The 57,671-nt window shown below is 43.2% G+C and carries 28 protein-coding genes (2 of these 28 cut by a window edge); 17 read left to right on the top strand and 11 right to left on the bottom strand.

What is annotated here, in order from left to right; genetic code table 11:
* Positions 1 to 290, top strand: the end of a protein-coding gene (locus tag AND4_RS07265; RefSeq protein WP_009842296.1) for a BatD family protein. It extends 1,033 nt beyond the left edge of the window; 290 of the gene's 1,323 nt are visible here — the last part of the coding sequence; its start codon lies beyond the left edge, outside the window; its stop codon occupies positions 288 to 290.
* 130 nt (positions 291 to 420) lie between these two features.
* Entirely contained in the window at positions 421 to 1,323 is a 903-nt protein-coding gene (locus tag AND4_RS07260) for a LysR family transcriptional regulator (protein ID WP_009842295.1), read from the top strand.
* A gap of 297 nt (positions 1,324 to 1,620) precedes the next feature.
* Here AND4_RS07260 and AND4_RS07255 read toward each other — a convergent pair whose 3' ends face one another.
* From AND4_RS07255 to AND4_RS07240, 4 genes are all read right to left on the bottom strand, one after another.
* The gene (locus tag AND4_RS07255) at positions 1,621 to 2,268 is read right to left on the bottom strand and encodes an AcfA family outer membrane beta-barrel protein (RefSeq protein ID WP_009842294.1); all 648 of its coding nucleotides are present in this window, start codon (positions 2,266 to 2,268) and stop codon (positions 1,621 to 1,623) included.
* 142 nt (positions 2,269 to 2,410) lie between these two features.
* A complete protein-coding gene (locus tag AND4_RS07250; protein ID WP_009842293.1) occupies positions 2,411 to 3,391 on the bottom strand; it encodes an HAD family hydrolase in 981 nt (326 codons plus the stop codon).
* Between the two features lie 517 nt (positions 3,392 to 3,908).
* Positions 3,909 to 5,525 carry a VRR-NUC domain-containing protein gene (locus AND4_RS07245; protein ID WP_009842292.1) on the bottom strand — a complete coding sequence of 539 codons (1,617 nt, stop codon included), beginning with the start codon at positions 5,523 to 5,525 and terminating at the stop codon, positions 3,909 to 3,911.
* 95 nt (positions 5,526 to 5,620) lie between these two features.
* Positions 5,621 to 6,853, bottom strand: coding sequence for an OFA family MFS transporter (locus AND4_RS07240; protein WP_009842291.1), 1,233 nt, complete (start codon positions 6,851 to 6,853; stop codon positions 5,621 to 5,623).
* A 572-nt stretch (positions 6,854 to 7,425) separates the two neighbouring features.
* Here AND4_RS07240 and AND4_RS07235 point away from each other — a divergent pair.
* Positions 7,426 to 7,782, top strand: a complete 357-nt coding sequence (locus tag AND4_RS07235) for a hypothetical protein (protein WP_009842290.1) — start codon at positions 7,426 to 7,428, stop codon at positions 7,780 to 7,782.
* 251 nt (positions 7,783 to 8,033) lie between these two features.
* On the opposite strand, the gene dcuC is transcribed toward AND4_RS07235, so the two are convergent.
* Complete coding sequence (gene dcuC / locus AND4_RS07230; protein WP_009842289.1) at positions 8,034 to 9,401, bottom strand: anaerobic C4-dicarboxylate transporter DcuC; 1,368 nt, start codon at positions 9,399 to 9,401, stop codon at positions 8,034 to 8,036.
* Positions 9,402 to 9,756: 355 nt separating this feature from the next.
* Positions 9,757 to 10,881 carry a fatty acid desaturase gene (locus tag AND4_RS07225; protein WP_009842288.1) on the bottom strand — a complete coding sequence of 375 codons (1,125 nt, stop codon included), beginning with the start codon at positions 10,879 to 10,881 and terminating at the stop codon, positions 9,757 to 9,759.
* Positions 10,882 to 11,174: 293 nt separating this feature from the next.
* Here AND4_RS07225 and AND4_RS07220 point away from each other — a divergent pair, with 293 nt between their 5' ends.
* A complete protein-coding gene (locus AND4_RS07220; protein WP_009842287.1) occupies positions 11,175 to 11,723 on the top strand; it encodes a GNAT family N-acetyltransferase in 549 nt (182 codons plus the stop codon).
* A 505-nt stretch (positions 11,724 to 12,228) separates the two neighbouring features.
* Positions 12,229 to 14,274 carry a hybrid sensor histidine kinase/response regulator gene (locus AND4_RS07215; RefSeq protein ID WP_009842286.1) on the top strand — a complete coding sequence of 682 codons (2,046 nt, stop codon included), beginning with the start codon at positions 12,229 to 12,231 and terminating at the stop codon, positions 14,272 to 14,274.
* 108 nt (positions 14,275 to 14,382) lie between these two features.
* Here the strand turns inward: AND4_RS07215 and cqsA are convergent, their stop codons facing one another.
* Both cqsA and ylqF read right to left on the bottom strand, forming a co-directional pair.
* Positions 14,383 to 15,564 carry an alpha-hydroxyketone-type quorum-sensing autoinducer synthase gene (gene cqsA, locus AND4_RS07210; RefSeq protein ID WP_009842285.1) on the bottom strand — a complete coding sequence of 394 codons (1,182 nt, stop codon included), beginning with the start codon at positions 15,562 to 15,564 and terminating at the stop codon, positions 14,383 to 14,385.
* A gap of 405 nt (positions 15,565 to 15,969) precedes the next feature.
* Positions 15,970 to 16,914: a ribosome biogenesis GTPase YlqF gene (gene ylqF, locus AND4_RS07205; protein WP_009842284.1), complete on the bottom strand. Its 945-nt coding sequence runs from the start codon at positions 16,912 to 16,914 to the stop codon at positions 15,970 to 15,972.
* Positions 16,915 to 17,234: 320 nt separating this feature from the next.
* Here ylqF and AND4_RS07200 point away from each other — a divergent pair, with 320 nt between their 5' ends.
* The 8 genes from AND4_RS07200 (at position 17,235) to AND4_RS07165 (ending at position 32,021) form a co-directional block, all read left to right on the top strand.
* Complete coding sequence (locus AND4_RS07200; RefSeq protein ID WP_043991550.1) at positions 17,235 to 20,594, top strand: ATP-binding protein; 3,360 nt, start codon at positions 17,235 to 17,237, stop codon at positions 20,592 to 20,594.
* Positions 20,595 to 20,827: 233 nt separating this feature from the next.
* Positions 20,828 to 21,004, top strand: a complete 177-nt coding sequence (locus tag AND4_RS07195; protein ID WP_009842282.1) for a helix-turn-helix domain-containing protein — start codon at positions 20,828 to 20,830, stop codon at positions 21,002 to 21,004.
* Positions 21,001 to 22,500 carry a class I SAM-dependent DNA methyltransferase gene (locus AND4_RS07190; RefSeq protein WP_009842281.1) on the top strand — a complete coding sequence of 500 codons (1,500 nt, stop codon included), beginning with the start codon at positions 21,001 to 21,003 and terminating at the stop codon, positions 22,498 to 22,500. Before AND4_RS07195 ends, AND4_RS07190 begins: the two co-directional genes overlap by 4 nt.
* On the top strand, positions 22,497 to 24,011 hold the full coding sequence (locus tag AND4_RS07185) for a class I SAM-dependent DNA methyltransferase (RefSeq protein ID WP_009842280.1): 1,515 nt from the start codon (positions 22,497 to 22,499) through the stop codon (positions 24,009 to 24,011). Before AND4_RS07190 ends, AND4_RS07185 begins: the two co-directional genes overlap by 4 nt.
* Positions 24,008 to 25,156, top strand: a complete 1,149-nt coding sequence (locus AND4_RS19465) for a restriction endonuclease subunit S (RefSeq protein ID WP_009842279.1) — start codon at positions 24,008 to 24,010, stop codon at positions 25,154 to 25,156. Before AND4_RS07185 ends, AND4_RS19465 begins: the two co-directional genes overlap by 4 nt.
* Positions 25,157 to 25,159: 3 nt before the next feature.
* Positions 25,160 to 28,222, top strand: a complete 3,063-nt coding sequence (locus AND4_RS07175) for an HsdR family type I site-specific deoxyribonuclease (protein ID WP_009842278.1) — start codon at positions 25,160 to 25,162, stop codon at positions 28,220 to 28,222.
* Positions 28,222 to 30,102 carry an AAA family ATPase gene (locus AND4_RS07170; RefSeq protein WP_009842277.1) on the top strand — a complete coding sequence of 627 codons (1,881 nt, stop codon included), beginning with the start codon at positions 28,222 to 28,224 and terminating at the stop codon, positions 30,100 to 30,102. The genes AND4_RS07175 and AND4_RS07170 overlap by 1 nt, the downstream gene beginning before the upstream one ends.
* A complete protein-coding gene (locus tag AND4_RS07165) occupies positions 30,102 to 32,021 on the top strand; it encodes an N-6 DNA methylase (RefSeq protein ID WP_009842276.1) in 1,920 nt (639 codons plus the stop codon). Before AND4_RS07170 ends, AND4_RS07165 begins: the two co-directional genes overlap by 1 nt.
* Before the next feature lie 576 nt (positions 32,022 to 32,597).
* Here the strand turns inward: AND4_RS07165 and AND4_RS07160 are convergent.
* On the bottom strand, positions 32,598 to 33,524 hold the full coding sequence (locus tag AND4_RS07160) for a tyrosine-type recombinase/integrase (RefSeq protein WP_275039046.1): 927 nt from the start codon (positions 33,522 to 33,524) through the stop codon (positions 32,598 to 32,600).
* 130 nt (positions 33,525 to 33,654) lie between these two features.
* Positions 33,655 to 34,662: a peptidoglycan DD-metalloendopeptidase family protein gene (locus tag AND4_RS07155; RefSeq protein ID WP_009842274.1), complete on the bottom strand. Its 1,008-nt coding sequence runs from the start codon at positions 34,660 to 34,662 to the stop codon at positions 33,655 to 33,657.
* A gap of 290 nt (positions 34,663 to 34,952) precedes the next feature.
* On the opposite strand from AND4_RS07155, the gene AND4_RS07150 reads away from it, so the two are divergent.
* From AND4_RS07150 to AND4_RS07135, 4 genes are all read left to right on the top strand, one after another.
* The gene (locus AND4_RS07150) at positions 34,953 to 47,972 is read left to right on the top strand and encodes a tandem large repeat (protein WP_009842273.1); all 13,020 of its coding nucleotides are present in this window, start codon (positions 34,953 to 34,955) and stop codon (positions 47,970 to 47,972) included.
* A 765-nt stretch (positions 47,973 to 48,737) separates the two neighbouring features.
* Positions 48,738 to 50,450 (top strand): hypothetical protein, encoded by a 1,713-nt coding sequence (locus tag AND4_RS07145; RefSeq protein ID WP_043991532.1) that lies wholly within the window; start codon positions 48,738 to 48,740, stop codon positions 50,448 to 50,450.
* Between the two features lie 3 nt (positions 50,451 to 50,453).
* On the top strand, positions 50,454 to 51,533 hold the full coding sequence (locus AND4_RS07140; RefSeq protein ID WP_009842271.1) for a hypothetical protein: 1,080 nt from the start codon (positions 50,454 to 50,456) through the stop codon (positions 51,531 to 51,533).
* Complete coding sequence (locus AND4_RS07135; RefSeq protein ID WP_009842270.1) at positions 51,533 to 56,281, top strand: OmpA family protein; 4,749 nt, start codon at positions 51,533 to 51,535, stop codon at positions 56,279 to 56,281. Before AND4_RS07140 ends, AND4_RS07135 begins: the two co-directional genes overlap by 1 nt.
* Positions 56,282 to 56,448: 167 nt before the next feature.
* Here AND4_RS07135 and AND4_RS07130 read toward each other — a convergent pair whose 3' ends face one another.
* Positions 56,449 to 57,671: the 3' portion of a sigma-54-dependent Fis family transcriptional regulator gene (locus AND4_RS07130; protein WP_009842269.1), read on the bottom strand. The gene runs 406 nt beyond the window's last position; the window shows 1,223 of its 1,629 coding nt (coding positions 407-1,629); its start codon lies beyond the right edge, outside the window — the gene reads right to left on this strand; its stop codon occupies positions 56,449 to 56,451.

Raw genomic sequence — 57,671 nt, 5'->3', positions numbered from 1 at the left:
CTCCACCATGGTTCAAGCTGAAAAAAATGGTGAAAGCCAAACGATGGGGGGCTGCGCGAGCGATCCTGTATAAGCAGTTGAGGCACAATGTGGGTGAACTTGAAATGAGTAAAGTCAGACATTCAGATGCATGGCAGAAATGTTCTCAGCGGCTACAAGAGGGGCAGGAGGACGCAAACTTGATCAACGACCTGTGGAGAAGAATACAAGCGATTAGGCCCAAACGTTTTAAGTGGTCGATACCCAAGGCTTTGCCGCAACTTGATGAGCGGTTCGGCAATAAAAAGTGAAACAATGCTGACTCTGATAGGGGGGCCTAAATCATAGGGCTTGTGTGGTGAAATCGTCAGTGAATTCCCCCCTTTCTTGGTAAGCCCTGAGCTCTAAAAATAAGACAATTTTCCCATTTAGGCTGGCGAAATGAAGACTACTGATTTAAACCTTATCCCGATTTTTGTGGCAATCTATGAAGAGCAGAACATATCTAAGGCCGCTGCTCGATTAGATGTCAGTCAGCCTGCTGTCAGTAAAGCGCTTGCCCGTTTGCGTGATGTCTATGATGAACCTTTATTTAACCGCAGTCCGTCTGGCGTCGAACCGACCAGCTTCGCAATGGATATATATCCTTCCATGGTGACAGCACTAAAGAATTTCACATCAACGCTTTCTGCATCTAGTCGTTTTGAGCCTAAAATCTCTAGCCGTATCTTTTCGATAGCTTGTGTTTCGATAGCGAGCTACGAGTTGATGCCGCAACTACTCCGTCAAATTCGCGAACAGGCACCAAATATTGCTTTAGAAGTGCACCCACTCTTTACAGAGGATTATGAAAGTGACTTACGTTTACAACGTTATGACTTGATCATCGATTTGCCCCCGCGCGGGCGAACAGTACTAAGGAGTGAGACTATCTTCTCTGAGCGCATTATGTTGGTGTGCAGTACCGAGCACCCGCGCATAAAAGATACCTGCACGGTTGAGCAATTCTTGGCAGAAGAACACGTTGTGATATCTCGGTGGCACGTGCGTAATAGTCTATTGACAGCAGAAGATATCCCAGATTTGGCTAGCCGCAATATTGTGTATCGCGCAGCGGGAGCGATGGAAATGCTGCCAGTCATCAACAGCAGTGAATATATTGGTATGTTGCCACTGTCGACTATCGAACACTTCTCAAAGACCTACGATATTAAAGCAGTACCATTACCGTTTAGTCACAGTATTCGTGAGCTTTGTTCGATTTGGCACTCAAGTCGAAGTAACGAAGGTGCTCACCAATGGTTAAGGGCGCAAATCAGGCAGGCGGGTAAGACGATTCGATAGCCATGAGTTTAGTGTGATGAGTGGCGTGAAAATTTACAGGTATGATCGCTGGGTAAATGGAGCACTAAATAAGCGTCAAACTAGCCTGTGTAAGGTTATGATATCGGACGCCTACTAGAAAAAGGAAAAGTCACTATTAGAAGTGACTTTTCGCTTAATTAGGATAAAGCAAATGCCTGGCGTTTTGACAATGCTCTCTCAGTGACTTTTCCTTGTCGATAATACATAACCACCATAAGCAGTTAATACTGAGAGTGATATTAAATTACGTGTCAACGCAAGGATCGGCTTGTCATGTTAGAAATAGTAAGTAGAGCCTACGTTAATTGACGCTGTATTTGCGTAGCTATCAAGCTGATATTTTGCGTTAGCGCCTACGGTTAGCTGAGGGAAGATTTCGTATTCTGCTCCTACAGCGACCATTGCACCAAACTCATTGCTTTTTTCTGAGCGGTGGAATAGGTTTTTGCTCATTTCGATATCGTCGTTGAATACGTGTTCGTACTCTCTTGACTTGCTTGCTTTCGATTCATACTGTGTGTAAGTCAAGCCAGCTTTTGCTTTTGCTGTCCATTTTTCGCTTAACGTGTAGTTAAACACAGGAGCAAGGCTGATTTGCTTTGCTTTAACTGAAGAATCCCATTCCAGTTTTTCGTGGTAGTTTTGTCCACCAATTTTCGCAATACCCTGAGGCTGTGATTGGCTATCTTCCAGCTCAAATTGATGATAGCCCAGTTCTAACGCCCAAGTGTCGTTGATAGAGTAGCCAACAAAGCCACCAAAAATACCATCTTTCATTTTAGGATTAAGATTCACGCCTTCATTTTTAAAAGATGTTTCGAAGTTGTGGTTGGTTGCGCCGAATCCGTACTCTAAACCTACATAAGGTGCTGCTGTTACCGAAAATGAGCTTGCCACTAGAATTGTCAGTGCTGTTTTTTTCATTATTTTTACCTCTTTGTTTTGATGGGGGGCATTTTGTATGAAGAGGCGTGAAGGGATCGTGAAGGAAAAACGAATATTTAAAATATTTGATAATAGAGAGAACTCCCCGAAAAGGGGAGTTTCTAATGGCGCTGTTATCGCATCAGTAGACAGTGCACCATTCTTTTTTCATGTTAATTAGATACCAATTTTCGCGTTGGTTGGCTTCATCCATCGCTTTATCCAAATGGCCGACACTGGACTTGCGGTCGTATTTCCATTCACGCGCTTCGTCGGTATGGTGTACGATCATCGCCATCGAGTTTGGTTGACTGGTCGCCCACTGCATCATTGCGAGATCACCGTCCGAGTTACCAATAGCGAGAACGGGTTTCTTACCGATAATGTGCTGAATGTTTTCGACTTTAGCGGCTTTATCATCAATCGTTAGGATTTCACCTAACTTCGTCACGGTTGGCTTACCGTCGTTGTAGTCATATTTGTATTTCAGAGCGCTACCAATGATTTGTTCTTCAGGAATGCCGTATATTTCTGGTGCCCAAACACGCATGAAGTCAACGCCGCCGCCTGATACTATGTAAGTCTTAAAACCATGCTGTTGTAGGTAAGTCACCATTTCGCGCATGGGTTTGTAGGTAAGCTGAGTATAAGCTTTGCCAAAACGCGGATCTTTCGCTGCCTTCAACCATTGTGCGACCTTCTCTTGGAATGCCTCCACTGTCATACCACTATGGGTGACTTTGACTATCTCAAGAAGAGCTTTTTCCCCACCTTTGAAGACGTTTTCAATATCATCATTCAATACTGATTTAAATGGCTCTTGAGTTTTCCATTCAGGGTGGTCTTTCGCCATCCGTTTCACGTCGTCTAGTGCAAAAGCCAGTTGGAAGTAGAATGGTTTTTCAGACCATAGCGTGCCGTCATTATCGAACACAGCGATGCGGTCTTGTTCTGCAATGAAGGTGTTTTTTGAAGCGTCAGTCGATTGGTCTACGTATTTCACAATCGCGGATTTACTCGCACCATCTTTCCATGATGGGAGTATGTTTGGATCGCAATTTAAAGCCATCGCAGAGAAGGATAAACCAGATAAGACAGTAAGGGCACAGATGTGTTTTTTCATATTATTATTGACCTAAGTTTGAATGTAGAAACATCAATTTCACGTGCTAAATCTTCGCCTTCTTAGTAAAGTTGCAGTCTGATACTTTGGCAAATAACAGCTAACACCAAGTCTCGAACCACATGAGCATAAGTAGGGTGCTGTGATTGAATCGAGATAGGTTGAATGACAAGGTGGTTAGTCGCGTTAAATGTTGATTTAAATTGACTATTACCAATAGTTGCTCACCAAGAAGGCAACATGAACACTAGCAACAAATGCCATGAAAAAAGGTTATAAAAGGTATAACAACCACCCTGAATGGATAGTGGCTGGATGGGTTACTTTGAAAGGAGTGTTAATGATAGGTTGAGGGTAGAGTCGTGAGACGCGATGTGTAACATCCATGCTCGTAACATCTATATTTGTAGTGTCTATGTTCGTGGAATCAATGAAAGTAACGCTTATGTCTGTAACGACATCCCGAAAAACAGAATGCTTGAACAACGAGAGAAAGTTATAACCAGTTACGATTCGATTAATCTTGCGCGGTTACATAACAGACAGAAAAGGGTACATTGAGGCGATTGAACTCTTTTATCCAGCGCCATTGGTTATCTTGGAGTTTATCACCCGGTCCTTTCACTTCTATCCATTCGAACTCTCCATCTTTGAATGCAATAAGATCTGGCATGCCGTTGCGGTAAAGTTTCAGGTCACGCAGTTGCACGTTAAACAGCTCGACCAAAAGTGCACTTGGAATGTGTTCCAGTGCAAGGGTTAATAGTTCTTCGTTTGTATAAGCCCAATTGATGAAAGGATTACTGATCCCTGATTTGCGTTTGTATCTATCAAGCAGCGCCTTTGTATTCCCTTGTTTCACCATTTCAAAAGCATCATCGATGAGTCGCTTTCGTTTATCAGCGAAATCTGCGTGATACAAATCTAGCGGTCGGTGCTGATAAGCGTTAATGAACGCACCTTCTATGGGAGCATATATCACATCCCACAGGGTTAATCCCAATAAGGCATTGAGGAGGGCATTTTCAGAATAGAAAACAGTCCAACCTAGACTCTCGAAATAGGCTTTGCTCGCCAGCTCGACGCGTTGTTGTGAGAGATCCAATTCGATGTGGTATTCGCTGAACTTTGGTTTGGTCGTTCTTGAGACTTTTAAACCATGTTTGCGTTTAACTCGCTGCTCCAGCTTTTGTGCGACTTCGAGCTCAGAAACATCGATAGGGTGGGTAAGCATATCAGTGACAATGTCACTAAATAAATCATTTTGTTCCTGTTTGTCGTAAATACGAGCGCGGCGTTCTCTGCTCGGAGGGAGCGTGGTAGTTTTAAACAATGAAATTGCAATTTCAAGTTCGCTTAAACGCTCATAATCACGGGCGATGTCGTTAATCATATGCTCACGTTTACGGTCGACGTAGCGATGTCCAACCTTAACGGGCATCGCTTCGATGAGTCTATCGAGGTTGGCTTTTTGTTTTCTATCACATTGCCAATAACAGTTGGAAAGTTGACCCAGTTCGATAAGACGATCGATTTGCTCTCGGCTCTCAAAGAATCGTCGAGCGGTACTTAATGGGTACTGCTCAAATCGTTGTAATCCTAAGTCGTCAAGCACGAATTGACTGAGATCTTGATGTGTATTAGCAAAAAACAGAGTGAGTAAGACATCAATCATGTGCGACGAATTAAGTTTGATGATCGTGAAATCCAAAGCGTCAAACTGATCAAAACTGTCTTCGCATAAGCGCGCAATTAACGCCTCTTTTTTAAGCGATTTAGGATGTTCAGGATAAAGCGTTAAGATCTCTGGTTTGGTTAGTAGGTTCGCTGCTAACTCTTGCATTGATAACTGAGGGGAGAGGCAGACAAATCCATGATCTGCCAATTCATCCAAGGCTACTTGGATAGACGCTATTTCTTGATAATGAAGTTTGTCACTGCGGAACCAGCACCCTTTACGACCGTATAGCCGCACGAGAAGGCATTGTGCAGGTTGGTTTAAGCTTTCAAATTTACTTAGCCACAGATGTTCATCTGAGCTCAGCAAGTCGCTGTACCATTCGGTAGCGTGTTGTGTGAGCTTAAAGAAGTTACCGAGATAGTAATCTGGTGCGAGTTCGGTGGTGTTTTCCATAACCAACTAACAATAAAAAAGGCTTAACCCATAGATTAAGCCTTTTTCGAATCAATTTCTGCGGTTCTGTAAGATAATGAGAACCAGACTGGCGATTAAGCGCTCTTCAGTTGCGCTATTTTTGCTTCAGTCAGTGGTTTGGTGACGAAGGCCAGTACGATACATACCGCCATCATTACTGCCGAAATAGTGTAAGCCAGCGTGTAGCCGTCGCCATTCGTCATTGAGAAACCGACAACGGCAGCACCGATTGCACCACCGATACCCCATGCCGTGTAGAGCACGCCGTAGTTAGTACCGTAGTTCTTCAGACCGTAGAATTCAGCTGTTATGGTCGGGAATACTGCCAGAAGTGTACCGTAACCCAGTGCTGCGATTGCTGTGCCGATAATCAGTGTCAACTCAGTCTCGAACGTTGCGAACAGTGCCATGTTAATACCCTGTAGAACAAACGCGAGAAGAAGAGTACGTACACCACCAATTTTGTCTGCCAGCATACCAGCGACAACTCGACCGCCTGAGTTAAATACTGCAAGGATAGAGGCTAAGTAAACCGCGTTTGGTAGGTTTGCTTGAACGCTTGCGATCGTGGTGATGTTACCGATAATCATGAGGCCAACAGAGGCTGCGAACGCGTACATTATCCATAAAGAATAGAACTGTGGCGTTTTCAGCATCGCTTTCCAAGTTAGGTCTTCAGATTTTTTCACAACCTTAGGCGCTTGACCTTGTTTTACTTTAGGTTCTGCAGGTACGTAATCCGCAGATGGGTTGTTGATTGTTGCCGCTAGAGGAACGGCGATAGCAAGAATACCAACACCGAGAACTAGGAAGCTCGTCTGGATGCCCACGCTGTCGATAAGTGCAGCAGTGACTGGCGCTAGGTAAATCGCCGCCAGACCGAAACCTGCTGCGATGATGCCGTTAACCATTCCTTTTTTCGACGCATGGAACCACTTCATTGCAGAAGGGGAAAGACATGCGTAACCAAAACCGATACCAGCACCCGTGATAACACCGAAAGTAATATTCAGCATGAGTGGTGAGTCAACAAAACTGGATGCGATCATGCCTAGGCCTGTTAGAGCGGTACCTAGGATTAGAATCAAACGTGGACCCATGCGGTCTTGAAGGATGCCTGCAACAAGAAGACAGATAGAGAAGGTAATAGTTGCAGTTGCGTAAGGTGCAGAGGCTTCTGCTGCGCTCCAGCCTGACTCTGTTACCAGTGCTTTGTTGAATACACTCCAAGCATACAGGATGCCAAGACAAAGGTTGATACAGAATCCTGCTAACAGGATACGCATAGCTTTATCAATCTTGCTCATTTTTGTTCTCAGTAATACCTCTTAGCGGGAAGCAAAGAGGGGTCGGTTGAAAGATAATGTTTGCTCAAAATAAGTTTGCATTTTTCGATGCAAAACAAAATGAGCGCGGATTATAACCAATAAATGTGTGATTGGAATCTGTTTTTAGCCATGTTTATAAAAATAATTTGAAACATTAAACATCATCTGTAACGAAAGGGTTTTGTAAAAGAGCAAAGTGTAAGCCCAAGGGAAGATCGTTTTTGCTCAGTGTTGAGGCAACAATGAAGTGAGAGAGGACGCGTACAGATGAACGTTTGGTTCAAAATTAAACAAAAAGTTACAAATTTTTCATGTTAACTTCCTGTAACAAAAAGTATGAAAATAGAGGCTGCTTTCTGTAAGTGCAAGATATAAGAGGTTTATAAAGTAGTGGATGTTAACTGATTGTAATAATTAAATTCGTGCCAGTTTCTTAGGTATAAAACAAGCAAAAATAGGCTTGTATTTGCTGAAAAGATAAGCAAAATAGGTCGAAAAATGAGTTTTCATTAATGAAAGGATGCTTTTCTCTACTTGTAGTGAGGTGATTTATGAAATTGTTCCTATTACTTATGGCTTCTGTTTCTGCAGGCGTCGCATCGGCAGATCACATCCATTCATTCATGTTAGGCCTTTCTATTGCATTGCTTGCCGTCGGTAGCTGCTACTTCTTCGCATTCCGTAGCTCGCGGTTTCCTCAGCTCGCCCTGTTCTTACTGATCTGTGGTATGTTGTCTAAATTGACGATTACGGTGGTTGGCGTGATGTGGGGGATGTCGGCAGAGCTAATGACTTCTCCTATCGTATTTGCGTTGTCTTACTTGTTCTTCTCGCTAGCAGCAACCTACTTGTGGTTTAGCTATCGTCAAAGCATCACTAAGATTCCAGAGCGCTTTAAAGCGGCGTAAATCGCGTTATTAAGCACTGAATATAAAAAACGCCAGCGATAGTCGCTGGCGTTTTTGTATTGCTGACGTTTTACTGTAAACCGCTAAACCGCTAAACCGCTAAACCACTAAGCTACACAGGTATACGATGGTCGTTGAATGCCACATTCGTTAAAACGAAACAGGATTGATATAAGCAAGCAAGGTTGTGAGGAACAGATAAGACTCGACGATAACGCCGAGCCGTAATAATCCAACGGTGTATTTAGCACTTACGCTGACATTGGGACAAGAACCATAGTACCAATGATCACGGTGATCAGACCTGCTAGCACAGGCACTGATGTGCGTTTCACCACTTCAAATGGACTGATTTTGGCCATACCCGAAGTTGCCACGATAACACCAGAGACTGGCGAGATCGTACGGCCTAGGTTAGAGGCTTGCAGCATTGGTATGATAAGAAACGCAGGGTTTAAACCCATCTTCGCAGCCAGTGAAGGAGCAAGCTCTACGAACGCATAGAAGGGTGCGTTACCAGAGCCCGTGGCAATTGCGGCAGCCACGGTAAGGCCAGTCAGAATAAACATCAGAGCAACACCACCAGCGCCTGCGTTATCAGCAAGGTGAAGCAGGTTATCGATAGCACCAATGGACATTAGACCTTGTGCGAACACACCTGCCGCTACCAACAGCATTACCACGCCTTTGAACGCATCCGCCATGCCTGCGTAACAAGAATCTAAATCCTCAAGTGACTTTTTGCCGTCGAATTTGTTCACTACATAGTGAATCACAGCGCCTAGGAAGATAGAACCAACGACGATGGTGTAAATGTCCAGAGTCAGGCCCGGAATTGTGCGGCCGTTAAATAGAAATACACCGATGATGGGTAGAAAAGGTAGAAGAGCGTAAAACCCTGGTGCGTCCGCTTTTATGTGAGAAACGTCAACCTTTTCCATTGGTGTGTTGTCTTTCTTATCTAAGTACTTGTTCCAAAAGAAAGCTGCCGCTGCCATCACAATGATTGCGCTAATCGAAACTGGCAGAACGGTCTGAACTGCGAATACATCCAATGCCAAACCTGATTTTTCTGCTGCGATAACCACGTCACCGGATGTCGGAGAAAGAATGATGGCCGCAGGTGATGCACAGACAGCGACGGCTGCAGGACGAGAGATACCCATTGCGGTCATCATTGGGAACAGGGTCGCCATTAATAGCACGCCTAGGCCAGTCGCTGAGCTTACTGCAAGAGACATTAAACAGGCAACGATGTAGGCCGCTACCAAAAGGACGTAAGGCGATTTGATAACAGAGAGCGGTTTAGAAAACTGTTTTACCACAACATTGTTTGCACCTATGTGTGTCATGTAAGAGGCGAAACCACAAAGAAGCATGATCTGCATACCAAGGCCACCGCCTCGGTATTGAAGCATGTATTTCACGTACTCTAATGCGTCCGTTACCATATTACCTGTTGAGGTTATTTTTGATGGTAGAACATCATGGCCGAGCAGACCTGTCATTAAGAGTAAACTAATACCTGCGGTTAATAACACGCCAGCGGCTTTGTAGCCTTTGACAATGAAATAACCCACAGCAATGGTCACGACTAGGCCAATTAAAAGCTCTAACATAGGGTTGTCTCCAGATACGATTAAAAAGAAAGAAACGGTTTCAGTTTATGACAGAGAATTTACAGAATTCTTTCCTGTGGCACGAGACGAAATTAGAGCTAGCATGATCTAAAACAAATAACATATTAATAAATAGTTGTCTTAAGTGACATTGTTTGAATTATGTATTTTTGGTGTTAACTGTTGGTTTTGTTGAGTTTAAAGAAACAAAAGTATGAACAATACGGCGAATAAATTTAATGTGGAATGATTGAAAGCGGGCAGATAGATAGCGTGAATTGGATCACATTTAAGCGCTTGTTTGAATGAAAAGCTCCGGATTGACGGAGCTTTTTCTGTTGTGTTTATGCATGAGCTACACGTAGCGACGCACCAAGCGGTTCCAACTGTGTTGTTGACGTTCAAATTCTTCCTTGATTTGCAGGTATTTTAAATGAGATACCGATCGTTCGTACTTTTTCACTACTGTTGCTGTTTTCTCACCGAGTACTTCTTTGCGGGCTTCATAGTATTCCTGCATATGATGCACTAAAGCGTCAAACTCTTGCTGTAACTGCTCTCTCATCGATTGGCTGTTTGGCTTACTCTCCAGCTTCTCTTTGGCTTTTTTCAATAACTGAGTTGCGCGCGCTTTCTCGATACGAAATGTTGAGGTTGTACGTAACTTTGTTGTTAAACCCAACCAAGAGCAAGACTTGATCAACCATTTGGTTGGATCGTAGTGCCACCAGTCCACGCCATTTCGATAGTCGTTCTCAAAAATGTGGTGGAAGTTATGATAACCCTCACCAAAAGTGAAAAATGACAAAATACCATTATCGCGAGCGGTATTTTTATCGGTGAAGGTTTGTTTACCCCAAACGTGCGCCAATGAGTTGATAAAAAAAGTAGTGTGGTGGCTCAAGAACAGCCGAGCAGCGCCAACAATCAGGAACATTCCCCAGACATCTCCGTAAATAAGACCCAATATAAGAGGAAAGGCGATGTTTGTCGCAACGGCTAAAGGAACGTAATACTTGTGTTGCCACGTTACGATTGCATCTCGCTTTAAATCACGGCAGTTACTGTAGTCGTTCTCTTTTGACCGATTGTAATCACGAAGCATCCAGCCAATATGTGAGAACCAAAAACCTCGGTTCGCTGAATAGGGATCTTTGTCATTGTCATCGACATGTTTGTGATGAACACGATGATCAGAAGACCAATGCATCACACTATTTTGAAGAGAGAAGGCACCACCGATAGCAAAAATAAACCTTAAAACTGGGTGAGCTTCATAAGTCTTATGACTCCAAAGACGGTGATAACCCGCAGTAATTGAGAGATTGGTGAAACTGAAGGCAATAATGCCCCAGACCATATGCTCCCAACCTAACCCGTAATGGTGTGCGTACCAAGGCAATACAATAAAAGTCAGAATAAAACTGGCGGAGAATATCAATATATTGAGCCAAATAAGAGGCGGTTTATCATGCACCATTATAGGTCCCTAACTTTGAGCTAACACGTGTACGCCAGAATATCAGCGTACACGTGTAAGTCAAACTAAAGTTAGACGACTTTGTTTCAAGTTGTGATAATTCTATAGTTAAGGGGGCGCTCGCAACAAACAAGTGTTGTCGATGGGATATTTTGCTTTTAAAAGAATAGTGAGTAGTATTAATCAATGGGTCGCGGCGCAAGATTTGTAATATCTGCCAATAACACCCTGTCAACGAGGTGGAAAATGCCAAAACTCGTTAGAGAAGCGACAAAAGAGTAAAGGAAGAAGTAATGGAATTACGAGTAGCCGAATATAAGGATTATGAACGCATCGCGCGGTTGCATGCTGACAGCTGGAAATGTGATTACCGTGGCGTGTTAAGTGATGCGTACTTGGATGACGAAGCGAGTGATGATAAACGCTTGATATGGCAAACACGCCTTACCAATCCGCCCTTCAACCAACACATCGTTTTAGCAGAAGAGGGAGGACTTCTTCTTGGCTTTATTTGTGTGTTCGGTAATCATGATTTTGAGCGTGGCAGCTTCATAGAGGCATTACATGTAGACAACAGCTATCGAAGAAGAGGTATTGGCAAGCAGTTACTTCTCGCTGCAGCAGAATGGCACCAGCAATACTTTCAGAGTAATGGGCTGTATCTTGAAGTTGTCTCTCAGAACACCCTTGCGATTGAGTTCTATCTGCATATTGGTGGACAAGAATGTGAAGAACGAAACTGGAAAGCGCCTGGTGGCAATGAGGTGCTAGAAAAAGTGTTTCGTTGGTCTAGCGCACAAACACTTATCAGTTGCATTAATGAGAGTGTGGCTTACTCATAGCATTAGTGAGATTTTTATATTGTAGTGACAAAGGGCGGTCAGGTACTGCTCTTTTTATCCTAGCGACTCATATTATCTTAGTGGCTCACAGCTAAGGAGTCCTTAACACCAACAATAAGATTGGGATGAGCCCACAAATGGTGTTGGCAGTTTCGATTGGTAACCAACACGAAAGTACAGTACTCTGTTGACCGCAATATTGTTCTCATTATCAATTAGCAGGCTTCTTTGCTCGACAAGTTGGCGAGTAAAGAGAGCAGTATATCGATTGGTATGCAATGTGGAGTTCGCCCCAGAGATTTGCACTACCTCTCCCTTTTTGACTAATAAATCATCAAAAATACTCAGTTATCACCTTGGTAAAGTAAAGCTTTGAATTTAAAGAGTAGTACCTGAACATATTTGATTAATGTGTCATTACTCACTGCCGATAACTAATATATAATTAAATAGCAAAACTAAAAGATAGAACAATACACGAAAACCAGTAAACGCTAGGCTAAATATGGACGCGATTCGCAAAGTATACCAGTACGCAGAACCCAACCTTACTCTTGTAGGATGGATGGGGTTTGTCGGCTTTCCTATTTACTACATCGTGTGGGCATTTATGTTTCCGCAGCCATATGAAAGTTTGCCGTTTCGTATCCTTTGTTCGATTTTATTCTTCGGTATCATTTGTCGTAACCATATGCCGTTTAAGTGGCGTAAGTTTTTGCCAGCTTATTACCAACTCGTCACGACCCTCTGTTTGCCCTGCTTCTTCTTTTATATGTTGTTGATGAATAACTGGTCGAATGTATGGGTGATGTCGTTTATGTCGGCGATTTTTCTTCACATTTTGCTGGTGCACATGACATTGGTAATGTTTGTGCAGACATTTTTCGGTGTCGGGTTGGCGACGTTGTTTGCTTGGATTGCACAGGGTTTTCATCTTGAATACACAATGGATTGGACGCACGTTCCAATTTTCTTGTTTATTTACCTATTTGGTAACTTATTCTATTTCAGAAACCAAGTAGAACATGAGGCAAAAGTATCAATCGCGAAATCTTTTGGTGCAGGTATTGCACATGAGATGCGAAACCCCCTGAGTGGCTTACTAACGTCAATCGATGTCATTCAATCCGTTTTGCCCAACCCAAAAGAAGGTAGGAAAGAGCACTACACATTGAGTGATGAAGATTTGACATTGTTACGTGAAGTGAGTAGCGATGCGGTGAAGATCATCCATTCTGGGAATGAAACCATTGATTTATTGCTGACTTCTATTGATGAAAACCGTGTTTCTCGTTCAACTTTTAAAAAGCACTCCGCACAAATCGTCGTCGAGAGTGCCATCGAAAGCTTCAGTTATAAGCGTGCTACTGACCGTTTTGCTATCTCTTTGGATATAAGAAACGAATTTGATTTCTTGGGCAGTGATACGTTGCTGAAGTATGTTATGTATAACTTGTTCAAGAACGCATTCCATCATCGCAGTTCTGAAGATTTTCATATCCACGTTACCATGCACAGTGATAAGTTGACTAACCAAATTGTGGTGACAGATAACGGCTCTGGCGTTGCACCAGAGGTACTCCAAAGCATTTTCCAAGATTTCTACACCACGGGTAAATCGGGCAACTATGGTCTCGGTTTGCCTTTTTGTAAAAAAGTGATGTGCTCATTTGGTGGCGATATTCGTTGTGATTCAGAAGTCGGTGAGTGGTCTCAATTCACCCTGACCTTTCCAAAAATTGGCTCAAATGCAGTAAAAGAGATTAAAAGCGAGCTGACCAAACTAAAATCGATACTGTTTGTTAGCGAGCAAAACATTTTAGTCTCAAAATTGACGGATGTTTCGCGCTTTATGGGGTTTGAACTCAAGGTTCTGGATGTGCTTTCAACACTTAGGAAGAAAGAATACGAGTTCGAGTTTGATTTGATCTTGATCGATATGGAGAGTCTAGATCCCCGTGGCAGTCATCTAGACAAGGTCGAGTCATTACTTTCATTTACTGAGGCACGTATTGTGTTTCTGTTTGAGCGCCACCCAGTTCAGAGAGCGATAAAAGCTTCTTTTGAACCGATTTGGGTAGAAACGCAAGCTTGCCTGTTGAACACGCTCGCGATCATCGACCGCTTGTTGTATGACGCCAATTATGTCGTTCCTGTAATGCCAGTAACGTCTATAGACTCTGCATATAAACGAACCATTATGGTGGTTGATGACAATGAATCTTTACGTAAGTTTACGGCCATGTTGCTTGAGAAGCAGGGCTTTGAGGTGATTCAAGCAGAAGATGGGCTACAGGCGATTAACTCGTTGAATGAGAATGACGTCGACCTGATATTGATGGATATCGAAATGCCAGTGATGGGAGGGGTCGAAGCCTCTCGCCAAATCAGAAGCTCAAATAAAGGCTACGCTTCGGTACCGATTATTGCACACACTGGCGACAGTTCAGCGGTTACGCTTGATAAGATTGACTCGTCAGGCATGTCTGATTTCATCGTTAAACCGGCGGATAAGAATAGATTGTTCGATAAGATTGCAAATTGGATTTAGTATTAACGTTCAAAATGCGAGAGAGAAACATAAAGAGCTCAGCATTAGGCTGAGCTCTTTATGTTTCGGCAGTCACAAGTTTTTATGACACCGTGCTGTTCCGACCTACTATACGAATTCTAACTCTGGGTGATTGTACGCCTCCTTACAAACGCTGAGTACATGGTTAAGGTCACTGAGTGTCATGTCAGCGTTGATCGATAATCGAATAATGTTTTTATTCTTACCCGTAGCAGGGCGACAGAATACGGCACCAAACACGTTTCTTTCCTCTAAGAAGTCACGCACTCGCTCTGTATTTCGCTCGCTACCACACTCTAGCGCAATGATTTGCGATTCGCTGCGGATTTGATAGCCGATCTGTTTAAGCCCCGTTCTGAGCGCTTTAGCGCGTTTGAATAGCCTTGTTCGCTTTTCATCTGCACTCTTAATAACGTCGAGCGTCTTTTCGAGTCGAACAATCTCTTGCGGCAGAACCGTCGAGCTAAAAATGGCAGGGAACGCAACAAAGGGTAACGTTTGAGTCAGCTTTTTAGGGCCAAGAATCGCGCCAGCCCGATAGGCAAAGGTTTTTGCCAGACTTACCGTAATAAAATCTACCTGATCTGTGAGCCCCAATGCTTTTACCAAACCTGAGCCATTGGGACCATGCGTACCCAGTGAGTGGGATTCATCGACCACCAATGCACAGTCGAACTCACGCGCCATTTCGTAGATGTCGTGAAGTGGAGCAATCGTACCAATTGTGCTGTAAACCGAATCCACCACAATAATACCAGAACCATAGCGCTGTATTTGCTTTCGTAAATGCCCCATATTATTGTGCATGAATGGGTGTGCTATCCCTCCTGCGGCGCGAATACCTTCCCATAACGACATATGTGCAAAGAAGTCGATATAGACAGGCGTTTCTGGTGAACAAATAGTCTGCAACAGACCAATGTTTGCGGCCCACCCAGATTGGGAAAGTAAGCACCCTTCCATACCAACATAGTCTGCTAGTTGATTTTCAAATGCGGGCTTAGACTCACCATCTTGTAAGAAGATTGCTGACATGACGACGTTGTCATCGTGTTCGTAAATAGCCTCGCGATGTGCCTGCTGAATTTGTTGGTTGTGGGACAACGACAGATAGTCATTACTTTGCATGACGACTGCACCTTGTGGTGGTCGCTTCCCTAATACCAAGTGTTTTTGGTTATCGTTCTGTTCGATCAGATCTCGAATATAAAAGTCTAGGCGTTCCTCGACAAATGAAGGAAGTGGTTTCGTTTTCAGTTTATCAATCATAATAAAATCTCTTCGTAACACAGAAAAACGCCAGCGCTGACAGTTATATAGTTTGACCGATATGAGTTTGGTGTCACTGCTCGGGTTGCATAAGTTTGCGCACACCTGCAAACTCCGCATTTAAGGGTTGGGTGAGCTTTGTAACTCCTTACTCTTTGGGGGTCTAACTAGAATTAAGCTAAAGAAATAACTGTCAAATAGCACAGTAAATATTGATGAATTTATTCGAGTTTCGATAAAAATTAAGGAAAAATACAAATTGAGAACTTTTGAGAGGAAGTTGTGTTTCGTGGCCTTGGTTCCATAGCTGATGAGAAAATCGCTGCGCTATTACACTGGAATAAAAAATTTAAACACAAAAAAAGCACGTTTAAAACGTGCCTTTTAAAAAGAGTGGGGAAACGATTATCGTTTATTACGAAGGTAGCGCTTTCGTCGTTCTTCTTTACGTTTTGCTTTCTCTTCCTCTTTGCGAGCGGTTTCGATTTCGACTTCGATTAGCTCTTGAGTAATCATCTCAGGAAGCTCTAAAGTAATTTGACCCAAAGTACCCTGACGAAGCTCGTGCAGTAAGATCTCAGATACCTTGTGCAAATCAACGCGACCACCAGCACGCAGCGCGCCACGACGACGACCAATCTCTTCGATGATTTCAATATCAGACTCAGGCAGTTCGTCAATCTGATAGCGCTCTTTTAGCTTCTCTGGATAGTGAGCAGCTAGGTATTCTACTGTGTAAAACGCCACTTCATCGTATTCCATTGCGGTATCTTTTACCGCCCCGGTTGCCGCTAGACGGAAGCCGCTGTGTGGGTTTTCAACCTTTGGCCACAAAATCCCCGGAGTATCTGAAAGGACAATACCGTTTTGCAGATTAATGCGTTGCTGACGGCGAGTGACCGCTGGTTGGTTGCCAGTGACGGCAATGGTACGACCCGCTAAGGCATTAATAATGGTTGATTTGCCAACGTTTGGAATGCCCATGATCATGGTGCGAATGTTTTTGCCGATTTCTTCGCGATGTGGCGCAAGCTTACGTACCAACTCCATAATTTTTTGGACTTCTTGCGATTGTGAAGTAGTAATGGCAATCGCTTTCACGTTGTGCTCTTTCTCGAAGTGGTCAATCCAAACCTGAGTCAACTGCGGATCCGCGAGGTCACGTTTGTTAAGCACTTTTACTACAGGCTTATCTCCCTTGAGCTCCGCGATCATAGGGTTTTCACTACTAAAAGGAATACGAGCATCCAGTACTTCAATAATCACATCTATTTGAGGGATCGCTTCTGCAATCTCCTTCTGGGCTTTGTGCATGTGGCCCGGAAACCACTGGATAGAGTTATTAACCATTCGAAAAATCGCCTTATTGTTTCATGGTTATGCTGGTGGGGTACCAAAAGAAAAATCAGATAGAGAGGTACTGGAAGTATTTAATGACCACCTGAAGCCACGTCAGCATTGATATGATTATTCTAACACTTTAATTGTATGGACGAAAATCTTAGTCGTTTTAAAAATCTAATCTCGTTCTAAGGTAATTCAATGCTGCTTTGTTTTTTAGGTATTCGTCACACTATATCATTCTTTTGACAATTATCACCGTCTTATGCAACAAGGTTGTATATCATTGTAAGTTAAAGATCTTTGATGGTATTGATAGGCTTAAGTTAGTGGACAATAGAATAGAAAACTCAATAAATATATTGAGAGCTTGGCATTTAGTGGAGTTTTTTCAAGCCTACTCGGTGCCAGATAAAGACGACAGTAAAATTGCACCAGTAAACGTGTCCGCTCACGAGTTGCAGTCACATGGTAATTGCCTACTGCCGTGGTTAAATCCCGCGGTTCGTGATTCGCTCGGTCTTACACCGGGCAAAAAATGTACTTATACTCTATATCTAGGGTTGTTCGATAAATCGTCGATAGATAAAAAAGTTGCAGAGTATTTTTCTACTAACCGTCAGGAGGCTTGCTTCTCTGAAGAGATAGAGCAAAGAAGGGATAATGAGGGAGCGTCTTGCTTTGCAAAATTGATGTTGGATGAGTTCGGTACTCCTCGACTCGATACTTTTTCGATAAGTACGTTGCCTTGGGCTCTAGCAGAGTTACTAGAGGGAAGGGCTGGTAGTATATCTCAGGAACGATTTGATAGTCGGTATGGCGACCTTAACGTGCTTTTGGATCGCTGTAAAAACAATTTGCTCAATCATCCTAGCTCAGAGGGTAGGCATACTCTTTGTGTGAAAAGCCTCATGAGCTTAGTTGAGGGGCTTTACCAATGGGCTGGCATTTCCAATCAAGATTTGTTGCTTTCAAAGAACTCGAAGGTTTACCCGTTTCAGATGGCTTTTTATGAGTATGAGGCGAAGTCAGACAATCTATTGGAGAACAAAAAGGCTCCAGGAAAAGTTGAAGACGATAATGAAGATGCATCTAATGAAGATGAATCTCAGTTACCTATTCTAAACAGCTTCTATATTCGAGATATAGAGCGGGCCATTAATGCGATTTCCGCAGGCAGGGCCAGCCAGCCCCTTCAAACCTACTTGGGGCGATCCAGTTATAAGCATGTCGACCTTTATACCAATGACTCGATACTGTTGATTCACAATCACTTGAACCCCAAAGAAACACCAGAAGGAAGGTGGCTGACAGAGCCTGCGCATAATATGTCTTTAATGCAGCAGTTCGCCATCAATACGGTATTCAAGGAGCTGAAAGCAGGTGGAGTAATCTCGGTTAATGGCCCTCCAGGCACAGGTAAAACGACGTTATTGCGGGATATAATTGCGCAAAATATTGTTGAGAGGGCGAAAGTACTAGCTTCCTTTTCGAAAGCTAGCGATGGGTTAAGTTCAGAAGGGTTCCTTGTTAAAGAACTTGCTGATTTTGAAATGGTTGTAGCGTCATCGAACAATGCAGCGGTTGAAAATATCTCAAAAGAGCTTCCACAAGCAAAATCGGTAGCTGGCAGGTATGCTGATACCGGTTTTTTTCGCCCTGTAGCCAATCAAGTAAGTGCTGATGAGAAGAAAGGCCGTTTACAGCCCTTGAAGGATAGTAAGCAGAGCTGGGGGAATATCTCTGCTGCTATGGGGGCTTATAAAAAGAGGCAAAAGTTTCTCGACCGTTTTTTCTTTAAATACCACTATGAAAAAGGCAAAGAGCCAGCGGTTAGAGAACCTTCTTTAGACTTCTTGAATTTTTGGCAATATCGCTCAACCTATACAGGCCCTTCTTTTAACACGGCCAAAAAAATTTTTAACGAGAAATTATCTCGTTTCCATGAGTTGAATGACAAGCTAGCCTATTTTGATAGCCTACAAAATACTTTCGATGCACATCAATTTGATATTGATTTACATCGAATGAACAGTGGTCTAAATGAGCTAGAAAACTATGTTCATTCGCTCTCTGTGGAGCTTGATGCCCTTAATTCAACAAGAAACGCTGAAGTGAAAAGGGAAGAAGAAATCGCAGTTTCCTTAGAGTTACTAAAGGTTAACTCTCCAGGTTGGTTCAGTCGGTTCTTTAATACTAAGAAAAATAAACAATATAAAGTTTCACTATCTCAAAAACTCGGTGAGTACGAAAATGTCAAAAAATCTATTCGCTTGATTATTGGTGACGTTGATTCCAAAGAAATCGAGAGAAAAGGGTGTACAAAGAAAATTTTACAGCAGCAGGTTGATATCCAATCCAAAGAGCTTGAAAAGCAGAAGCTTTTAGATGAGTTAGATGCCTATAGAACGGAATTTAAAGGGTATCACTTACCTGAAGTGACTGATGATATCGAGGGACATGATAGGCAGAGGCACGCATGCTGGCAGCACGAGACCATCAATGCACTTCGATCTGATATATACTCGGCTGCGTTACAGCTTCATGAGGCTTGGCTGATAGAAGCTAGTAAGCAAAGTACCTTCCGAACCCAGATAGTTAAAATCAATGATGTTGTATTAGGTAAGAATAGCGAAAATGCACTCGCGATTTGGCAGATGCTATTTATGTTTGTCCCCGTGGTTTCGACGACTTTTGCTTCATTGGGAAATATGTTTTCTAAGTTGCCGCCAGACTCTCTAGGTTGGCTCATGATTGATGAGGCAGGGCAAGCAGTACCACAATCTGCTGTAGGTGGTTTGCTTCGTGCTAAGCGAGCGGTGGTTGTTGGAGACCCTCTGCAGATCGAACCTGTGTTTACATCGCCACCAGAGCTGATTGACTACTTAATGAAATCTAAGTTGGAAGAAGAATCAGAGAAGTGGGACCCTTGTATGTGGTCAGTTCAGACTTTAGCCGATCGCGTTAATCCATATGGCTGTATGATAGATATGGATGGTGAAGAACAATGGATAGGCATACCGTTATGGGTACATCGTAGATGTATCGAGCCAATGTTTAGCATTTCGAATGAAATAGCTTACAACAACCGAATGATACATGGCTCTGACAACGATAAAGACGTTGAGCCAAGAACTCATAAGGCCTTAGGACACAATCGATGGAATGATTCACAAGGAGACTGTGTACTCAAACAATACAAGCGAGAGTTGGGTGAAGAGGTTAAAGCCCTTTTACTTGAATTAGCAGCGCACAATGGCGACTTAAGCAGCATCTATTTAATAACACCATTTAAAGCAGTCAAAAAAGAGTTGAGAGAAGATCTGAGGCGTAGCAAGTCAGAGCTGCTTAACAATTCAAGTTGGAATAACAAGGAGTTTAACAACTTTTTGAAACACAACGTGGGGACTGTTCATACCTTCCAAGGCAAGGAGAACGATACCGTCATTTTAGTACTTGGTTGTGACACAAGAAACAGTGGCGGGGCGTCTTGGGCTTCTTCAAAACCAAATTTGTTGAACGTAGCGGTTACCCGAGCCAAAAAACACTTGTATGTCATCGGCGATATTCAGGTTTGGTCCGACAAGCGCTATTTTGATAAAACATACAGTAAGTTGAATCATTTTAGTATGAAAGACTATTCGCAGAGCGATAGTACAACGAAACACAAAGACCCATTGCCTGTTTAGGTTAGTAATAGTTCTACACTTACGAGTTGCTGAATTATCAATATAGTTTGGAAGCTATCACTGCATTGATAACTATGAAACAAATATCCACCAGCTTTCACTGGTGGGCATTTGTATTTTTTCTATGCACTCAGTCTTGTAATGAACCATCCTACATTGCCGATTCCCCAATTTTCCCATATTCTCTCACCATTAATTCTGATGAATAAAACCAACATGAGATAACACTCTGAATGGTAGACCAAATTTTAACCTTGAAAGAGGTGGCTGCTTACCTAAAGTTGGCCGAAAAAACAGCATATAGATTAGCAAGCGAAGGAAAGCTTCCTGGTTTCAAAGTCGGCGGTTCTTGGCGCTTCAAGCGTGAAGACCTTGAAGCGTGGATAGAAGAGAATAAGAGTAAGCAATGACATTAATAAATCTCAAAGACTTAGAAGCGCACCTTTGGCATGCGGCCCACATCATTACGGGACCAATTGACGCTTCAGACTACAAAACCTACATCTTCCCAATCCTATTCTTTAAGCGTATCTGTGATGTTTACGATGAAGAGTTCGAAGAGGCGATGGAGCAAGTGGGTGACGAAGAGCTTGCGAAAGGCGATATGTTTCACCGCATTCAAATTCCAGCTAACTGTCATTGGAAAGATGTGTTTGCAGAAACTAAGGACATCGGCCAAGCCTTAAAAGATTCATTCCGTGGCATTGAGCTAGAAAACCCACAGCTACATGGCATTTTTGGTGACGCGAGCTGGACTAACAAAGAGCGCCTCTCAGACGAACTGCTATCGACACTGCTCAACCATTTCAACAAGGTTAACCTTGGTGTATCGAGTGTGCGTAATGATGATATGGGCCGTGCTTACGAATACCTCATCAAGCGCTTTGCTGATAAAGCAAACAAGAAAGCAGGTGAGTTCTATACGCCACGTACCATTGTTCGTCTTATGGTTAATATTCTAGACCCACAAGCTAATGAAAGTGTTTATGACCCGGCTTGTGGTACAGGCGGTATGCTGCTTGAAACCATCCACCATGTTAAAGAGAATGGCGGTGACCCACGTCTTCTTAAAATCAAAGGTCAAGAGAAGAACCTTACTACCGAAGCGATTGCTCGAATGAACTTGTTCCTACACGGGCAAGAAGACTTTGAAATTGTGCGTGGTGATACACTTCGTGATCCTAAGTTTTTGCAAAATGACCAACTAGAAAACTTTGACTGCGTAATCGCAAACCCACCATTTAGCTTGAAAGAGTGGGGGCATGATTATTGGACAAGTGATCCATATGGCCGAGCAAGCTTTGGCCTAGCACCAAAAACCAACGGGGATTTTGCTTGGGTGCAGCATATGTTTGCCTCATTGAATGATGAAGGGCGCATGGCGGTAGTACTGCCACATGGCGTGCTTTTCCGTGGTGGTGCAGAAGGTAAAATCAGAACCAAGCTATTAAAAGAAAACCGCATCGTGGCGGTAATCGGCGTGGCTTCAAATCTGTTCTACGGTACGGGCATCCCTGCTTGTATTCTCGTGTTGCGTAAAGCGAGACCAGAAGAGCATAAAGACCATGTGCTGATTGTGAATGCGGAAGAAATCTTTACCAAAGGTCGAGCGCAAAACACCTTGTCAGAGCCTCAAGCTGATGAGATCTATGACATCTATCAGAAGATGCGTACCAAAGGCCCGAAAGCAGACGACATTGAAGGTGTCGCACGTTGGGTGCCACATAGCGAGATTGAAGAGAACGATTTCAACTTGAACATCGCTCGTTATGTACAAAAGCCGCTAGAAGAAGAAACCATTACCGTAGAAGAAGCATTGAAAGATTTCCAGCAAAAATTAGTAGCCTTAGAAGTCGCTGAACAAGAGTTAGAAGCCTTGTTAATCAAAGAGGGCTTTGAGCTATGAATAAAAACAAATTAGAAGACTTACTTTGGGGTGCTGCCGAGTTCCTGCGTGGCCAGATTGATGCGTCTGATTACAAGCAGTACGTCTTCCCATTGCTGTTCTTTAAGCGTCTATCGGATGTATATCTGGAAGAGTATAACGAAGCGCTAGAGTTGCATGAAGGTGATGCTGAATATGCTGCGATGTCGATGTACCACCGTTTCGATATTCCAGAAGAAGCGAGCTGGGAGAAAGTGCGCAACACCAGCAAAGACATTGGTGAAGCGATTCAAAATGCACTGCGTTTGATTGAAGCAAAGAACGAGCGTTTGCACGGTGTATTTGGTGATGCGCAGTGGACCAACAAAGAGCGTTTGCCAGATCACTTGTTGTCAGACCTTATTCAGCATTTCAGCAAAATCCCACTAGGCATTAAGTCTGTTGCTCAAGATGACTTGGGTGAGGCTTACGAGTATTTGATCAAAAAATTTGCGGATGACTCAGGCCATACCGCTGCGGAGTTCTATACCAATCGTACTGTAGTGCATTTAATGACCCGTATCATGAAGCTCAAACCAGGTGAGAGTGCGTATGACCCAACCTGTGGTACGGGCGGAATGCTGCTTAATGCGGTGATGGATTTACGTGCGCAAGGGGAGGAGTCTTCAACCAATGGACAACAGTGGCGCGGTGTTCACTTGTATGGCCAAGAAGTAAACCTGCTAACCTCTGCAATTGCACGTATGAACATGTTCCTGCATGACATTGAAGAGTTCGATGTCATGCGTGGCGATACCTTAGGCGAACCTAAGTTTATCGAGAACGACCAGCTCAAACAATTTGATGTCATTTTTGCTAACCCGCCGTACTCCATCAAAAAGTGGAACCGTGAAAAGTTCGCAGCAGACCCGTATGGTCGTAATATGTACGGCGTACCACCACAAGGTTGTGCTGATTATGGTTTCTATACCCATATCATCAAAAGTTTAAAACCTGATACTGGCCGTGCAGCCATGCTTTGGCCTCATGGGGTACTGTTCCGTGATTCTGAGCAAGCGATCCGCAAGCAGGTGATTGAGTCTGACATCATTGAAGCGGTGGTAGGGCTTGGACCAAACCTGTTCTACAACTCGCCAATGGAATCATGTGTTGTGGTGCTTAACTGCAATAAACCTGTTGAGCGCAAAAACAAGATACTGTTTATCAATGGCATCGAACATGTAACCCGTGAGCGTGCCCATAGCCGCTTATCTGATGATGATTTGGATGTGCTTTGTGAAGCTTACTTCAAACCAGACAACCAAAGAGATATTACAGCATTGGTTGATTTAGACACTATCAGTGAAAACCAATACAACTTATCTATTCCACTTTACGTGGAAGCTAAGGTTGGTGGGCAAGTACATGATATCGAACATGCTATTGAGTCATGGAAAGTAAACCGTGTGCAATTGAAAAAGCAGGCGAATAAATTTTTCAAGAGCCTTGCAGAGCTTGGGTATATCGTTGAAAGTAAGGTGGAACAACTGTGACAGAGCATAAGTCATCAGAAAGCTGGCAAATGGTGAAATTTGGTGATATTGCCAAACAGATTTCTAAGCGTGTTGAGCCGAATGAAACCGATCTTAAAATCTATGTTGGATTAGAACATCTAGACCCCGACAGCCTAATAATTAAGCGCCATGGTGTACCTTCTGATGTAAAAGGTCAAAAATTGTTAGTCAATAAAGGGCAGATAATATTTGGCAAGCGACGAGCCTATCAACGGAAAATAGCAGTGGCGGATTGTGATTGCATCTGCTCTGCTCATGCGATGGTACTTGAAGCTAATCCTGATAAAGTTATTCCAGAGTTCCTGCCATTTTTCATGCAGTCTGATGTATTTATGAATCGGGCAGTAGCTATATCAGAAGGTTCTCTTTCGCCAACGATAAAGTGGAAGGTTTTAGCATCGCAGAATTTTAAAATTCCTTCTGTTGTACAACAACGTAAAATTATTGAGGCCGGATTCCTTTTACAAAGAATACAAGAACAAATAACAGACCTAAATGAGTCGGCGATAAACCTATCAAACTCCATTATACAAAAATCACTCAACCGAGATAAGGTTGAGGTGAAAAAGTTAAATCAGCTAGTCGACATGCAAGTTGGGTATGCCTTTAAGAGTAAAGATTTTTCTGATAAAGGTGTTGCTTTAATGCGGGGTGCGAATGTAGGAGTAAGCAAACCAGATTGGGCTAATGGGAAGAAATTTCTATCCAATGAGATGGCTAAAGATTACTCTGAATATTTGTTAAATGATAAGGACATCATCATAGCAATGGATCGCCCATTTACCGGAGCAGGGTTCAAGGTAAGTCGATTGAGTAAATCCGATTTACCATGTCTACTAGTACAGCGTGTGGGGCGATTTCACTCATACAAAGGCATAACACAAGAATACCTTTGGCTCCTATTGAACTCCAAATTCGTAAAAGGATATTTATTTTCTCAGCAAAAAGGTATGGATATACCACACCTTTCCAGAAAGGAAATTTTAGAATGTGAAGTTCCTGTACTCTCCGAGGACGAGCAAAACGAACTCTCTAATACGATTGGGTGCTTGTTATCGAAGTGCGATGCTTTAAGCGAAAAACGTATTTATGTAAGACAAATTAAAAAAACTCTTTTAGGTTAAAAAATGTTTAACGAACAAAACGTCACAGAAGATGGAATTATTGACCGTTTAAAAGGCTTGAGCGGAGTAAAGTGGAATTACTGTCATGGTGAGAGCTTGCCTAAGCAAACTCACGATATCTTCGTTGATACCTGGCTTAAAGACGCGCTTTGTTCGTTAAACCCTGATATTTGCAACAATCCTGATTATGCTGATGAGGTGATCTACAAACTTCGTGGCTTGATGTTAGAAGCTAAGCATACTGGTTTAGTCAAAGCCAACGAGAATTTCCATGAATGGTTGATGGCAGAGAAAAGCCTACCGTTTGGCGAAAATGGCGATCATATCACTATCAAGCTGATTGATTTTGATACTCCCGAAAACAACCACTTTGTTGTTTCTCAGCAGGTTCACTTCATTGCCGCGACAGAGGTGTTCTTCGATATCGTTCTGTACGTGAACGGTATCCCGCTGGTGGTGGGGGAAGTAAAATCTGCCACTCGTCCAAGTGTGACTTGGCAAGATGGTGCTGCTGATTTTATTGGTGGTCAAAAGCATTATTGGAAAAATGTTGAGCCCTTCTTCGTGCCAAACCTTCTATGTTTTGCTTCTGAAGGTCGCACTTTTGCTTATGGTGCGATTAATGCCCGAGTTAAAGATTGGGGGCCATGGCATAAAACCGATCAGCGAGATGAGATTCCTGCAAGTTTAGCTACCGTGCTTGATAGTTGCGAAGGCTTGTTGAACCCAGAAACCTTGCTGCAAATGTTAGAGTCTTTTGCGCTGTTTTCAACGGTGAAGACAGGCAAAGACACTCCACCTAAACGCATTAAAATCTTACCGCGTTACCCTCAATTCGAAGCTGCAAAGCAAATTGTTGAGCGTGTAAAAAAAGGTTATCCGAAAAAAGGTCTTATCTGGCACTTCCAAGGTTCAGGTAAGTCCTTGCTTATGCTCTATGCGGCTCGCATGCTTCGTGCTGATAACAAATTGAAAAATCCAACCGTCTTGATTGTGGTAGACCGTCGAGATCTCGATAGCCAAATCAATGAAACCTTTGGTGGAGCGGATGTTAAAAATCTCATCAAAGTACAAAGCTGTAAAAAGCTTGGTGAGCATATAGAACAAGATAGTCGCGGCATTTTGATCACCACCGTCTTCAAGTTTAAAGACGTCGAAATCGATGAGAGCAATGAAAACGGTCTAAACAGTCGTGATAACATTATTGTGCTGGTGGATGAAGCGCACCGCACTCAAGAGGGTTCTCTTGGCGACAAAATGCGCTGGGCGCTGCCTCATGCTCATTTCTATGGCTTAACAGGTACGCCGATTTCTGGTATCGACCGCAATACTTTCAAACTCTTTGGTGCTGAAGAGGATGAAGGGCGTTATATGAACCGCTACAGCTATAAGCAGTCCATACGAGATAAAGCGACCAATGCAGTCAAGTTTGAGCCTCGTTTGGCTGAGCTTCGTGTGGATCGTGCAGCAATTGATGAAGCCTTTGAACAAATGGTCAAAGATAACGACCTAGACGATGATGAGAAAATGGCATTATCTAAGCGTGCTGGCCGCTTAGCGATTATGTTGAAGGCGCCAAAACGCATGGCGGCGGTAAGTGAAGATATTGCCAATCACTTTGTAAGCCATGTAAAGCCAAAGCAGATGAAAGGCATGGTAGTGGTCTATGACCGAGATACCTGTGTGCAGATGTATTATTTGCTCGGTAAGAAACTAGGCTTTGATGCGGTAGAAGTGGTCATGAACGTCGACCAAGCACCAATCAAAGATGAAGACGCAAGTAAGAAAGGCAAGGTTAACAAGGACTGGCGTAAATGGAAGCAAGACCTTGAGCTGCCTATCAAAGAGTCCGACTTTGAACGTTGGCAAGAGATTGATGGTAATGACCAAAAGCAGAAGAGCCTGATTGAGGATTACAAAGATCCAAAACAACCACTTCAATTGCTGATTGTTACCGCAAAACTGTTGACCGGATTCGATGCGCCTATCTGTTACTGCATGTACTTAGATAAGCCATTACGTGACCATACCCTGTTGCAGGCGATGTGTCGTACTAACCGTTTGTACGAGACGGACAACGTTAGTAAGCAAATGGGCCTCATCATTGATTACTTAGGCGTGTTTGAGAACTTGCGTACCGCATTAGCTTATAACCCCGAAGAAATAGAAGGTGTGGTAGAAGGTATCGAGGCCTTTAAAGAGCTACTGCCAGCTCAGTTAGACAAGTGTTTAAGCTTCTTCCCTAATGTCGACAGAACCATCGATGGTTTCGAAGGTATTATGGCAGCACAAGCTTGCTTACCAACTAACGAGAAACGTGATGAGTTTGCGGCCTCTTTTGGTGTTTTAGCTAAGTTATGGTCTGCGATTAACCCGGATGCTTTCTTAACGCCTTATCGAGCGGATTATAAGTGGCTGGTACAAATCTATGAATCAGTTCGCCCTGTAGGGCAGACAGGCTCTCTTGTTTGGGCTGCACTAGGCCCAGAAACCATCAAGATGATTCACGAACATACCGATATTAATCGCATTCGTGATGATATTGATGAATTGGTCATGGATGAGCACGCTATCTTCACGTTGACTGAGAAAGAGCAAGAGAAGCGAGCGAGCCAGCTTGAAATTGATCTCATGGGCCGTCTGCGCGGCAGCGGTAATCCTAAGTTTATCGCTCTCGGTGAGCGCTTAGAAAAACTACGCCAGGACTATGAAGCAGGCGTAATCAAGGCAATTGACTGGCTGAAAGGGCTACTTGATACGGCTAAAGATACAGTTCAAGCCGAACGTGAAACGGGCGATTCACCAGTAACTCAAGAAGATAACAAACAAGCACTAACAAAACTGTTCTTAGAAACTCGCCCCGAGAGCACACCAAAGCTAATCGGTGATGTCGTTGAGCAGATAGACAAGATTGTAAAAGCTAAACGCTTTAAAGGCTGGCAGAGCTCGAACAGTGGCCCAAGAGAGATTCAAAAGGCCTTGTTACTGACACTTGCTCAGTTTGGTTTAGGAAAAGACAAAGAGCTGTTCGCCAAGGCGTATGGTTATATTGAGGAACATTATTAATGGCAACTATTTCACTTCCCTTACCACCAAATGTCCTTCATGACCAACCACAGGAGCTAAAGTTTGACAAAATTGCTACTTTCATCGGTGGGAATGGCTCTGGTAAATCAACAATTTTAAAGTCTATCTTTGATGAAAAACTAAAGGGCTCTCTATACGAAGAATTTAATGTAGTATGTTTTTCGTCTGGCCAAAATGAAAGCTATTCGGAACGTTTTGCTCATTACTTAAACACGGAACGAAAAGATAAAAGGGCACTAAACCTAGATTGTTTTTACTATGACAAGTCGCTGGCGAAGCTACTAATATTTTTATCTACTACTGGTAACCAAAATGGTTTGGTACGCAAATTCTTGCGTCACAACGGTTATGTCATCGAAAGTGAATTTGAAGAGGATGATTCAACAAAAGTCTCTTTTGATATTAAAGTTGATAAAGCATATGTGAGCTTAGTAGGTCAAGCTCAAAAAGAAGAAGACCAAGGCAACAGCGATGTTATGACCAATAAGGCTTACCATCTAACTCTAAGCAACTTTATTAACACTTTAGTGGATGAGAGTTACGATTTTAGTCAACCTATAGAGCTGAAAACGATTCAGTTATCTCAAAGTGAGTTATCCAAGGTGTCTTTTGAGACAGATGAGCATACCTCTTTTGATTCGAAAATCATGTTCTTTACACAAGCTGCTGATAACGATTACTTTGTAGTTAAAAAAAGTCTCAACCTTGAATTTTTTAAAGTGATTGGTTCTTCAGGCGAGGACAGTAAGCCGCTACGCTTGGAGGATTTGAGTGATGGTGAGTACCAACTACTTTTCCTGTATGCATTAATAGATCTTTTTGACAGAGAAAATACTCTATTTTTGTTTGATGAAGCAGATTCTCATCTCCATTATAGAAATATTGATAGATTGTGGGAGGTTTACAATGAAATTAAAGGTTCACTAATCACAACATCACACTTGTTGGACTCTATTGCTAAAGCTGGGATCGATAAATTAAGAACTATTGAGTGTGGAGAGGTTCAATATGCCAATTCATCATTCAAACTACTTCAGAGATTAGAAGCTTTATCTGAAGTTGAAGAAACACAGTATAAAATTGTTTCTATGTATAAAAATGTCGTAGTTATGGATCATGCACATGACTGGGAAATTTTTAAGTTGTTACTTAAGAGAAAACTATCTATTGATGAAGAGTATTCAGATGAAATGATTGAGGATAGTCTATCTGATTTCATTTGCTTGAGTATTTCTTCTGGGTTTGTTGAGGGGCAAGATAAAAATACATTTGGTGACAATAAAATAAACTGGTTAAAAAATTACGAAAGGTTTTTAACGACTTTAAAAACATTGAAAAAACTGAAAGCTAAAACCGAAAGAGTATTCATGATATGCGATGCTGATGAATACCCTAATAATCTAATTGGTACAACTGAAAATCCATTTTTAGTTAAGGGCCACTTGTTTAAGCCTACAGAGCCCCCTAAGCCTTCTAAAAAAAATACTAAACAAAAAACTGAAAAAGATTCAAAGCCATTGAAAAAAGTGGTGTTATTGTCTTGGAGAAGAAGAGAGATTAAGCACTATCTACTGTCTTATACTGCTTTAGGGGCTGCATGTAATGAAATCAATAGGCACTACGTAGAAGATTGCCAGTTAAAAGTAGGCAAAAATGGAGATATTGGAATTGATGGTAAGTTCAATAGTTACTTGGCTAAGCATCCATCAAGTTCAGTTAAGAAAATCGTTGACCCTTATATAAATGTTGATGGTAAAGGGTTTTGCATCGAAAAAGCTCAAAAGTATGTTAACAAAATAATTCCTGAAGAGATCAGTAATGATATCGTAGATATGTATAAATACTTGGTGAGAAAGTAATGAATAATAATAGATTGACAGATATCATTGAACTCTTAAGAAAGGATACTGGCATAAATAATGCTATTGATGCCGTCGAGCAATTGTCACTGCTACTATTAATTAAATATATCGACAAGGCGGTCTCAATAGAATTACTAAATGAAAAGCATGTTGGTTCATTTCCGATCTTATTTACCGGGCTGGATAATCTTTCACAAAATGGTTCAGTAATTGATTGTTATACTTTAAGAGATAGATTAATTCAGATTGAAACTAATATTATTTTTAGTGAAGATGAATTATCTCATAGAATTTTCTCTCGCCATAACTGGAAAAAAATCGAAAACATATTTGAGCAGATACCTTTTAGAATAAGGTCAAATAAAATATTATATTTGGTTATACATAAACTGGAAGAGATAGATTTATTTGAAGATATTGAAGTTGATTTTGACTATCTACTGCTTAATATGATTAAGGATTCTGGTTCATCAGGTGCATATTATTCACCAAGACCGTTGATTAAGGCAATGGTCAGTGCTCTAAATCCTGAGCCACTAACTACAGTTTACGATCCTGCTATGGGAACAGGTGGTTTTTTTGTTGAGGCAATCAAACACGTAAAGAATAAGAGCTACTTTAATGATTTAAATTTTATTGGTAATGATCTAAGTCCATTCGCGCATTTGATAGGAATGTTGAACTTACTTCTCAACGATATCGACATTAGTGGTGTATCGATATCCGACTCATTGCTAAATAGAGATTGTCAGCAGTATGATTTTGTCATTTCTGGAGTGCCATTTGGAAAAGTTAACGAGTTAACTAAGTATGAATATTACTATCACGGTTATAGCGGCAGTCTTGAAGCTATGTTTCTTAAGCATACGATGGATAAGCTGGCAAAAGGGGGACGGGCTGCAATAGTTATTCCAGATGGCATTTTGTTCGGTAATGCATCACATCTAGATGAACTAAAGCGACAGTTGCTAACGCAATTTAATCTGCACACCGTTCTGAGCCTTCCTAAAGGTACGTTAGCACCATACTCTGGAGTTAAAGTTAGTGTTTTGTTTTTTGATAATACCGTGTCAGAAAAAGACATATGGTTTTATGAGTTAAGAACGGATAAACCTTTGAGTAAGTTAAACTCAATTACTGATTCTGACTTTGAGGACTTTACGTCATTGTACGAACGTAGAGAAGTTAGTGAGCATTCTTGCTTAATAAGTAAGGAGTCTTTACTACAAGATAAGACACTTAACCTTTCATTTTCTTTACCTAAGAAAGAAGCGGGCTTGAAGTTCGACAAACAGAAAATGATCGCCTTATTAAAAAGCGAACAGTTAGCTTTGGTGACATCAATTGAAAAGCACTTTGATACTATGTCTCGCAATTTCGAGTTAGAGTACATACATCATGTAGCGTTAAAAGATGTGTGTAAACTTAGAAGTGGAAAGAATCTCAATAAAGATGACGTCGAAAGCAAGGGAGAATTTCCTGTGTATGGGGGAAATGGAATAATAGGATATTACCTAGACGCTAATAGACCCGGAGACTCAGTCATAATTGGAAAGGTTGGTGCACACTGCGGAAACATACACTTTTCATCTAAACCATATTGGTTAACTACCAACGCGATAAGCTTGGAACTACTGGACACGACTAGGGTGTATTTACCTTACTTAGCTCATGTTTTAAAAAGCTTAGACTTGAACAATTTGGCAACAGGCACCGCACAAAAATTTGTTTCTATCAATCAGTTATATGAAGTGGAAGTTTCTTTACCTAGTCTAGAAAAACAAAAGGAACTGAGTGACTGGTTTACTTCGATTGAAGAAAGCAAGAGTAAGATACAAAGTCTGTTAGAAGGTTTCAGCAAAGATATTGGAGCTATCTCAACGGAATCAATTCATGAAAAGGCGCTGAAAGGATAGAAAGCTATAGCGATTCATAACATGAAATTTCAGATTTAGGGTCGAGTAGCCAGGCTTAAACGTAATGGAAGGGTAGTTAATCGATATCTTTCCATTCAATGGATTTTATTGAGTAATACTTTTAAATCATAGATCTGCTGTTTGTTTTTTAAATCAAGATCTTGATTCGCTAATCTTGCTGTCTCTCTCCCATCATATTCTGATGCCTAAGTATTTCTGCTTAGGCTTTTCGGTTTAGTAAGCGTCCCATCAAGCTAAGGGGACTTACCTCGGTTGGAGTACGCCGTATGCGCCCATAGTGCGATACTGCAGTGCTTAAAGTTTCAAGGCATGATATCTTGCCTGCTTTCGCCAGCTCTTTCTTACACTTAACCATATGGTTATAGAGGTTAAGACGATTGGCTTTGGCTAATTTTACGATTCTGTAAAGTGCCGCGCTCGCGTCAGCGTCTTATGGTGTGGTCGATAGCGGAGTTTTTCAAGGTAATTTTCAGTCAATAATCGGCTATTTAAATGTGCGCTGACAACGGCTAGTGCCTATCGATAAGTGTTCGCCACTCTTATCTTTTTCGTTGTTTAGTGATTACTATTCGCTTCCATTATAAACTCACTCCACCAGCTCATGATTTCTTTCCTTTGTTCAAAAAAGTCTGAGCGGTTGTAGCTCGCTCTTGTCGTATTCTTGTCCATGTGTGATAGGCAAGCCTCGATATGCAGTGTGTCAAAGCCTTGCTCGTGTAGGGCGGTTGATGCAATAGCTCTCAAACCATGTGCAACGAGTTCATCTTTAAACCCTAAGCTGCGTTTTAAAGCAGCATTGGCTGTGTAGATGCTTATATGACTCTGTGGGTTTCGTTCACCAGGGAAGACGAATTCTTTACCGTCACTTTGAATTCTGATTCGTTCAAGAATGGTAATAGCCTGCTCAGTTAGAGGGACTCTGTGTTCACGTCTACGCTTCATTTCTTCAGCAGGTATGGTCCAGCATCGGTTTTTTAAATCTATGTCTTTCCAGCGTGTTCTTGCCGCTTCTTTTGGACGTGCGATAGTGTGCAACTGCCAAAGTAGCAGTAGTTTGGTTTTATCTTGGATGTTTTCATTTTGCTCCAATCGAGATAAAAAGTCGCCTAATAGTTCAGGTCGAATGGTAGGCATGTTTTCAACGTGATGTTTCTCAAATGAATTGCTCATTTTTGTAAGAGGGTTAGCGTTGATAACATCGCTTGCGACAGCGAGAAAGTTATCATCGTGCTTGCGTAGCTCTTCAATTCTCTTATCTTCTTTGACGCGCTTAGGATCTAAACCTAACGCAATTTGTTTGCGATATTCTGCTGCTTCTAATTTGGCGGCAGCCAGCCCCAGGGAAGGATAGGTTCCCATTGAAATTTTAGTTACTTTTCGTGTTACAGGGTGACGATATTTGAATTGCCAGGTTTTCGTTCCTTTTGCGGTAGTGGAGCGTTTAGGGTGAATACGAAGTTGTAAGCCCTCTTTAACTTTCAGAAGCCTAACTCCAGCTTTAGCTTTTACTGGGGCACTTTCGAGTCGTTTGAGAGTGTCTTTGATGGAACTCAGCGCATTATGGCTGCGTAGCCCTAATGCGCTGAGAAAGGATTCAATTCAACACTAAAAATTAAGAAGGGTATTTCTGCAATTGTTCAATAAGCTCTTCACGTTCGGCTCTTGCAGCTAACATCATTTGAGTGTTGACGGGCGGAGCAGGGTTCGTTTGGATGTAACGTGCGTAATCAACCGGGACGCCATCAACGATTAATTCGAGATGTAGGTGCGGACCAGTTGTCCTTCCTGTGTTGCCCGTGCGGCCGATGGTTTGGCCTTTGGTTACGCTGTCACCTGCGTGAACATCACTGCGAGATAGGTGCAAGTAGCGGGACAGTGAACCATTGGTGTGGCGGATGTTGATGTAGTTACCGGCAAAGCGGTTGTAGCGTGATTTAACCACGACGCCATCCGCAATACTTTGTATCGGTGTTCCGATCGACACGGCATAGTCGGTACCTAGATGTGGGGTAAGTAACCCTGTGACTGGGTGTTTTCGCTTTAAATTAAAACCTGAACTTACTTTGTACTTTTTTGCCAGTGGAAATGCATAATATGGCTTTCGAATTAACTTATTGCCATATTCATCGTAAGCGTTGTTATTGCCATCATTAATGACGAAGAAGTCTCTTTTACTACCAGAATAGTAAAAAGAACTAATGTATTTTTCATTATGACTATTGGTTTTGGTTTTAATTGAAAACTGATCGCCTTTTCGGACAGAACCGATAATGTCGAATTCATTTTCAATTAATTTAATTAATGATTTAATTTCGTGCTGAGATAATCCAGCGTTGATTAAAGAAGTAACGAAAGAATAGTCAACAATACCTGTGGTGATCTTTGTGCGTTGAAAGTGAGTTTCGTAGGTTTGCTCAATATCTCCATGGACCGTGCTCTTTGGCACAGTGGTTTGGTTCTTTGAAACAGTAGTTTGAAATCGAGCGGTGACAGGCTGAGGCTGCTCTTCTGGTGTGAACAAGCAGTAGATAAAAGACACAGCAATAATGACAATGAATGCAATGAATACATGGGCTAACGCAATGTTTTGAGTATGCTGTCTTAGTGTTAAACTTGTCATTAGATCGGATTTATGCTTAGGGCGAAAAATTGAGAGGAGTATAATATTTTAAATAAAATCTTACACGCCGTTAATGCCAATTCCTGTGTTTTTACTAATCAAATAACGATAGAAGTGAATTAGTGTTGCTAAAGTAAGTTAATAATGACGGCTTTTCTAGCGTTTATGAATGATTGTATGGTTATTTTGTCATGTTGAGAAAATTTTAGACAATAATATAATCGCGGCAAAATAGACTCTGCCAAAATACTATGTTCACTAAAAATACGATAAAACCAACGTTAGGTCTCATGGCTGCTTCACTACTATTAAGTGCATGTGGCGGTGGGGAGGGAGGTGATAGCACACCGCCTGCAAGAAATACAGGGAGTATCTCGGGTAACGTTTTTGACGCCCCAGTCAATGGTGCCAAGATCGATGTGTTTGAATACAAGGATGGAAAGGTTGGCCGTAAGCTCGATAGCACGACATCTGATGCCTTTGGTGATTACAAACTAGAATTCGAATCTGCTTCGATGCCCTTGTATGTTGTAGCGCAACAAGGTAGCTATACCGATCCCTTAACCAACGAATTCGTGTCAACGAGTGCAGGTAAGACTTTGCGCTTAGAGGGTGTGGTGAACTTTAGTGAAGGTAATGAACAAAAGTTAATGCTGACACCATTGACTAATATTGTTTCAGGTCTGACGAAATACAAAATTGCAGGCGGAGAGTCAGGCTCGAAAGCGGTCTCTGGCGCGCTAGACAGCATTAACGGTATGTATGGCTTTGACGTCAATGAAACGAAGCCAATTGATATCACCAAGGGTGGTCAAAGTAGCTTTGCAACGCCAGGGCACCAATACGGTGCTTTGCTAACCGCCTATTCTTCTTACTCTTATGATTTAATCAAAAAATATGGCCAGTCTGAGGACAATATCTATACCTCAATGAACTTGTCTGACATCCAGTACCGGGATGTTGTCGCTGATGGTCTTTTAGACGGGCTAGAGATCAGTAATTCGACAGGTGCCGTTACGCCGCTCACGTTTGGTCAGCAGAGGATCAGCAGCGACGTTTACACCCAAGACCTTTCTCAACACGTTTTGATTGTTGTCAACGATCCTGAACTTAATATTTCAGGTACGAATGCCGATGATTTCGTAGCTTTTAGTCGAAAAATTAATGATCTCGGTAGCCATGGCGATACGGATGGTGTGATTCCACCGCGTGATGAAACCGACATCGATACTGTGCCACCAACTGTGTCGCGCACCGACAGTGATGTACTGACAAGAACAGATAAGGTCGATATCAGAATTAATGACGATATTGGTGTCGAGTCTGTATCGGCTTACCTCGAATACCAGCTTAACGGCACTTGGTCAGGTGAATTCAAATGTAACGATCCACAGACTTCTGGCAGTGAATTTTGTACGGTAGACGCAACTGACCTTGAAGTGGGTGTACGTGAAACAAACATCCAAGTGAGTGTTGATACAAAAGCGATTGATGCCGTTGAGGTCAATTCAGATACTGGCCTTTCCAATGTGACTGCAGCACGTTTGGTGTTTTACACGGCAGACGTTTTAGGCAATGAACTTGTTCCTGGCAGCAATTCAGGCCACTACGTGAATTTCGAGTGGGATAATGACGCACCAGTCATTACAGTTGAATCTGGTGACACCATCAACAACGTCGTTAAAGAGTACGTATTAAAAGGCATAGTAAAAGAAGCGTCTCAAGGCATTAAGTCTGTCAGCGTTTCATTTAAAAGTGGCCTACCTGAAGAATTGACTTGTACTCCAATCACGGCAGAGTCGGGCAGTGCTTGCGAGTTTAGTAAAGCCTATTTGACGGACGAATTCGTATCAACGACTACGTTCGATATCAAGGCCACTGATACCAAAGGCAATATCGGCGAATTTCCTCATGCTGTAAGCCGAGATGACCAAGCGCCTGCTCAGATCATTACGTACCCTGAAGGGACATCGATGAATTACGTTAATGTGAGTGTCGATGGAGAAAGGTCTTCATACGAAGGGGTTTACACGCAAGATACTTATACTTCAGACAACGTGCAGTCAAGCCGAGACTACTTGAAGATCGATTATGTCTATGCTGCCTCTGGCTTGAAATCTATTCAAGGCGTTGATTTTGCCGATTTTCACGCCAACGTATTAAAAGAGAATAAGATTCCGTATGTACGAGTTCGAGTTGCTGATGTCAGTTCGGATACTGTTTTAGGCTCAAGTGCCGACAAGCTTAAACTCGTTGTGAAGTACTACGTAAGTCAAAACAACGACAACAACTATGCATTTCAAAACACAACACAAACCGTAGCCTCGACGGACGCTATCACTGCGAGTATTCCTCACGAAACTATTTTAGATAGCGAAGGCAAAGTCAATGAAGTTATTTACTACGTTCCTTTCGTAAAAGAAGTCCTTGGTGATGGTTTTAAAAACGTTTCAGAAAACGCCAGTCAAAAACTGGTGATTCAAACCATCGACGAGTCCGACAACGAAAGTGCGACTCAAGAAGTTTACTTCCGAAGCAGTTTTGACCTACCTACGATGACGATAGTGACACCTTTCATTGGTGCGCGTGTGCAGTTAGAAGGTCTGAACCCTAATGGTGAGTTCACCTCTTTAGCAAGCTGTACCACGATTCAGCAGCAAGAAAGCGATCAAACTACCGCGCTTGATGTTGCCTCGTGTGAAGCCACGACGGATGTTGTTAATTACGACTTCATGCGAGTGCGTTTAATTGGTGTAGAAGGGAGTGAGCCTTATTATTACCAATGGAAAGACGATGCAGGCGCCAAAGCGAACGTTAATCTAAACAATGCCAATATCGGCGCATATTTTGAACTTGATGGCTCAAAAACGTATTACGTGACTGAGCTTGCTGCTTACCAAACAGGACTATTTGACTCTCGTTGGAATCAGGTAGAGGCGGGTAACAAGACATCAGAACGCGCATCACAAATTTTGACAGAGGTGAAATATGCTTTAGCGGGCGGTAATGATTCATTCTTCGGATTCGATCCAACCGTGACGGCTTACGCTACAAATGAGATGCTTGAGGAGCCAATTCCTAGCGATCTATCTAACGACTATCTGCATCGTTTTCTTGTTGAAGCCATTGATGACTTAGCTCAGGACACACCTCGTAATAACTCTTCTGATTTCGCCTCCGCTATTTATGACGATCTTAGCTACGATGGTAAAGCAAACGGAATTGGCGCTGGTGGGAATCAAATCAAATTGGATGATTACGAATTCGACTCTGATACCTACCGCAAAGACCTTGCAGAAGCTTTGTATAAAGTAATGACTGAGAATCATGATATCCCCAAAAACATTGCTCAGCTATTTGCCGATGATATTTCTATGGCTAATCCAAAACTTGGTGAAGACGATATCATTGATGGTGATGGTGAAAGTATTGATACGACTCCACCGAAACCAGAGATAGAAATCGTGGACGGCCGCAAAACAATGGTTGGCGATAAGCTTTATGTTGCGGGAGAAGTACGATCTAGAGTGGTGTTAGAAGATCCATCTGGGGTTGTAGAGGAAGGTGACCAAGCACCGAGATTTCATAGCGTATGGTATGCTGTTGACGATCCTGACCATTCGATTGAATTTGATCCCCAGATACAACTAAATGAATCTGGCGATAGTAATAAATTTAGAAAAGAGTACTTCTTTACCTTAAATACAGAATCGACAGATCTCACCGATATCATCGAGTTTGCGCTTGAAATAACGGCATCCGATACCAAAGGCAACACTTACAAAGAGCCGCATATTACGCGCCTTCATGTAGATAACGACTATCCGACAGCGAGTTACATCCCTCTTATAGGTCTAGATAACCAACCTATTGGGGAAGATGTTTATCTGAGTATTAGAAATAACATCCACAATCTAACTTTTAAGTTGGATGATGTGGTTGATGACAAACTCGAGAAACGTAGCTTGCTTTTCTATAAGATATCTGGTGAAAGATACCCTGTTTCATATGATCAGTTTTATACCAACCAAAGCAATCAGTTTGTCGTACGCCTATGTAGCCAGGAAGATTGCTCGACTCAAGGAACAACAATTAACCCCGGTGATGGTGACTGGTTAGCGGTAGTTAGCGCGGAAGATAACTTAGGAAACGCGGTATCAGATGCCGACAACGCAGCTCCAAGATTTCCTATCCATATAGACTCTGAACCGCCAGTGGTTAATGATGCGGAAATTACAGAGCGATTGGGTGGCAACGATGTTTGGACTCCGGTGATCGACTGGGGTGATCTTAGTCAAGGTAGCAATGTAAAAGTCGAACTAAGGAAAGGCTCAGGTCAGTCCCAGACGTTAGAAGCTTGCGATCCTGATACAAGCGTTTGCGAACAACCATACCTCATTGGCGAGCAGCCGGATGTTAAAGTTCAATTGGTTGCTGACGCCTTTAATTATGACTCCAAAAATGAATTTTATGTAACGGCAACAGATAAAGCCTACCCGGCAAATAAGAGTAGGAAGGGGACGTTCAGCTTCAAAGTTGATAATAAAGGGCCAATAATTCTACTTTCTACCCCTTGGGTTAAAGATGCTTTGAACGAAGAAAACACCGTAGTAGGGCGCAAATTCAATGTACTTTTTGAATCTGTGACAGATGATTCTGGTATTGAGGAAGTGTCCTTGTTCCAGGTAGATAACCCTACAGTGTTAAAAACGTTTAAGCCTGAGAACCCAAGTCAAAAGTTCGAAATGCCACTTGTGGAAGATGATACTAAGAATATTCACCTTAACCCTACTGAAGGAAATCGCATTAGTCTCTATGTTAAAGCGAAAGATGTTCATGGTTTTGAAAGTCAATCGAATACAAATAGCGTAGTTTTTGATAATCAAGGCCCAGAATTTAGCTTGCTCGGGCATAATGATGGTTATTACAGAAGTGATTATGTCTTTGAACTGAGAGCTACAGATTTAGGCCCGAATGGTAACGTTTCTACTCAGGGGGTAGATCGAGAAAGCTTAGAGTACTGGATATTTGAAGATGTTGAACCAACTCCGGGTACTGCGGGAACGAAAATAGTCAATGCCGACGCTCTTAAAATTCCTTTAGGTGGGCAAAGTGATGGTGAGCATACAATTAGAGTTAAAGGTTCAGATACTCGTGGTAACTCATCAAAAAAAGACTTTTTGGTTAATGTGAGTAGTAAGCGTCCCCAACTGGGTCTTACGATTGCTTACTCAGACGGTGGTGAAATTCCCAGTGGTGTTATATATGACAGTGGTAACATCAAGCTAACTTTAAAAGTAACCGATGTGAGTGGTGTTAAAGAAATTAAATCTACTTATCAATACTCGGAGGCAAGTAAAGCGACAGACTTTTCATTTGATCCAGTCGACGGTTCAGAGGACACTTGGGAAGCGACGTTAACCGAGTCTGACCTAAGTACTGATGGAAACTATGCGTTAAGTATTAGTATTGAAAATAATGTCCAACATAACGGTACTCCACTAGTTAGCAACATTAACCGTACGTTAAGCGTCCAGCGTGATGGTGTAGATATTGATATTGCTGAGCCTAAAGATTTTCAAAACTATCCGTCTGACGGGGTGTTAGACGTCAAATTCACAACGAGAAGTGAAGTTAAAGCAGCCAAAATTCAATGTTGGGTTCGTCAAAAATACGATAGCAACGTCGCACCTAATCCCCCAGAAGAAAAGCCTACCTCTGGCGAGAAGAATATCTCTTCGGGTCAAGAGCCTAGTTGTAGCGTTGACTCGGAAGGTATTTCGTATCCAACTGCTGTTTTGATTGTGCAAACTACGGGCACGAATGGAGCCGTAGCAGTGAAGAAGTTTGACTTTAAAATGATGGATGCAGAGGCTCCAATCACAGTCTCACCTGAAAATAATAAGTACGAATTTCAAGGTGGTGAGGTAAGCTACAACTCAGATGACTCAACTAAGTACCTTGCATTCGACCTGATATTCAAAGATTTGCTGTCTGGGGTAGATAAAGACGACAAACCTCAGTTAAGTGAGATGTTTGGGGATACGACATTTGATGCCAAGAGTTGTGCTGTCAATGGCGATAAGCAAACTGTTTGCCGTTACAAAGAAAAGTATTACGATATCCTTCGAAAGGTGGATAGTAAGCATGCCTATAAAATTGAAAACATAAAGGATAATGTAGGCAACTTAGCACCAGATTATGCGTTTGAATTTGTATTACCAACTCAAGAACCGGAAGTTCGTATTACAAGCCCTGAAGCTAAAGATGTATTAAATGGTACATTCCTCGATGTGGACTTTAGAGTTAAGCTTGCCAAAAACTCGAAAATAGAAAATGTCAGTGTTACTTTTGGTGATGAGTCTTATGACCTCAAAAATAATGCTGATAATTTCAGAAATTTCACTGACTGTACTGATGACGACACATTTCTCTGTTCAACATTTCGTAGCAATAAGCTGGATGAGGGTTTAGCAAACGAACTATTAGATATAAATGTAACTGTTAAAGATGTTTGGGATAACCGTGGAAGTAAAGCCGTTGAAAATATTAGATTCGATAATACTGCTCCTGTTATTGGAGATGCTATCAAGGTTACTGAGCAAGAAGATGACAAAGTTAGGTTCACTTTTGTCGATATGAAAGATGACGTCAGCGGTTTAGCTAAGGTTAAGTACACGGTGCGAGCGCTTGATTTTGAAGAAGAAAAAATATACAAGGAAGACGATAAGAAATACATAACTTATTTCGAGCTATCCAAAGGTGAGCTTTCAGGTCTTAATGAAATTAAGGTTGAAGTAATCGCGAAAGATGAGGTGGATAACCAAAGTAGTCAAAACAAGACTATCGATCTGACTGCGCCGACTATTAGTCTCGAATTTACTGATATAGCTAGCTTGTCGGAAGACAAGCTAGCTTTCACGAAAGCAAGTCAATCGTTCACGATTACTTCAACAGAGAATGGGCCTGTCAAGGCAACTCGATATTCCATTGATATGGTCCCAACTAGCGGAGAGCCGCTGAACTTCAGCGGAGACCCGCTTAACTTCAACGGCAATATCGTGTTGTCAAGCGCGACTGGTACCATGGATTTTGCAATTGATGACCAAGCTGAATACAGATACGAATTGACAGTCACTGACTCAATGGGACGTGCTATTAAAGACTTTAAGCTTTTTGGTAACACTTATGGTGCCAAAGGTATCGAATCGGTTGTCGATTATGAAGATCCTGAAGTGTCGATTCGCGATAGCAAGCAAGAAGACGAAGCGACAGATGATGGCAAATATAAGTTGGATGTAACTGCTGATGTGACTGATAAAAACTTAAGTTCGGTAACATCAACGGCTGACAACGGCTCAGGTAAAGCAGTAGGGCCAGATTCAATCACGGAGCCTAATAACGATGGCGACCCTTATGTGTTCCACTACTTATTATCGCCAGGAGACTATACGATAAAAGTAACCGCGTTTGATGCTGTCAAGAAAAAAACGGAAAAAACGACAACATACAAAGTAGAAGCAGCAACAGTCCCTGAGCTAACAATATCGACGACTGCAAGCACACCTTTGGCTGGTGGCGTCGAAGTCCCGCTTACGTTTACTTTTACTGAAGAAGTCAAAGAAAAAGAATTCGATATTTCAGACGTAAAGTTAGATGAGAATAATGGCGGTGAGCTAAAACCTTTATCTTGGAGTACCACAGACAACATAACTTGGACAGTTACATACGTAACTCCAAAAGATGTAAATAAAAAGGTAACCATATCGGTTGAAGATAACAGTTACAAGAGTGCCAATAATATAAATGGTAAAGGAGATAGCCTTCAACTGGACGTTGATGGGGTGTTGCCAACGCTTACTAAAGTAACGTTTGATCCACTGCATCAAAAAATCGGTGAAGATGTCCAAGTTGAGCTTAAGTTTGATAAAGATTTGCAAGAGGCCACGGCTACATTAGGCGCCAACAACATTACTTTGATTGCTGATGATGAAAATAAGAAAGTTTGGACCGGAAGCGTGAAAGTCCCAGACGTACCAGATCTCGGTGTTGGCTTAGTGGTGAGTCAATATAAAGACCTAGTAGGTAATGTGGGCGAGGATAATACGTCATATGAATTGCCAATCACGCCAACGTTGACCATTAACGATGTGGGTAAGGTGGACGAGAGCGAGGCAGCAAACTATCAGTTTACAGGCACCGCGGAACGTCTTGATGGTCAAACCCTGAGTGTAGAAATCAAAACTTCAGACGCTTCAGCAACAACTGTCGCAACCGATAATGTTAAGGTTCAGAACGGCAGTTGGACGAGCAATGAGATAAACCTTAGCGGTCAGCCAAATGGCAAGTACCAAGTGGTGGTAACGGGGGCGAATACGGTCGCTGGCATTACTATGGAAGCGCAGCAACAGCGTGAGTTCAGGTTAGAGCAGGCATTGCCTTCGCTGATGAGTGCATCGTTTGATAAGCCACATCACTTGGTGGGTGCCCCTGTGGAAGTCACTTTGACGTTCAGTAAAGCGGTTAAGGGAGACACCATTCAAGCGACGCTAGCCGGCGCAGCAGTATCAGGTTTCACGATGCAGGGAGATGCTACAACGTGGAAAGCAGAGGTTGCTTCTTTGGCAGACCCGGGTGATACCGCGCTTAGTGCAATCCTAAGCGTCAATAGTTTCGGGGACGAACCGGGTAACACGGTGACGGTGGACCAAAAATATACATTACCAATCACGCCAACGTTGACCATTAACGATGTGGGTAAGGTGGACGAGAGCGAGGCAGCAAACTATCAGTTTACAGGCACCGCGAAACGTCTTGATGGTCAAACCCTGAGTGTAGAAATCAAAACTTCAGACGCTTCAGCAACTATCGCAACCGATGATAATGTTAAGGTTCAGAACGGCAGTTGGGCGAGCAATGAGATAAACCTTAGCGGTCAGCCAAATGGCAAGTACCAAGTGGTGGTAACGGGGAAAAATACGGTCGATGGCATTGATATGGAAGCGCAGCAACAGCGTGAGTTCCTGTTAGAGCAGGCATTGCCTTCGCTGACTAATGCATCGTTTGATAAGCCACATCACTTAGTGAGTGATCCTGTGGAAGTCACTTTGACGTTCAGTAAAGCGGTTAAGGGAGACACCATTCAAGCGACGCTAGCCGGCGCAGCAGTATCAGGTTTCACGATGCAGGGAGATGCTACAACGTGGAAAGCAGAGGTTGTTTCTTTGGCAGACCCGGGTGATACAGCGCTTAGTGCAATCCTTGCCGTCAATAGTTTTGGGGACGAACCGGGTAACACGGTGACGGTGGACCAAAAATATACATTACCAATCACGCCAACGTTGACCATTAACAATGTGGGTAAGGTGGACGAGAGTGAGGCAGCAAACTATCAGTTTACAGGCACCGCGAAACGTCTTGATGGTCAAACCCTGAGTGTAGAAATCAAAACTTCAGACGCTTCAGCAACTGTCGCAACCGATAATGTTAAGGTTCAGAACGGCAGTTGGGCGAGCAATGAGATAAACCTTAGCGGTCAGCCAAATGGCAAGTACCAAGTGGTGGTAACGGGGAAAAATACGGTCGCTGGCATTGATATGGAAGCGCAGCAACAGCGTGAGTTCCTGTTAGAGCAGGCATTGCCTTCGCTGACTAATGCATCGTTTGATAAGCCACATCACTTAGTGAGTGATCCTGTGGAAGTCACTTTGACGTTCAGTAAAGCGGTTAAGGGAGACACCATTCAAGCGACGCTAGCCGGCGCAGCAGTATCAGGTTTCACGATGCAGGGAGATGCTACAACGTGGAAAGCAGAGGTTGCTTCTTTGGCAGACCCGGGTGATACCGCGCTTAGTGCAATCCTAGCCGTCAACAGTTTTGGGGACGAACCGGGTAACACGGTGACGGTGGACCAAAAATATACATTACCAATCACGCCAACGTTGACCATTAACAATGTGGGTAAGGTGGACGAGAGCGAGGCAGCAAACTATCAGTTTACAGGCACCGCGAAACGTCTTGATGGTCAAACCCTGAGTGTAGAAATCAAAACTTCAGACGCTTCAGCAACTGTCGCAACCGATAATGTTAAGGTTCAGAACGGCAGTTGGGCGAGCAATGAGATAAACCTTAGCGGTCAGCCAAATGGCAAGTACCAAGTGGTGGTAACGGGGAAAAATACGGTCGCTGGCATTGATATGGAAGCGCAGCAACAGCGTGAGTTCCTGTTAGAGCAGGCATTGCCTTCGCTGACTAATGCATCGTTTGATAAGCCACATCACTTAGTGAGTGATCCTGTGGAAGTCACTTTGACGTTCAGTAAAGCGGTTAAGGGAGACACCATTCAAGCGACGCTAGCCGGCGCAGCAGTATCAGGTTTCACGATGCAGGGAGATGCTACAACGTGGAAAGCAGAGGTTGCTTCTTTGGCAGACCCGGGTGATACCGCGCTTAGTGCAATCCTAGCCGTCAACAGTTTTGGGGACGAACCGGGTAACACGGTGACGGTGGACCAAAAATATACATTACCAATCACGCCAACGTTGACCATTAACAATGTGGGTAAGGTGGACGAGAGCGAGGCAGCAAACTATCAGTTTACAGGCACCGCGAAACGTCTTGATGGTCAAACCCTGAGTGTAGAAATCAAAACTTCAGACGCTTCAGCAACAACTGTCGCAACCGATAATGTTAAGGTTCAGAACGGCAGTTGGGCGAGCAATGAGATAAACCTTAGCGGTCAGCCAAATGGCAAGTACCAAGTGGTGGTAACGGGGGCGAATACGGTCGATGGCACTGATATGGAAGCGCAGCAACAGCGTGAGTTCAGGTTAGAGCAGGCATTGCCTTCGCTGACTAATGCATCGTTTGATAAGCCACATCACTTGGTGAGTGATCCTGTGGAAGTCACTTTGACGTTCAGTAAAGCGGTTAAGGGAGACACCATTCAAGCGACGCTAGCCGGCGCAGCAGTATCAGGTTTCACGATGCAGGGAGATGCTACAACGTGGAAAGCAGAGGTTGCTTCTTTGGCAGACCCGGGTGATACCGCGCTTAGTGCGATCCTAGCCGTCAACAGTTTTGGGGACGAACCGGGTAACACGGTGACGGTGGACCAAAAATATACATTACCAATCACGCCAACGTTGACCATTAACAATGTGGGTAAGGTGGACGAGAGCGAGGCAGCAAACTATCAGTTTACAGGCACCGCGAAACGTCTTGATGGTCAAACCCTGAGTGTAGAAATCAAAACTTCAGACGCTTCAGCAACAACTGTCGCAACCGATAATGTTAAGGTTCAGAACGGCAGTTGGACGAGCAATGAGATAAACCTTAGCGGTCAGCCAAATGGCAAGTACCAAGTGGTGGTAACGGGGGCGAATACGGTCGCTGGCATTACTATGGAAGCGCAGCAACAGCGTGAGTTCCTGTTAGAGCAGGCATTGCCTTCGCTGACTAATGCATCGTTTGATAAGCCACATCACTTAGTGAGTGATCCTGTGGAAGTCACTTTGACGTTCAGTAAAGCGGTTAAGGGAGACACCATTCAAGCGACGCTTGCGGGTGAAGCAGTATCAGGTTTCACGATGCAGGGAGATGCTACAACGTGGAAAGCAGAGGTTGCTTCTTTGGCAGACCCGGGTGATACCGCGCTTAGTGCAATCCTAAGCGTCAATAGTTTTGGGGACGAACCGGGTAACACGGTGACGGTGGACCAAAAATATACATTACCAATCACGCCAACGTTGACCATTAACGATGTGGGTAAGGTGGACGAGAGCGAGGCAGCAAACTATCAGTTTACAGGCACCGCGAAACGTCTTGATGGTCAAACCCTGAGTGTAGAAATCAAAACTTCAGACGCTTCAGCAACAACTGTCGCAACCGATAATGTTAAGGTTCAGAACGGCAGTTGGACGAGCAATGAGATAAACCTTAGCGGTCAGCCAAATGGCAAGTACCAAGTGGTGGTAACGGGGGCGAATACGGTCGATGGCACTGATATGGAAGCGCAGCAACAGCGTGAGTTCCTGTTAGAGCAGGCATTGCCTTCGCTGACTAATGCATCGTTTGATAAGCCACATCACTTGGTGGGTGCCCCTGTGGAAGTCACTTTGACGTTCAGTAAAGCGGTTAAGGGAGACACCATTCAAGCGACGCTAGCCGGCGCAGCAGTATCAGGTTTCACGATGCAGGGAGATGCTACAACGTGGAAAGCAGAGGTTGCTTCTTTGGCAGACCCGGGTGATACCGCGCTTAGTGCAATCCTAGCCGTCAACAGTTTTGGGGACGAACCGGGTAACACGGTGACGGTGGACCAAAAATATACATTACCAATCACGCCAACGTTGACCATTAACGATGTGGGTAAGGTGGACGAGAGCGAGGCAGCAAACTATCAGTTTACAGGCACCGCGAAACGTCTTGATGGTCAAACCCTGAGTGTAGAAATCAAAACTTCAGACGCTTCAGCAACAACTGTCGCAACCGATAATGTTAAGGTTCAGAACGGCAGTTGGACGAGCAATGAGATAAACCTTAGCGGTCAGCCAAATGGCAAGTACCAAGTGGTGGTAACGGGGGCGAATACGGTCGATGGCACTGATATGGAAGCGCAGCAACAGCGTGAGTTCCTGTTAGAGCAGGCATTGCCTTCGCTGACTAATGCATCGTTTGATAAGCCACATCACTTGGTGGGTGCCCCTGTGGAAGTCACTTTGACGTTCAGTAAAGCGGTTAAGGGAGACACCATTCAAGCGACGCTAGCCGGCGCAGCAGTATCAGGTTTCACGATGCAAGGAGATGCTACAACGTGGAAAGCAGAGGTTGCTTCTTTGGCAGACCCAGGTGCGTCACAACACCTCGCGGTCCTAAATGTCAGTGATTTTGAAGATTTAGCGGGTAATACGGGCAGTCCGAATAACGGGTATGCATTGATTATCACGCCAACGATTACTCTCGGTACCATTGATGACGTTTCAGGAAACACAACAGCAACTATCAATGGCACAAGTACTCGCTTTGACCAAGGTGACAAAATTGAAATAAAGGCCATTGACGACTACGACTCGGAAGTTACAGGCAGTGCGACAGTGTTACTTGATGGTACATGGACGGTTGATCTTGATTTGTCTACTTTGAAAGACGGAGCAATAACCATTTATGCGAATGGCACCAACTCCTTATCTGTTAACGCTGACGAGGTGAATAAAATATTCAACTACTCTAGTACGACAGTTACTGCGCTCGTCATACCAAATATGCGGGAACGAGATACTGAAGAAATAGCGTTACAGAAGGTAGCCTAATAGAAAGCGAGCATTGAGCTCGCTTTCTTTTTGTCTGCTTTAAAGTGATCTAAATCAAATCATTGGTAATTTCTCATTATTGATTCAAACCATTTGAGGCTCTTTCATCGGGCTAAAAATCCAAAATACCTATGATAATTTTGTTTTTAGGGGAAGCAGGGGTGATTATGGTGGTCAATTTAGAGATATAGTGGTGAATGTGCCACGTTGAGAATATTACGCAATATTATATAGTTAGCCTTATTGCTCTGCCCCAATTTAAGTATAGAGTTCTGCATTCGGTAGGGGACTACCGATCAGTTGTGTTTTCGTAATGACGTGGCACCAGCCTAGCATCACATCAAAGCGATTACGCGTTTTTGTGAGTGTGACACACACTCACTTTTTTTATTCAGACTTCCTCAGTAGCAGTAATTCACTTATTGTTACTGGGGAAGCGACATCCCTTCAAAGCCCTAGCTTACGGCCATCATCAACCAACCTCTATTTTGTTAACTTCCGTGCAAAAATAAAAAAATCCAAGTTGCTTAAAAACTGATTTATAGACGATCAAGGTGGTTAATTGGTATGAATCAGTAGTTAAAATCACTAAATGGCCTGTTGTTTTGCAAGAATGGAAGATTTTCTACTTCTCAGAAAAATTTCTATGTGATTGAATAATAGCAATTAAATTAGTAGCATTAGCACACCAAATCGTACTTGTAAGCCTTATCAGCTTAAACGTCACCGCAACCATATTTACGATGTTGGTTGTGGAGAATTCAAATGCATTTAGTTTGCAAATTTATACCTAGCTCGAAGTTTTCCTCCAACGAGCTATCTTATGTTCTTACACCGGACGAGTGTATAGGGCAGCTTTCGCGTGTGCGAAATTCAGAAGACATACTCAGAAATGTGCCGAGAGAACTTGCACAGAAGATCGCCATCTCTGGCAAAAAGTCTAGCTCTGGGATCCTTACGGCGATTCGAACCGAACTCGGCAAGGGAAACTGGGTTGCGTTGTCACCCGTCCCTCGCAGAACGCCGTTATCAGATACGCAATTACAGAGCTTTCCTAGGCTAAAAGCCCTAGTTGGGTCTGCTTCGTCGACAGGTGAGAGTAAAGTATTTAAAGCGGGTTATAAGCAAGTAACAGATGATGTTACCTTAGTGCGCAGCTACGCCCATGTACCTTATGAACCAAGCCCGGATCATAAAATCGTCGTTGAGTTTGCAGGGCAGTGGTCTAGCAACGCGGCATGCTTGATGTTAGGTAAAACCGACGTTCAAAAAGAAAAAATCACCGTAGGCAAGGCCGATACTGAAAACAAACACCGCAGCCTAGCGACATTCAAAGATCTCGAAACTGAGGGCAAAACGCTCTATATCAAAATCCCTTGTTCTGACCAGCCTCAGCCAATCTTGCTTAAACTCGCCGAAGACCTGCAACCCGTTGATAAAGAGACGCAGATGGATGAGTGGGATAACGTGTTGGTGCCGGTGCTGCCTATGCTAGAGGGCATAAATGGACATGAGTTGGTTGTAGAAGGTTATTTCTATGTAATCTGGAATAACAAAATTTGGCGAGAGGTTGAAGTTACACCAAAAGGCTACTTTGCTGATGTCGATTTAGAGTACTACAGAAATAATGATCCTGAATCCTCGATGAAAACACGACATGTCAACATTGATGGGGCAAACCTTGTACCAGACTACTACATTGGCGAAGAAGCATTTGAGATTTATCAATCCGGTCAGAAAGTGTATTCGGGACATCTAAGCCTTGATCAAGGTGCTAGGGTATTTCGCCTTGTAGATGAGGAAGTAGATGTTGTTTTTCCTGAATTAGATATTGATCCTATCACTGTTAAAACGGTGCTAAGCCCTTATAAAGTTGGCAAAGATGGTTTGCGTATTGCACAAGGTGTTCCTCTACCGCATATTTGGGTGCCATATAAAGTCGCGGGTGAAGTACAAGAATGTTATATCCATTATTCCGAGTTGGCTTTGACAAACACGGAACTGTCTGAGCTAGAGAGTGATCCTGCTTCAATTGCTAAGTCTCTTTCAGAGTTGCAAATATACTCCTCATCCCAAAGCTTTAATAATGCGGGTGAGAATATTATTCCAGTTTCCGGTACCGCATCGACAGGCATCGGCAGTGGAATCATCAACGAACACAAAGAAAGCAATATCGCGGGGCTTAAATTGGCTCCGAGAGGCACTTTGCCTTCTATACGTTACCTTCACGAGCCTTTGACAGATCAGCCGGACGATTTCTTTGGGCTTCGTAACATAGAACACGATTGGATTCACAAATCGTACTTTCGTTCAGCGATGAAAGACGACGATGGTTATATGACGCTGCGTTTTGCATTCCCGCCGGCAGAGGTCAAGAACGTCGATATTGTTCGAGGTGTTCATTCGAGCCTCTCCACCGGTAGCCAACGTCTTGTTGTTGTAGAAGAAAATGTACCCATTTCAGAATTGCTAGGTTAAACCATGAAAAAAATACTATTACTGTTACTTACTGCGTTATCGATAGCGGGTTGTAAAGATGACGGCCGCACTTACGTGGGTGAACATAACTACTACACCATGGAGCAGAGCAAGGTCCGTAAATCTGGCTCTGCGACTTATCAACAACGTGACTTTCCTCGTTACTTTATCCATCGTGCCAAAGAATGGCCAAGGGAAGATTTAAACGACGCGAGTTCTTACGATTTGCCACGCGTTCAGTTTACTTGGGCAAACTTATCAGACGATCAAGGATATGGACCAGACCCAATGTACGATGAGTACGAAGGGCGTGTAAAAGTTTGGAGTATGAAGACCGATGGTACGGACCTGCGTTTGGTGACGGATTTACCCTATCTTGGAAAGGCATCCAGCACTCGATACAAAACCAGTCGCTCGCCAAATAATCGTTACGTTGCCCTGAACTCCGGACCTGACATACATCTTTTTGATTTAAAAGAGCAAAAATTAATTGACTTGCCGCATCGTTTAGCTGGTATTCCGGGTTTCCTGTGGGCGGAAGATAGCAGCTACGTTTATTACCGCACGGGTAAGGTGGGTCGTGTGGTGTATAAGTGGGACATTGCTAAAGGTGAGGCGGAAAAGACCGATCTTTACATCAGTGATACTGGCTTTATAAAGAACGGGAAAAGATATCAGGTAAATGATTATGCGGCACTTGTTTACGATGCAAATACAAACAAAAAAGAAAAAATAGTTTATTGGGATAAGGAGTTAGCGACGAACAAATCTAAAGCGCATTACAAAGCGATAAGCCCTGAGGGGGACATTGTTTGGGCAGCTAATCGCGACTATCACAATGTGTTTGTTGTTGATCTGGAAAAAGGCAAACAGATCGAACGTGATGGGGCAATGCAATACGCCATTGGCCTAAATAATCGCTTCTCTTTAACGAATTACAACGCGATGCTTATGTCGGTGCAGAATAATCAGACTAAAAAAGCGTGGAGCTGGTCTCCGTTGGGTTATAGTCGCACAATAGATCCTGCCATTGTGTATAACCTTTCCGCAAACCAAGGTAACTGGTTCAAGGAGGCTAACTGATGGCTTTCACATTTGATAATGAAGTCTATCTGTTTGGTGCCTTCTTTACTGCAATAAAGATAGATGGTGTGGATGAATTCCCAGACTGGCATACCCAGCCCGATCTCACCCGAGTAAATGAGTTAACGGGTAAGATTCGTCCCATTCCTTTGACTCCAGTGATGGTCAATGCTCTCTCAGGAGGTGCACCCGCACTGTGGGGCACCACCAAAGAGGGGAAATTGGTCGAGTTAGGTTTAGGTGAGCCACCACAAGCTGCGGGTAATCAACCTTTATCGGGAGAAAAAGTCGATTCTGAAAGTTCAGTACCGAGCGATGTCGACAATTACGAAGTGCTCAAGTTGGGCAACCGACCGGAAGGGATCTGCAAAGGGAAAAGCTATGAATTAAGTTTTCCACCATTACGTTTGTTGGCGCAGATGATTGCGCCTCAGAATGATCCAGAAAGTACGGGGGGCGCAAAAGATCTGGCGAGCCATGCTGAAAACATCAAGCATTTTGCTAAGTACATTGATGATGGGACTAACGAAACAAACCAAACGGGGGTGCAGTTCCAGCTTACTGAAATTGCCCTGAGTCAACTGGCTCCTGCGTATATTGGGGGCGATCTTACGCCAGAGCAACAACGCTACAATAATTGGTTGAAGCGTCAGGAAAAAAGAAATCTACCCCTGAAAGGTTTTGTTGTGCCAAGGATGCACAGTTGTGCGGTACTGTTCACAGACAAGCTTTATGGTGGCGCTGAGGTTTCGTTGATTCGCCCAGTTCAAAGTATTCAGGCGGGTGATATAGAAAATGCAACTGAAGAAATTATCGCTGAAGGGACGGTCTCGGTAAAGGAGCCTTTGTGGGCGACAAAAACGGAAGGTAATGCAGTTTTACCAAGTGCATTGTTTAACCTCGATCCAAGCCAAGTTGAAGATGGTTTTTATTTGTTGCGCATCCAATTTTGGGAAGATGAATGGTTAGCATTCGATGAAACACGTAAGGTGTTACCCGAAAGTGTACTGAAGGCCAATGTCACAAAGCAGTTCATGAAACACCCTCAAACTGATGTGGAGCAGAATGTATATACTTATGAGCTGCATGAAAAGCTGACGTTTATCGAGACAGCGGGCATTGGCAAAATGGCGTGCGTGTGCGGTGACATGATCACCTTAGAGGAAGCACTCATCCAACAATTCCCTAATCAGTTGCCATCTTATTCAGACTATGCGACGAAGGGGTTAACCTATCAAACTAAGCAAAAACCGGGCGTCGCACCGTTATCTTTGCATGCTGCGATCAACAAAACCTACGAATCGTTGAGCAGTGACTTTCTCTCTATTGAGGGTGCCAAGCTAAATGGCCCACCTGCAGAAATGGCGAAAACCATCGGGCAGGCGCTATGGGAAAACAGTGAATCGGGGGCCTTACCTCCATTTCTGATGAGTGGTATCGCATTACATTCGGCACTTGCCGCAACCAGTGGTGTTAAAAAGAGCGTTAGCCTTGCAAAGATTTTTGCGCGTAAAGAGCTAACGCTGAAACAAGCACAAGCGTTAGTGTTTAGAAAGCATGTCATCGATATTCCTTATATCAAACGTGCTTTTAAAACTGCAGGCCCAGAGTCAAAAATCATGCGTGGCGTTGGACGATTAAGCAGTGATTTTTTGAGCGGAACAAATCGCGCACTACCAGCAATTGGAGTTATCGCAAGTGGCAAGGAAGCGTTAGATCAATATTCGGCGTTCTCTGAACAAATTCAAAATGCGAAAGAAGCGCAAGAAACTTTAAGTAAATACGCTGAAAACTATCTTTCTTCTTTAACGTTTGTTCGTCGCTTTGATAATCCAGAACATTGGCAAAAAAAGGCAGAAACGGTGCAGGAAGCACTTGGTAAAGAAGGGAATGCTCAGATCTTTGCTGATGGCCAAGGGGTCGTTGTTCGAATGAACTTCAAGTTTAACTCTGCTGAGTTTGAGAACGAAGTTCAAGTACTGCATATCGACTATATCGAAGTATGTAAAAAATTATGCCAGCTTTTATCCCAAAACCCTGATTACCAAGTTGCTATTATTGGCCATGCAGGGCCAATAGGAACGCATGAAAATAACTTAAAGATATCTAAAATGCGTGCGGATGTCGTTAAAGAGGCCATCCTCGCCAAAGCAAGCGGAGAAGAACGAGCGAACCTAGAATCAAGGTTGTGGATTGAATTTAAGGGTAAGTCACAACTGATTGATGATATCGACGGTTATGACGACGTCAACGACCGATCAGATAATGCCGATATCGCTGTCAACCGACGTGTAGAGGTAAGGTTGATCATCCCTGACTTCGCGGTTTCTCTACCACCGAGTCGGTCTGGGACGATGGCATTAAGTCGCGCGCATCAAATTTGGGAAGGGCATCAGCTTGCGGCAAAGGAAGCTGAAGATAAGATGATTCTTGCCGCCGTTGATGCAATGGCAAGCGTCGCAATCTGGACGCCTGCTGCACCAGTGGCTGCCTATTATTTTGCCGGTAAAGTGGGTGTGGATCTTTTGGGTGCTGCAACTGATTTCTATGGCGACCTTTTTGGTGATGCCACGTTTAAGGAGATCAAAGCTCAGTACAACAACAAAAGCATGCTAAAAACGCTCAGCAGTATCAATAAAGAACTTGTCTCATTGTATAAGGGGATCAGTCAAGATCTTCAACCTCAGATCATTGATGCCGTTGGCTTAGCCGACTTTCTTAAAAAACAGGCGAATCATGATGAGTTGTTGAAGCGCTTTTTGTTGCGCTCCTATGCTTTGAATTCTTTGATTGAGTTACTAACGCTTCTCCGCGCTAAGTGGAGCCTTACGGGTGACTTTGATGATTTCATTGAGGATTATCGAGTTGACGAGTTTATTCAGCTGTATGTCATGAGTGATAACTGGGAAATTCCAGTCAATGATGGCAATACGCTTGCCCTGAACTGGGTAAACCGTTTTAACAAATCTGGTTTGTTCTCTAACTCTGGCATCAATAGCTCGCTACAATGGAATTACGGTGAAAAAATAGGTGGTGCATTTAATACGGGATTCCCTGTACAAACACGTCTATTTTTGGACCGAAAATCAGATGAGTCCTTGCAAGAAAGTGCTTCTATCCGAGAAGGCCTAAAGGCATTTTGTCACGACTTCAACTTAGCCAAAGAAGAACTTGGACGTGATGATATAGAGTTCAGTCGCTTGCTGGTTCAAGACGGTGCTAAATGGACGCCATATGTAGAGTGGGCATTTGCGCAGAATGGACGAAAGCTACGCCCACAAACTCGCGTGAAACTACAGGTAGTTTTAAAAGACAATGTCTCATCTAAAACACTGTTTTTACAGGAGGTTGCTTATCGCGCAGCCGTTGTTGGCTTGGATTCTCACGGGCCAACCTTTGATGTATTGTTCACTAAAATGTACGCTTCTCAATTCGAAGACCCTGATAAAGCGATTAAAAAACACTTTAAGAATAAAGGTGCTAAGGATAAGGAATTGCATGGTCTTGAATTTGAGCCAACATATGGATTTGGTGAGTTTTTAATCCATGGCATCAAGCCGTTATGCCCAAATGTTAAAGTCATAGATGAGGTGAAAGCCTTCTTTACAGGTCAAAGCGTGTTTGAATATGTTCGAGACACTGGTGCTTTTGAGAAGATGAGATATGTCTTCTCACTAGGAGGACATGATTTGCTAGCGGGTAAGTTAGAGGGCTTGGGTACATATAAAAATTACACTCTAGATATTACTGAAGTTAACTTTGGTATCGATGGTCAAAGTCCTGCACAAGAAGCGAAAAACTTTAACGGTCGAACATTGGAAAAGACGAAACTCACAGACACTGACTTTTTGATCGAAGAGTTTGTCATGAGTGAGTCTGCATCATCTCGGGACAGCACACCGAAGGTGATCGATGGCAACCTTATTATTTTGCCTGGTGTTGAAATTGACGGTGACCTTGCTTGGGGTGAAGGCAATGCGAATAAACTGATAAGCAACAAGTTTGATTGGTCGAAAGAGCAACGGTTCTCACTTTGTTTTGCGGTGTTGGGGGATGATCGTGCGAGTGACGACTACGATACAATGTTACTCAACGCCATTGAGTGTGGGGTGAAACTGCAGATCAAAAATGGTCCAGTTAAACATGATGTGATGCATTATGCTGGAGTGGTCAACATTCGTTCTCGTCTTGTTACCGAGAAGTCAAATACTGGGTATAACGGAATAGAAACAAGAACCGTTTTTGATCTAGAGCTTGACGATAGCGACGCTACTAAGCGTACAGGTCTGGAGCAAAGCGCCGTTCAATTTATTGATCAGAATGACGCTAATTTCTCCGGTTTATTAACTTCAAGCGAGAAAAAGCACCTTTATATCATTCGCTTTGATTACTCTTATGTGTCGCCTACAGGCAAATTAGTTAATGGTTTAAGACCTTTTGGTGATGTTTTAGATGGTAATAATCTAAAACCTATCAGACTCGAGTTGGCTTCATTTGAGCAAATGGATGTGAGTGAAGGTTATGAACTACCGAAGTTTGAGCTTCGAGTTCCTGCGGTGAAAGACTTCATGGCGTGTAAGCCATGGATAGAAACGGTTGAAAAGGAAAAGGCGACAAGTGAGGCGAATCACTTGCACTGGAAAAACCTAGAGGTACAGAACGAGCAGAAACGATACGTTGAGAACTGGATAACGAAACAAGCGTCTTCGCTTAATGCTCCGGAAATCGCTCTTTTACAGGCAAAGTAACAAATAAAAAAACCGCCTTCGGGCGGTTTTTCTTTTCTTATCAATGCAACCGAAGTAAAATTTTCTCGCTTCTCGCTTCTCGCTTCTCGCTTCTCGCTTCTCGCTTCTCGCTTCTCGCTTCTCGCTTCTCGCTTCTCGCTTCTCGCTTCTCGCTTCTCGCTTCTCGCTTAACCCGCTGCAGAAATATCGTATTTCTTCATCTTGTGGTTGAGTGTGCTCATCGGCAGTGCCAATTGCTCGGCCGCTTTCTTGGTGTGCCAATTACAGGCATTTAAGCAGTCGATGATCACAGTGCGCTCGTATTGGCTGACCACGTCCTTGAGGCCGATTGAAGCGTCTTCCAAGTCCGCTTGTACAGGCTCGTATTCAGGTTGCTCTTGAGGGAGCGTTGCCGCTTTTTCCTCAACAACTGGCAGATCCTCAGGGATTTGCTCACCAAACTCGATGTGAGTGATGGTTTCAAAATCAGACAGCAGTACAGAGCGTTCGATGATGTTTTTCAGCTCACGTACATTACCTGGGTATTTATACGCAAGAAGCTGTTTACGCACGTTGGCACTTAGCCCCGGTGCTTGCGGTAAGCCTAGGGTCTTGGTGGTATGCTGCACGAAATGCTCTGCGAGAGGAATGATGTCCGATTCACGTTCTCTCAGCGGTGGTAGCGTAATCGGGAATACGTTTAGACGATAGAACAAGTCGGCACGGAATCCGCCATCTTTGATTTGTTGCATAAGATTACAGTGCGTGGCTGCAATAACTCGTACGTCCACCTCAATCTCTTGACTGCTTCCGACCGGGCGAACTTTGCGCTCTTGCAGTACGCGCAGCAATTTAGCTTGCAGCAGCATTGGCATATCGCCAATCTCGTCCAAGAAAAGCGTGCCGCCGTTGGCTGCTTCAAATAAGCCGATTTTGTCTTTATCCGCGCCCGTGAATGAGCCTTTCTTATGCCCAAAAAGCTCCGATTCCAACAACTGTTCCGGAATAGCCGCACAGTTTTGGACGATCAAAGCTTGGTCTGCTCGATTGGAGTGCTCGTGAATGTATTTTGCGATCACCTCTTTTCCTGCACCGGTTTCACCGCGCAACATAACGTCAACAGGAAGAGATAAGACCTTATCAAGACGATTCAGGACATTGAGCATTTCTTCGCTCTGTGCAATGGGGCCTTGGTAGGTTTTCTGAGTTCGCTTTTTGAGCTGTGTGTTCTCCCGAACGAGAGCCTGATTGTCTGCACTGAGGTCTTTGATCACTTGGCCGTATTGCTCTAGCCATACCGCTTGGCGAATATGACATGCGGCCATGCGGCAAAACTCGGTAAGCGCAGCCTCGTTGTCGATAACACTTAAATCGAGCAACACTAACAGTCCAATGGTTTTATTTTCGCTGT

The sequence above is a fragment of the Vibrio sp. AND4 genome, assembly GCF_000171815.1.
GTDB lineage: Bacteria > Pseudomonadota > Gammaproteobacteria > Enterobacterales > Vibrionaceae > Vibrio.
The sequence above is the reverse complement of the archived record's forward strand: the minus strand, read 5'-3'. Positions and strand labels throughout refer to the sequence as shown.

Coding starts and splice junctions, on each gene's coding strand:
- AND4_RS07260 (WP_009842295.1), top strand. CDS start 421: ATGAAGACTACTGATTTAAACCTTATCCCGATTTTTGTGGCAATCTAT.
- AND4_RS07255 (WP_009842294.1), bottom strand. CDS start 2,268: ATGAAAAAAACAGCACTGACAATTCTAGTGGCAAGCTCATTTTCGGTA.
- AND4_RS07250 (WP_009842293.1), bottom strand. CDS start 3,391: ATGAAAAAACACATCTGTGCCCTTACTGTCTTATCTGGTTTATCCTTC.
- AND4_RS07245 (WP_009842292.1), bottom strand. CDS start 5,525: ATGGAAAACACCACCGAACTCGCACCAGATTACTATCTCGGTAACTTC.
- AND4_RS07240 (WP_009842291.1), bottom strand. CDS start 6,853: ATGAGCAAGATTGATAAAGCTATGCGTATCCTGTTAGCAGGATTCTGT.
- AND4_RS07235 (WP_009842290.1), top strand. CDS start 7,426: ATGAAATTGTTCCTATTACTTATGGCTTCTGTTTCTGCAGGCGTCGCA.
- dcuC (WP_009842289.1), bottom strand. CDS start 9,401: ATGTTAGAGCTTTTAATTGGCCTAGTCGTGACCATTGCTGTGGGTTAT.
- AND4_RS07225 (WP_009842288.1), bottom strand. CDS start 10,881: ATGGTGCATGATAAACCGCCTCTTATTTGGCTCAATATATTGATATTC.
- AND4_RS07220 (WP_009842287.1), top strand. CDS start 11,175: ATGGAATTACGAGTAGCCGAATATAAGGATTATGAACGCATCGCGCGG.
- AND4_RS07215 (WP_009842286.1), top strand. CDS start 12,229: ATGGACGCGATTCGCAAAGTATACCAGTACGCAGAACCCAACCTTACT.
- cqsA (WP_009842285.1), bottom strand. CDS start 15,564: ATGATTGATAAACTGAAAACGAAACCACTTCCTTCATTTGTCGAGGAA.
- ylqF (WP_009842284.1), bottom strand. CDS start 16,914: ATGGTTAATAACTCTATCCAGTGGTTTCCGGGCCACATGCACAAAGCC.
- AND4_RS07195 (WP_009842282.1), top strand. CDS start 20,828: ATGGTAGACCAAATTTTAACCTTGAAAGAGGTGGCTGCTTACCTAAAG.
- AND4_RS07190 (WP_009842281.1), top strand. CDS start 21,001: ATGACATTAATAAATCTCAAAGACTTAGAAGCGCACCTTTGGCATGCG.
- AND4_RS07185 (WP_009842280.1), top strand. CDS start 22,497: ATGAATAAAAACAAATTAGAAGACTTACTTTGGGGTGCTGCCGAGTTC.
- AND4_RS07175 (WP_009842278.1), top strand. CDS start 25,160: ATGTTTAACGAACAAAACGTCACAGAAGATGGAATTATTGACCGTTTA.
- AND4_RS07170 (WP_009842277.1), top strand. CDS start 28,222: ATGGCAACTATTTCACTTCCCTTACCACCAAATGTCCTTCATGACCAA.
- AND4_RS07165 (WP_009842276.1), top strand. CDS start 30,102: ATGAATAATAATAGATTGACAGATATCATTGAACTCTTAAGAAAGGAT.
- AND4_RS07155 (WP_009842274.1), bottom strand. CDS start 34,662: ATGACAAGTTTAACACTAAGACAGCATACTCAAAACATTGCGTTAGCC.
- AND4_RS07150 (WP_009842273.1), top strand. CDS start 34,953: ATGGCTGCTTCACTACTATTAAGTGCATGTGGCGGTGGGGAGGGAGGT.
- AND4_RS07145 (WP_043991532.1), top strand. CDS start 48,738: ATGCATTTAGTTTGCAAATTTATACCTAGCTCGAAGTTTTCCTCCAAC.
- AND4_RS07140 (WP_009842271.1), top strand. CDS start 50,454: ATGAAAAAAATACTATTACTGTTACTTACTGCGTTATCGATAGCGGGT.
- AND4_RS07135 (WP_009842270.1), top strand. CDS start 51,533: ATGGCTTTCACATTTGATAATGAAGTCTATCTGTTTGGTGCCTTCTTT.